Source organism: Vibrio sp. JCM 18905, from assembly GCF_055393305.1.
In genome coordinates this window covers 1,095,618-1,153,288 of the sequence record NZ_AP043879.1, presented here as the reverse complement: position 1 = coordinate 1,153,288, position 57,671 = coordinate 1,095,618, and the positions used below count along the sequence as shown (strand labels likewise).

The 57,671-nt window shown below is 44.0% G+C and carries 53 protein-coding genes and 1 tRNA gene (1 of these 54 only partly in view); 14 read left to right on the top strand and 40 right to left on the bottom strand.

What is annotated here, in order from left to right; translation table 11 throughout:
* Positions 1-46: 46 nt before the first annotated feature.
* The gene (purB, locus tag ACZ5ZC_RS13570) at positions 47-1,417 is read left to right on the top strand and encodes an adenylosuccinate lyase (protein WP_005390853.1); all 1,371 of its coding nucleotides are present in this window, start codon (positions 47-49) and stop codon (positions 1,415-1,417) included.
* 115 nt (positions 1,418-1,532) lie between these two features.
* Here purB and ACZ5ZC_RS13565 read toward each other — a convergent pair whose 3' ends face one another.
* From ACZ5ZC_RS13565 to htpX, 9 genes are all read right to left on the bottom strand, one after another.
* Complete coding sequence (locus ACZ5ZC_RS13565) at positions 1,533-2,066, bottom strand: DUF3833 domain-containing protein (RefSeq protein ID WP_373925398.1); 534 nt, start codon at positions 2,064-2,066, stop codon at positions 1,533-1,535.
* Positions 2,066-2,659 carry a chalcone isomerase family protein gene (locus ACZ5ZC_RS13560; RefSeq protein ID WP_054867768.1) on the bottom strand — a complete coding sequence of 198 codons (594 nt, stop codon included), beginning with the start codon at positions 2,657-2,659 and terminating at the stop codon, positions 2,066-2,068. Before ACZ5ZC_RS13560 ends, ACZ5ZC_RS13565 begins: the two co-directional genes overlap by 1 nt.
* Entirely contained in the window at positions 2,619-3,131 is a 513-nt protein-coding gene (locus ACZ5ZC_RS13555) for a DUF2878 domain-containing protein (RefSeq protein ID WP_046874769.1), read from the bottom strand. Before ACZ5ZC_RS13555 ends, ACZ5ZC_RS13560 begins: the two co-directional genes overlap by 41 nt.
* Positions 3,132-3,137: 6 nt before the next feature.
* On the bottom strand, positions 3,138-4,394 hold the full coding sequence (locus tag ACZ5ZC_RS13550) for an SAM-dependent methyltransferase (RefSeq protein ID WP_054867767.1): 1,257 nt from the start codon (positions 4,392-4,394) through the stop codon (positions 3,138-3,140).
* Entirely contained in the window at positions 4,388-5,206 is an 819-nt protein-coding gene (locus ACZ5ZC_RS13545; protein WP_074191109.1) for a DUF1365 domain-containing protein, read from the bottom strand. Before ACZ5ZC_RS13545 ends, ACZ5ZC_RS13550 begins: the two co-directional genes overlap by 7 nt.
* Position 5,207: 1 nt before the next feature.
* Positions 5,208-6,518, bottom strand: coding sequence for an NAD(P)/FAD-dependent oxidoreductase (locus ACZ5ZC_RS13540; RefSeq protein ID WP_464931983.1), 1,311 nt, complete (start codon positions 6,516-6,518; stop codon positions 5,208-5,210).
* A 12-nt stretch (positions 6,519-6,530) separates the two neighbouring features.
* Entirely contained in the window at positions 6,531-7,256 is a 726-nt protein-coding gene (locus ACZ5ZC_RS13535; RefSeq protein WP_006743053.1) for an SDR family oxidoreductase, read from the bottom strand.
* Positions 7,253-7,672, bottom strand: coding sequence for a nuclear transport factor 2 family protein (locus tag ACZ5ZC_RS13530; RefSeq protein WP_005390833.1), 420 nt, complete (start codon positions 7,670-7,672; stop codon positions 7,253-7,255). Before ACZ5ZC_RS13530 ends, ACZ5ZC_RS13535 begins: the two co-directional genes overlap by 4 nt.
* 223 nt (positions 7,673-7,895) lie before the next feature.
* Positions 7,896-8,765, bottom strand: coding sequence for a protease HtpX (gene htpX / locus ACZ5ZC_RS13525; protein WP_005390832.1), 870 nt, complete (start codon positions 8,763-8,765; stop codon positions 7,896-7,898).
* A 471-nt stretch (positions 8,766-9,236) separates the two neighbouring features.
* Between htpX and ACZ5ZC_RS13520 the strand changes: the two genes are divergently transcribed.
* Positions 9,237-9,440: a hypothetical protein gene (locus ACZ5ZC_RS13520; protein ID WP_162860661.1), complete on the top strand. Its 204-nt coding sequence runs from the start codon at positions 9,237-9,239 to the stop codon at positions 9,438-9,440.
* Between the two features lie 75 nt (positions 9,441-9,515).
* On the opposite strand, the gene bioD is transcribed toward ACZ5ZC_RS13520, so the two are convergent.
* Genes bioD through bioB form a run of 4 tightly spaced genes read right to left on the bottom strand, consistent with a single transcriptional unit; the run spans position 9,516 to position 13,195 of the window.
* Positions 9,516-10,202, bottom strand: a complete 687-nt coding sequence (gene bioD, locus ACZ5ZC_RS13515; protein ID WP_005390831.1) for a dethiobiotin synthase — start codon at positions 10,200-10,202, stop codon at positions 9,516-9,518.
* A complete protein-coding gene (bioC, locus tag ACZ5ZC_RS13510; protein WP_395203951.1) occupies positions 10,199-11,005 on the bottom strand; it encodes a malonyl-ACP O-methyltransferase BioC in 807 nt (268 codons plus the stop codon). Before bioC ends, bioD begins: the two co-directional genes overlap by 4 nt.
* Positions 11,005-12,156, bottom strand: a complete 1,152-nt coding sequence (gene bioF / locus ACZ5ZC_RS13505) for an 8-amino-7-oxononanoate synthase (protein WP_395203950.1) — start codon at positions 12,154-12,156, stop codon at positions 11,005-11,007. The genes bioC and bioF overlap by 1 nt, the downstream gene beginning before the upstream one ends.
* Positions 12,143-13,195 (bottom strand): biotin synthase BioB, encoded by a 1,053-nt coding sequence (gene bioB / locus ACZ5ZC_RS13500; protein WP_012841957.1) that lies wholly within the window; start codon positions 13,193-13,195, stop codon positions 12,143-12,145. Before bioB ends, bioF begins: the two co-directional genes overlap by 14 nt.
* A 130-nt stretch (positions 13,196-13,325) precedes the next feature.
* Between bioB and bioA the strand changes: the two genes are divergently transcribed.
* The gene (bioA, locus tag ACZ5ZC_RS13495) at positions 13,326-14,606 is read left to right on the top strand and encodes an adenosylmethionine--8-amino-7-oxononanoate transaminase (protein WP_054867763.1); all 1,281 of its coding nucleotides are present in this window, start codon (positions 13,326-13,328) and stop codon (positions 14,604-14,606) included.
* A gap of 35 nt (positions 14,607-14,641) precedes the next feature.
* On the opposite strand, the gene ACZ5ZC_RS13490 is transcribed toward bioA, so the two are convergent.
* From ACZ5ZC_RS13490 to lrp, 8 genes are all read right to left on the bottom strand, one after another.
* Positions 14,642-14,764, bottom strand: coding sequence for a TraR/DksA C4-type zinc finger protein (locus ACZ5ZC_RS13490; RefSeq protein ID WP_256875561.1), 123 nt, complete (start codon positions 14,762-14,764; stop codon positions 14,642-14,644).
* A 141-nt stretch (positions 14,765-14,905) separates the two neighbouring features.
* Positions 14,906-15,619 (bottom strand): hypothetical protein, encoded by a 714-nt coding sequence (locus ACZ5ZC_RS13485; protein WP_054867762.1) that lies wholly within the window; start codon positions 15,617-15,619, stop codon positions 14,906-14,908.
* Positions 15,619-16,488, bottom strand: coding sequence for a peptidoglycan-binding domain-containing protein (locus ACZ5ZC_RS13480; RefSeq protein ID WP_150918406.1), 870 nt, complete (start codon positions 16,486-16,488; stop codon positions 15,619-15,621). Before ACZ5ZC_RS13480 ends, ACZ5ZC_RS13485 begins: the two co-directional genes overlap by 1 nt.
* A gap of 203 nt (positions 16,489-16,691) precedes the next feature.
* Positions 16,692-17,999 (bottom strand): serine--tRNA ligase, encoded by a 1,308-nt coding sequence (serS, locus tag ACZ5ZC_RS13475; protein WP_054867761.1) that lies wholly within the window; start codon positions 17,997-17,999, stop codon positions 16,692-16,694.
* A 91-nt stretch (positions 18,000-18,090) separates the two neighbouring features.
* Entirely contained in the window at positions 18,091-19,446 is a 1,356-nt protein-coding gene (locus ACZ5ZC_RS13470) for a replication-associated recombination protein A (protein ID WP_395203949.1), read from the bottom strand.
* On the bottom strand, positions 19,447-20,073 hold the full coding sequence (gene lolA / locus ACZ5ZC_RS13465) for an outer membrane lipoprotein periplasmic chaperone LolA (RefSeq protein ID WP_047008580.1): 627 nt from the start codon (positions 20,071-20,073) through the stop codon (positions 19,447-19,449).
* A gap of 74 nt (positions 20,074-20,147) precedes the next feature.
* Entirely contained in the window at positions 20,148-23,201 is a 3,054-nt protein-coding gene (locus ACZ5ZC_RS13460) for a DNA translocase FtsK (RefSeq protein WP_005390815.1), read from the bottom strand.
* A 152-nt stretch (positions 23,202-23,353) separates the two neighbouring features.
* Positions 23,354-23,848: a leucine-responsive transcriptional regulator Lrp gene (gene lrp / locus ACZ5ZC_RS13455; protein ID WP_005378234.1), complete on the bottom strand. Its 495-nt coding sequence runs from the start codon at positions 23,846-23,848 to the stop codon at positions 23,354-23,356.
* A 156-nt stretch (positions 23,849-24,004) separates the two neighbouring features.
* Here lrp and ald point away from each other — a divergent pair, with 156 nt between their 5' ends.
* Positions 24,005-25,129, top strand: a complete 1,125-nt coding sequence (gene ald, locus ACZ5ZC_RS13450) for an alanine dehydrogenase (RefSeq protein ID WP_005378241.1) — start codon at positions 24,005-24,007, stop codon at positions 25,127-25,129.
* A 92-nt stretch (positions 25,130-25,221) separates the two neighbouring features.
* Here ald and ACZ5ZC_RS13445 read toward each other — a convergent pair whose 3' ends face one another.
* Together ACZ5ZC_RS13445 and cysB are read right to left on the bottom strand one after the other, a co-directional pair.
* A complete protein-coding gene (locus ACZ5ZC_RS13445; RefSeq protein WP_193447976.1) occupies positions 25,222-26,418 on the bottom strand; it encodes a methyltransferase in 1,197 nt (398 codons plus the stop codon).
* A gap of 53 nt (positions 26,419-26,471) precedes the next feature.
* Complete coding sequence (gene cysB / locus ACZ5ZC_RS13440) at positions 26,472-27,446, bottom strand: HTH-type transcriptional regulator CysB (RefSeq protein ID WP_006742885.1); 975 nt, start codon at positions 27,444-27,446, stop codon at positions 26,472-26,474.
* 313 nt (positions 27,447-27,759) lie between these two features.
* Here cysB and ACZ5ZC_RS13435 point away from each other — a divergent pair, with 313 nt between their 5' ends.
* Both ACZ5ZC_RS13435 and miaE read left to right on the top strand, forming a co-directional pair.
* Entirely contained in the window at positions 27,760-28,524 is a 765-nt protein-coding gene (locus tag ACZ5ZC_RS13435; protein ID WP_006742886.1) for a hypothetical protein, read from the top strand.
* A gap of 97 nt (positions 28,525-28,621) precedes the next feature.
* Complete coding sequence (miaE, locus tag ACZ5ZC_RS13430) at positions 28,622-29,392, top strand: tRNA isopentenyl-2-thiomethyl-A-37 hydroxylase MiaE (RefSeq protein WP_464931982.1); 771 nt, start codon at positions 28,622-28,624, stop codon at positions 29,390-29,392.
* A 129-nt stretch (positions 29,393-29,521) separates the two neighbouring features.
* Here the strand turns inward: miaE and ACZ5ZC_RS13425 are convergent, their stop codons facing one another.
* Positions 29,522-31,150: a methyl-accepting chemotaxis protein gene (locus ACZ5ZC_RS13425; protein ID WP_464931981.1), complete on the bottom strand. Its 1,629-nt coding sequence runs from the start codon at positions 31,148-31,150 to the stop codon at positions 29,522-29,524.
* A 155-nt stretch (positions 31,151-31,305) separates the two neighbouring features.
* Positions 31,306-31,572, bottom strand: a complete 267-nt coding sequence (locus ACZ5ZC_RS13420) for a hypothetical protein (RefSeq protein WP_012841963.1) — start codon at positions 31,570-31,572, stop codon at positions 31,306-31,308.
* 292 nt (positions 31,573-31,864) lie between these two features.
* Between ACZ5ZC_RS13420 and ACZ5ZC_RS13415 the strand changes: the two genes are divergently transcribed.
* The gene (locus ACZ5ZC_RS13415; RefSeq protein WP_464931980.1) at positions 31,865-33,193 is read left to right on the top strand and encodes a sphingomyelin phosphodiesterase; all 1,329 of its coding nucleotides are present in this window, start codon (positions 31,865-31,867) and stop codon (positions 33,191-33,193) included.
* Positions 33,190-34,146 (top strand): ATP-dependent dsDNA exonuclease, encoded by a 957-nt coding sequence (locus ACZ5ZC_RS13410; protein WP_464931979.1) that lies wholly within the window; start codon positions 33,190-33,192, stop codon positions 34,144-34,146. The genes ACZ5ZC_RS13415 and ACZ5ZC_RS13410 overlap by 4 nt, the downstream gene beginning before the upstream one ends.
* A gap of 83 nt (positions 34,147-34,229) precedes the next feature.
* On the opposite strand, the gene trpS is transcribed toward ACZ5ZC_RS13410, so the two are convergent.
* Positions 34,230-35,252: a tryptophan--tRNA ligase gene (gene trpS, locus ACZ5ZC_RS13405; RefSeq protein ID WP_464931978.1), complete on the bottom strand. Its 1,023-nt coding sequence runs from the start codon at positions 35,250-35,252 to the stop codon at positions 34,230-34,232.
* Between the two features lie 601 nt (positions 35,253-35,853).
* Here trpS and ACZ5ZC_RS13400 point away from each other — a divergent pair.
* Positions 35,854-36,810: an AEC family transporter gene (locus tag ACZ5ZC_RS13400; RefSeq protein ID WP_054867758.1), complete on the top strand. Its 957-nt coding sequence runs from the start codon at positions 35,854-35,856 to the stop codon at positions 36,808-36,810.
* A 47-nt stretch (positions 36,811-36,857) separates the two neighbouring features.
* On the opposite strand, the gene ACZ5ZC_RS13395 is transcribed toward ACZ5ZC_RS13400, so the two are convergent.
* From ACZ5ZC_RS13395 to ACZ5ZC_RS13370, 6 genes are all read right to left on the bottom strand, one after another.
* On the bottom strand, positions 36,858-37,313 hold the full coding sequence (locus ACZ5ZC_RS13395) for a MarR family winged helix-turn-helix transcriptional regulator (protein ID WP_012841967.1): 456 nt from the start codon (positions 37,311-37,313) through the stop codon (positions 36,858-36,860).
* A 192-nt stretch (positions 37,314-37,505) separates the two neighbouring features.
* A complete protein-coding gene (locus tag ACZ5ZC_RS13390; protein ID WP_048626202.1) occupies positions 37,506-40,667 on the bottom strand; it encodes an efflux RND transporter permease subunit in 3,162 nt (1,053 codons plus the stop codon).
* A 2-nt stretch (positions 40,668-40,669) separates the two neighbouring features.
* A complete protein-coding gene (locus ACZ5ZC_RS13385; RefSeq protein ID WP_005390787.1) occupies positions 40,670-41,809 on the bottom strand; it encodes an efflux RND transporter periplasmic adaptor subunit in 1,140 nt (379 codons plus the stop codon).
* 463 nt (positions 41,810-42,272) lie between these two features.
* Positions 42,273-43,910: a methyl-accepting chemotaxis protein gene (locus tag ACZ5ZC_RS13380; protein WP_054867757.1), complete on the bottom strand. Its 1,638-nt coding sequence runs from the start codon at positions 43,908-43,910 to the stop codon at positions 42,273-42,275.
* A 522-nt stretch (positions 43,911-44,432) separates the two neighbouring features.
* Positions 44,433-45,056: a hypothetical protein gene (locus tag ACZ5ZC_RS13375; RefSeq protein WP_031791932.1), complete on the bottom strand. Its 624-nt coding sequence runs from the start codon at positions 45,054-45,056 to the stop codon at positions 44,433-44,435.
* Positions 45,057-45,512: a hypothetical protein gene (locus ACZ5ZC_RS13370; RefSeq protein WP_031842384.1), complete on the bottom strand. Its 456-nt coding sequence runs from the start codon at positions 45,510-45,512 to the stop codon at positions 45,057-45,059.
* A 290-nt stretch (positions 45,513-45,802) separates the two neighbouring features.
* Between ACZ5ZC_RS13370 and ACZ5ZC_RS13365 the strand changes: the two genes are divergently transcribed.
* From ACZ5ZC_RS13365 to ACZ5ZC_RS13350, 4 genes are all read left to right on the top strand, one after another.
* Positions 45,803-46,411, top strand: a complete 609-nt coding sequence (locus ACZ5ZC_RS13365; protein ID WP_005459841.1) for a recombinase family protein — start codon at positions 45,803-45,805, stop codon at positions 46,409-46,411.
* Positions 46,392-46,859: a ribonuclease HI gene (rnhA, locus tag ACZ5ZC_RS13360; protein ID WP_025592914.1), complete on the top strand. Its 468-nt coding sequence runs from the start codon at positions 46,392-46,394 to the stop codon at positions 46,857-46,859. Before ACZ5ZC_RS13365 ends, rnhA begins: the two co-directional genes overlap by 20 nt.
* A gap of 20 nt (positions 46,860-46,879) precedes the next feature.
* Positions 46,880-47,071 carry a hypothetical protein gene (locus ACZ5ZC_RS13355; protein WP_005459836.1) on the top strand — a complete coding sequence of 64 codons (192 nt, stop codon included), beginning with the start codon at positions 46,880-46,882 and terminating at the stop codon, positions 47,069-47,071.
* Between the two features lie 174 nt (positions 47,072-47,245).
* The gene (locus ACZ5ZC_RS13350) at positions 47,246-48,184 is read left to right on the top strand and encodes a hypothetical protein (protein WP_005459809.1); all 939 of its coding nucleotides are present in this window, start codon (positions 47,246-47,248) and stop codon (positions 48,182-48,184) included.
* Between the two features lie 235 nt (positions 48,185-48,419).
* Here the strand turns inward: ACZ5ZC_RS13350 and ACZ5ZC_RS13345 are convergent, their stop codons facing one another.
* The 4 genes from ACZ5ZC_RS13345 to ACZ5ZC_RS13330 all read right to left on the bottom strand — a co-directional run bounded on the left by ACZ5ZC_RS13345 (position 48,420) and on the right by ACZ5ZC_RS13330 (position 53,832).
* Positions 48,420-50,117, bottom strand: a complete 1,698-nt coding sequence (locus tag ACZ5ZC_RS13345; RefSeq protein WP_005459819.1) for a site-specific integrase — start codon at positions 50,115-50,117, stop codon at positions 48,420-48,422.
* A 93-nt stretch (positions 50,118-50,210) separates the two neighbouring features.
* Positions 50,211-50,298: transfer RNA gene (locus tag ACZ5ZC_RS13340), tRNA-Ser, on the bottom strand.
* 144 nt (positions 50,299-50,442) lie between these two features.
* Positions 50,443-50,892 (bottom strand): L-alanine exporter AlaE, encoded by a 450-nt coding sequence (locus tag ACZ5ZC_RS13335; RefSeq protein ID WP_005390779.1) that lies wholly within the window; start codon positions 50,890-50,892, stop codon positions 50,443-50,445.
* Between the two features lie 519 nt (positions 50,893-51,411).
* Positions 51,412-53,832, bottom strand: a complete 2,421-nt coding sequence (locus tag ACZ5ZC_RS13330) for a hybrid sensor histidine kinase/response regulator (RefSeq protein ID WP_464931977.1) — start codon at positions 53,830-53,832, stop codon at positions 51,412-51,414.
* Positions 53,833-53,885: 53 nt separating this feature from the next.
* Here ACZ5ZC_RS13330 and ACZ5ZC_RS13325 point away from each other — a divergent pair, with 53 nt between their 5' ends.
* Positions 53,886-54,497 carry a YecA/YgfB family protein gene (locus tag ACZ5ZC_RS13325; RefSeq protein WP_104969249.1) on the top strand — a complete coding sequence of 204 codons (612 nt, stop codon included), beginning with the start codon at positions 53,886-53,888 and terminating at the stop codon, positions 54,495-54,497.
* Between the two features lie 73 nt (positions 54,498-54,570).
* Here ACZ5ZC_RS13325 and ACZ5ZC_RS13320 read toward each other — a convergent pair whose 3' ends face one another.
* The 4 genes in view from ACZ5ZC_RS13320 to ACZ5ZC_RS13305 are tightly spaced (at most 8 nt apart) and all read right to left on the bottom strand, a layout consistent with a single transcriptional unit that may run on beyond the window.
* Positions 54,571-55,737, bottom strand: a complete 1,167-nt coding sequence (locus ACZ5ZC_RS13320; protein WP_054867753.1) for a glutathionylspermidine synthase family protein — start codon at positions 55,735-55,737, stop codon at positions 54,571-54,573.
* A gap of 8 nt (positions 55,738-55,745) precedes the next feature.
* Positions 55,746-56,315 (bottom strand): DUF1190 domain-containing protein, encoded by a 570-nt coding sequence (locus tag ACZ5ZC_RS13315; protein ID WP_005390768.1) that lies wholly within the window; start codon positions 56,313-56,315, stop codon positions 55,746-55,748.
* An 8-nt stretch (positions 56,316-56,323) separates the two neighbouring features.
* The gene (locus ACZ5ZC_RS13310; RefSeq protein ID WP_005390766.1) at positions 56,324-56,740 is read right to left on the bottom strand and encodes a DUF350 domain-containing protein; all 417 of its coding nucleotides are present in this window, start codon (positions 56,738-56,740) and stop codon (positions 56,324-56,326) included.
* On the bottom strand, positions 56,740-57,671 hold the 3' portion of the coding sequence (locus ACZ5ZC_RS13305; RefSeq protein ID WP_464931976.1) for a potassium channel family protein. 112 nt of this gene lie beyond the right edge of the window; the window shows 932 of its 1,044 coding nt (coding positions 113-1,044); its start codon lies beyond the right edge, outside the window — the gene reads right to left on this strand; the stop codon is at positions 56,740-56,742. Before ACZ5ZC_RS13305 ends, ACZ5ZC_RS13310 begins: the two co-directional genes overlap by 1 nt.

Genomic DNA, 57,671 nt, shown 5'->3' with positions numbered 1-57,671 from the left:
TGGTATAACGCTCACGAAATTTAGAAACCCAATTCAGGAGAACATCATGGAACTGTCAGCATTGACTGCTGTTTCACCAGTAGACGGCCGTTACGGAAGTAAGACGATTGCGTTACGCGAAATTTTCAGCGAGTACGGTCTACTAAAATACCGTACTATCGTAGAAATTCGTTGGCTACAGAAGCTAGCGGCTACTGCTGAAATTGCAGAAGTGCCAGCATTCAGCGCAGAAGCTAACCAATTCCTAGACGACCTTGCTGCTAACTTCTCTGAAGAAGATGCACGCCGTATTAAAGAAATCGAGCGTACAACTAACCACGACGTTAAAGCGGTTGAGTACTTCTTAAAAGAGAAAGTAGCAGACGTTCCTGAACTGCACGCTGTTAATGAGTTCTTCCACTTTGCATGTACTTCTGAAGACATCAATAACACCTCTCATGCGTTAATGCTAAAAGAAGCACGTGAGCAAGTGATTCTTCCAGAAATCCGTAACCTAATTGACGCTATCAAAGCACTCGCAGTTGAATACCGCGACATTCCTCTTCTATCTCGTACACACGGCCAGCCTGCTTCTCCATCTACAATGGGTAAAGAAATGGCAAACGTGGCGTACCGTATGGAGCGTCAATTCAAGCAAATCGAAAACGTTGAGATCCTAGCGAAAATCAACGGTGCAGTAGGTAACTACAACGCACACCTTTCTGCTTACCCAGAGCTAGATTGGCACAAGTTCTCTGAAGAATTCATTACAGAGTCTCTAGGCGTAACTTGGAACCCTTACACAACACAAATCGAGCCGCATGATTACATCGCTGAGCTGTTCGACGCTATCGCTCGTTTCAACACTATCCTGATTGACTTCGATCGTGACGTTTGGGGTTACATTGCATTAGGCCACTTTAAGCAAAAAACCATTGCTGGTGAGATCGGTTCTTCAACAATGCCGCACAAAGTTAACCCAATCGACTTTGAAAACTCTGAAGGTAACCTAGGTCTTGCGAACGCAGTATTCGGCCACCTAGCACAAAAGCTGCCTATCTCTCGTTGGCAACGTGACCTAACTGACTCAACGGTTCTACGTAACCTTGGTGTTGGTGTTGGCTACGCAATCATCGCTTACACTTCTACGCTAAAAGGTATCAGCAAGCTAGAAGTAAACCGTGAAGCACTTCTTGCTGAACTAGACAAGAACTGGGAAGTACTAGCTGAGCCAGTACAAACAGTTATGCGTCGTTACGGCATCGAGAAGCCATACGAGAAACTAAAAGAGCTAACTCGTGGTAAGCGTGTAGACGGCGAAGCAATGCGCAACTTCATCGACGGTCTTGAGCTTCCAGAACACGAGAAAGCACGTCTGAAAGAGATGACGCCAGCGAACTACATTGGTCAAGCGGTTGAGCTGACAGATAAGCTGTAATCACACCTTGATGATCTGCAATTGAAAAGGTTGACGTGAAAGCGTCAACCTTTTTAGTTAGGAAGAAATAATTTCGGTTATTTGGTAGTAATGCAGAGGATAAACCCCTCAACTGTTATGGCTGTTTTTGGAAGAATAAGGTTATTGTCCCGACCTCTATACCAAACTTTTTAATTTTGGTGAGGTTGAAAACATGCTTCTCGTCCTGACGATAAAGCCAATCATCAAAAGCGACCGTTACTGTTGAGTCATCCATTTGCAACTCAAAGTCATACCGCCACTGCAACGCATTGCCTTGCTCTGCCCCTGTTGCTACACCAATAATATCCTCTGCTTTACCTTCATAGCGTCCATCTTCTAATTTGGTAATAACCCAAATTCGCTGGTCAACTCCTCCATCATCAAACACAAAGTCTTCCACCAGCGTCAACGTGTTACCTTCCACAGTACCCACAATGTCGACTTCAAAACGACGAGTTTGTTGTTCAGTGTAATCTTGGACCATCCCCCACGCCTTTGTTTCGCCTTCAAAATAGCCGAATAAATCAAAAGTCGGTGTAGAAGATTGATAATTATCGATATCTGCTGAGCATGCTGAAAGTAGGGCCGCAGCGACCAAGGCGATTGATTTTAAAATCCGTTTAAACACTATCTAACCTGTCCTATTAATTGTTTTCGAAGTTTCGGGAACTCTGTATTAGGTGACAACCATATAGACAAAAACGCATCGTTCATTCGCTCATCTTGAACGAAGCCGACTGTCTTAATTTGTGCAATACCAGCTTGTCGGTAAAGAAGCTGACCAGTTTTACCATCGGTTAAGTAAGTAAGCTCATCGCCTTTTTTTATATCAGGGAACATACGGTTTAGTTCACTGATCCAACTTTTTCGATATGGTTCAGTAAAACCAAGTTTTGCCCATTGCTCATCAGTTACATCAAGCAACTGCTGCTTGCTGATGTCTCTTTGATAGTTAATCTCCAATGCCAGAGGGTGTGGTGATACATCGCCATTTACAATGAACTTTCCATCAGGTGCTCTTAGTCGAGACTGATATATATCGAAGATGAACCATGTGAGTTGTGCCTCACCGACGGTTTTCCACCCCTCCCAACTCGACATCTTATCTGCGTTTTCACTGTTTCCAACTGACTGAGCTTGTAGAGCAAAGGAGCCCATAACTACTAGAGAAGCAACTACCTTAATCAGCCTCTGGGTTAAATCTCTCTTCAAGCTTTTCATATCCGTATACCTTGAGTATCAAAAGCGTCATGGCAAACCATTCAGCAAATAGAATGACCAACGTAACGCTGGTATTAAATCCATATTCAACGACTTGGAGCTTGTAACCGGCGTAGTAACTGACGGTTCCTCCAACGCCACCTACAATTGATACGTAGATTTTTGGGAAACGGTACAAAACAGGCTTGAGCTGATAGGCATACCAAGAGAACAGAACCCAAAGGCACAACAACCAAATGGGTAACCATTGTGTTGGAAAGACAAAAACAGAAAACTGTTGATTGAGCGTATCGAGCACTACACCCGCCAAAACGATACTCGCGATGTGCTTCAAGGCAGAAGCGTCCGTCCTCCAACAATAGACAAGAGTAATAAATGTTAAGATCAGTGTTAGCCACTGCCATTGATAGGTCCCAAGCACTGCAGAGAACCAACAGAGCTGGAACCATGTAGAGGCAATCAGCAACTTCATAACGGTTTAAGGTCGCTGGAATGTCATGTGAACGGCACTGATACTTCGAGCTAAAAAGCCACCTTCACAATAACTAAGGTAGTAGCGCCACATGCGGACAAAGCGGTCGTCATAACCGAGAGAGCGTACGTGATCTTCAGCTTGATTAAATCTAGAGTGCCACTCGCTCAAGGTTTTCGCATAGTCCAGACCAATATCAAATAAGTCTCTCACCACCAAGTCACTGTATTTGGTCGCAGCTTGAGTTAAAGATGTAACCGAAGGTAAAAAACCACCTGGAAAGATGTATTTCTGGATAAAGTCAACGTTGTTACTGTAGTAATCATAACGCTGGTCAGCGATAGTGATGGCTTGAATTGCCATTAAACCACCCGGCTTGAGTAATGATTGGCATTGCTTGATGTAGGAAGGCAAAAATTGTTTTCCAACCGCTTCGATCATTTCTATCGAGACTAACTTATCGTAGTGACCCGAAAGGTCTCGATAGTCTTGTTTTAATAGAGTGATCTTGTCACCCAAATTTCGCTCTCTAATTTTTTGTTCAGCGTAAGCATGCTGCTCTTCAGAAATCGTCGTTGTCGTTACATGACAACCATATTGCTCTGCCATGTAAATGGCCATAGCACCCCAACCTGTACCTATCTCAATCACTCGATCGGATGGTTGAAGCTCAAGTTGCTGGCACAAACGATCCATTTTGTTGATTTGCGCTTGTTCCAAAGTATCGTTGTCTTGCACATATAAGGCCGATGAGTACAGCATGTTGTCGTCTAAAAATGACTCGTACAAATTGTTGCCCAAGTCGTAATGCGCATGAATGTTTTTACGAGAGTTCTCTTGAGAATTGCGGTTGGTCCAATGACTGAACTTGTACAGTATTTTAGTCAGCCAACTTCCTTTCTCTTCAAGTTTATCTAGCGCTCGCATATTGAGAGCCATAAGTTTCATTAACGAGGTTAGATCCGGGCTGTCCCACCAACCATCCATATAAGCCTCACCCGCTGCAATGCTGCCACCTTGCAAGATTCGCGAGTAAAAGCCAGGATGCTTTACCTCAATCGTCGCCACAACAGGCTGACCGCTGTATTCACCGTTGGGCGCATTAAAGCGCTCGCTTCTTTCTTTCGTTTCCGTCTTAAAGCTTTCAATAACAGTTAAGCAGCCGATTTCCATTTTTTGCAGACATTGAAAAATAACTCCGCGAGCCGCCTTTTGTGTTGTCGTCAATTTGCGCGGCAATGTCATAGAACTGGTATTTAACATGCAGAATTCTCCTTGTGCTTTTTATTTTTTTTGTCTGTTTTTTTAGTGTCGGCTTCTATTTCGTCGTGTGTTGAATATTTAGGATGAGAATAAAAAGGCGCGCCTTTCACCCAAAGTTTTAATGCGTGCCAATAAATACCAACCATTACTTTTACCGTCTGTATTGGCGTAACGATCAAACACTTCAATAAGCTTTTGCTCGAAAACACTTGAGCTTTCATTGTCATCGTCGCATCAAAGTGCTTTTCGCTTTTGTGGCATTCAAGATGAATCCTTAACTTGTCCGTCAGTGGTTTAATCTTCCAGTGATACTGTTGGTCAATTGGATTAAACGGAGAAACATGAAAGGCTTTCTCTTGTTCCCATCCAAAGTTTTCATCGTTTTGCTCAGCAGCGACTGCGTAGTAATGACGCTCGTTCCAAGGTGTATTGCTGACTTCAGCTAAGAGGTATTTCCATTCCCCTTCTTTGTTATAAACGTAGTAGAAATTCACCGGACTAAAATAAAGTCCTAAATAGCGCAAATGACAAACAGCGATGACTTTGCCGGTACAACGAACACCTGTTAACTCTTCAATTTTGTCGTGTACGGCCACCTTTAAACAGCCCTCACCAACATAGTCACTGCGTTTAAAGCGTGCCCAATGCCACCAACGAGAGCCAAAACCCCAAACTTTTTCTTCTAGTTTTTTTAGCTCATCGACGTCAATAGCTGGCATAAACAATGAGTAGTTCAATTCATGTTTTATCGGCGTGAACCTGCGATGTCGAACGTTGCCAACAAACAACTGGCTGTTCATTTGGCTATCCATATCACGCTGCACCTTTTTCTAAGTTGACAGCAGTTTGAACGCGATATTTCTCTTCAAGCCCTTTCACTACGTCCAATGCGCTGCGAACGCCATCCTCATGGAAACCGTTGTACCAATAAGCGCCGCAGAACCAAGTATTATTCAGCCCTTGCACCTCTTCTTTACGTTGCTGTGCAGCGATAGAGTCGGTGGAGAACACTGGATGGTGATAGGTAAACGTCCGTAATACTTTGCTCGGTTCGATCTGCTCAGTGCTATTTAGCGTGACACAGAATGTGTGCTCAGATTGAACATGTTGGAGAATATTCATGTTGTAAGTGAGCGAAGGGAGATGTTGCTGTTCGTCTTCACTGCCCTCCAGTAGGTAGTTCCACGAAGCCCACGCCGCTTTACGCTTTGGAAGTAAACTCGTATCAGTGTGAAGCACCACTTCATTCGCTTGATAAGCCATATTACCCAGCACCTCTTGCTCGACTGGGCTAATGTCACCTAACATGTTCATCGCTTGATCACTGTGACAAGCAAAGATGACATCATCAAACCAGTGCATTTCACCGTTAACTTTTAAACCCACACCATTCTCACTACGGAGCACTTTTTCTACCGGACTATTGAGTCGAATTTTATCGATAAAACCTTGAGTCAAAGGTGGAATGTACTCACGAGAGCCACCTTTAATTACATACCATTGCGGTCTGTTAGTGACATCAAGCAATCCGTGATTTAAGAAAAAGCGAAGGAAAAACATCAGCGGAAATGCGCGCATGTCCGCTAGAGTCGAAGACCAAATTGCAGCGCCCATCGGCAAAATGTAGTTATCTGAAAAGAAAATACTGAAGTTGTGCTCATCAAGAAACTCACCTAGCGTCTGAGAATGACTCGATTGTTTGCTAGCAACGCTTTTGGCAAGTTTGTTGAAACGAAGGATCTCGAAGATAAAACGATAGAACTTAGGATTTACCCAATTGCGCTTTTGAGCAAATAATGTCGACACGGTATGACCGTTATATTCCAAGCCATTGCCGTCGTTTCTTACGCTGAAGCTCATCTGGGTTGGCAATCCTTCGACACCAATCTCGTTCATCACTTTGATGAAATTAGGATAAGTGCGATCGTTGTAAACGATAAAGCCCGTATCAATCGCATATTCTTTACCATCGAGTTTTACATCCACCGTCGCGGTGTGCCCGCCAATGTAATCGTTAGCTTCAAATACGGTGACATCGTGCTCTTTATGTAGATAGTAACCACACGTAAGGCCAGAAATTCCGGTCCCCACAATCGCTATCTTCTTTCTTCCTGCTGTTTTCATTTTTATTCCTTCTTATGACACGAGTTTAGCAGTTAGGCGAGCTTGCCAACTGTATGGAAGTAACGAGATAAAACGTAAAATACTGGTAAACCTCGCGGGGAAATAGATGTGAGTCTTGTTGGCAGCCAACTGTTTTCTGATAGAGTTCGAGGCTTGCCGCGTAGAAATAATCATCGGCATTTCGAAGTCATTTTTGTCAGTTAACGGGGTCTCCACAAAGCCTGGGAACACGGTCACCACTTGAATGCCCTTCTTCTTCAAATCAACAGCTAATGTGCGAGCAAAGTAGCTCACAGCGGCCTTAGAAGCGCCGTAGGCTTCAGCCCTTGGTAACGCGACTTCTGAAGCAATAGAACCCACGATAACGATGCGATGCCCTTTATCTAAGTGTGGTTGGCAACCTTCTACGCAGTTGGCAACACCAACGACGTTTACATTCATCACACGCGCCATGAGTTTCGCGTCAACCACACCGTTGTCCATATACTCACAATCCCCAGCATTAAAAACCCAGGTACTCGGCGTGAAAGGCAAACTGGACAGCGCCTGCTGAGTTTGTTCATGGTTTGTCACGTCAAACTGCAATGTATGGATATTAGAAGAAGCAGCCCCCAATTCAGCAAGAACGTCTTTGTTTCGCCCACAAGCAATAACGCTCCAATCAGAGTTCGCGTAATCTAAAGCCAGTTGCTTCCCTATTCCGGAGGTAGCGCCAGTGATTAAGATAGTATTGTTCATTGTCCTAACCTCTGCTTGATAGTTTTTACGACTGAGCCAAGTAAAGGTAAGTTTTCGTAAAGCATTTCTCCGAGATCAAAGTAATCTCGGTGATAAATAACTTGGCCTTCGCTGAATTTAAGATGCGACACACCATTAACGAGAATAGGTGCACCTTTTTGAAGTTTGGGATGCTGAAGATCCATGGTCCACGTTAGGAAGCCAGTATCTCCGACTTGTTGATGTTCGTGGATAACAAAGTCACAGCTTATGACGTTGGCATATAATGATGTGAAGTAATCTGAAAGTGCAGGCCACCCCTCTAAACGATGAGCAGCATCTTCAAAGACGACATCTTGGTGATATACGTCTTTAAGCAGATGTAAGTTCGCTTTATTCAGCTTTTGATAGATATTGCCAACAGACTGTATGTCCATGTGTTTACTCCTACATGCCCATCAAGTTGTACAAAATTATTATATGTACAAGATAGTTCATTCCTTAAAAGTTGTACAAAAATTATTTTGTATAACTTTGTTTCTGTAGGTAGATACGTGATGGATCTCGCAAGCGATCAATCGATCAAAAAAAAGCTTGGTCAAAACCAAGCCTTTTCAGGAAATTAACGATTACTTTCGCGTGCGCTGTCAGTTTTTACAACTAGTATTGCTGACTACGTAACGCTGCAATACGTTTATCTAGCGGAGGGTGGCTCATCAGTAGCTCAGTCAATGACTGCTTGCCATTGATACCGAATGCCATCATTGTGCCATCAAGTTGAGATTCGTGACTCATCTTCAAACGTTCCAATGCCGCGATCATTTTCTCTTTACCAACTAAGTGAGCAGCACCTGCGTCGGCATGGAATTCGCGATGACGGCTGTACCACATGGTAATAAAGCTTGCCAAGAAACCAAACACTAGCTCAAGCACCATAGATACACCGAAGTAAACCATCATGTTTGTACCTTGACCTTCTTCATCATCGTTCGATGCCACAATATTGGCGATAAAACGGGATAGGAAGATAACAAACGTGTTCACAACGCCTTGCATCAATGTCATCGTGACCATGTCACCATTTGCAATATGGCTCACTTCGTGGGCCAGTACCGCTTCTGCTTCATCACGAGTCATATTGTGTAAAAGGCCAGTGGAAACCGCGACAAGAGAGTCATCTCGCTTTGCCCCCGTCGCGAATGCATTGATATCTGGTGAGTCATAAATAGCCACCGTTGGCATACCAATACCCGCTTGCTGAGCTTGACGACCCACAGTTTCGACTAACCAATGCTCAGTTTCGTTACGCGGACTTTCAATGACCATACCGCCAACCGAGCGCAGTGCCATGCCCTTTGACATCATCAACGAAATAAGTGCACCACCAAAACCAAATATGGCGGCCATAACTAGCAAACCAGAAAGACTGCCAGGTTGCATTCCAGTGGTAGCGTAAACAATATTCAGAACAACACTAAGCACTAGCACGACAGCTAGGTTAGTTGCTAGGAATAACATAATTCGCTTCATTACTTTTCTCCGAGGAAGCTTATCGTTTTTTAAAACGGATTGTTATAAGGAACAGGTGGTAATCGCTGTAAAAGCCAATTCCGCTAAGTTTCATGCTCCGTGCGTTATAGATATAGTCTATCCGCGATAAAAACAAGGTTAAGCAATAAATTGCAACATTTGTTTTCGAGACTGAAAGATTATGTTCAAGCGATTTCTAGGCACGTGCTGATAAAAGCCATTACCTCCATTCATATTCATTCCTTTCCGTAATGAAAAGTACTTTGAATCGCACCTCATCTATCAATGGATGACCTTGATGTTAAATCTATCACCTCTGGGCAACTTAGCTAGAAATATTTTACTAGACCAAAAACAGTATGTTAGCCCCGCTATAGACTTTGGTCTTATTGTGCGGCGACATGGACATGCTAGATTCAAGTGAGATGAACAAAACAGAGCCACTCTAAGTACATTAAAAAGGTACATTAGGTGAGCTCGAAACTTCCATGTATTGAGGGAAAAACCATGGTAGAAACTAACGACTATCAAATGGCTATTGATTTACTACGTTGTCATCTAGGCATCTCAGAGGATGAGGCGAAGCAACAACTTGGTATTTCAACCGATCATCATATGTCTCAGCGTGTTGCAGAAACACAGCAAGCATTGATGGGGCTTAGCCAAGATAAGTAATCTGATGTTATAGATTACACCAATAAAAAAGGGCTGCATTACGCAGCCCTTTGGTTTTTAGTATTTTAAACACAATCAGTCAGTATTTAGCAAAGGCTCGACATTAATGTACTTGCCTAGCTCTTTGCGCTTAGCACTTGGAATGTATGGGATTTCGCCAAGCTTAGGCGCACCGATACGCGCTTCAAGCATCTCGATAATATCAGCATAGTGCTCGGTGCCAGGGTTAACTCGGTTTGCCACCCAACCAACAAGATTCAAGCCATCCGCTTTAATACTCTCAGCCGTGAGTAAAGCATGGCTCAAACAACCTAATTTAATACCAACCACCAAGACTACGGGTAACTGCTCTGCTTGTACCCAAGTAGATAAACAGTCGGTATCTGACACAGGCACACGCCAACCACCAGCGCCCTCAACGAGAACGACATCAGCTTGCTGCTTGTGTTGAGCCAGCTTTTCACTGAGGAGTTCGTATTTTATTTCGACATGTTCATGTTTTGCCGCGATGTGAGGAGAAGCTGGCAATTCTAAAGCGTATGGATTCACATCATCATAAGCGACATCAAGTGTCGCGGCCGCTTGTAAATGTAAGGCGTCAGAGTTACGCCATCCAGCTTCAGTCTTATCACTCCCTGCTGCCACTGGTTTATAACCAATAGTGTTTAGTCCTTTTGCTGCCAACGCTTGCAAAATGGCTTTAGACGCTACCGTTTTTCCTACATCAGTATCCGTACCAGCAATAAAAAAAGCATCAATCATAGATGTATTACTCCAAAACAAACCTGATAACTTGCAGGTAGAAAACCTTGATCATTTTTAAACGCTTGGTACTCATGCTCAACTTGCAGCAAAGTCTCTCGACTGGTTAAACCATGTGAGCGCCCGCTTACGTGATTTGCCCCTATACCTTTGAGGTCACGCATAACTGAAAATGCTGAGTCGTACCAAACTGTGATGGTGGTCAAGTCTAGTTGATGGTTGTCACATCGAGATTGCGCTAACGCAATTTTTACCTGATTGAGCGATAGAAAGTTATTGACGTGTTGATATGCATCAATTTTTTTCCATGATGCACGCAACTCGCACAGTGACCCTTCAGCTAGGGTAGAAAAAGCCGCCTTCCCATTAGCTTTTAGTACACGACGAACTTCTCTCAGGGGGTAACTTAAATCGGCACACCATTGCAAAGCCAAGCTAGAGAATACGTAGTCGAAGCTTGTATCGTCGAAAGGCAAGTTTTCTGCGTCGGCTAGCACATAATTCATTCGCTCATGGCCACAGCGCACCATAGCTTTGCTTAACATCTCTTGAGAGATGTCCACACAAAACACTTCAGCGCCACGCTCTTGAAGAAGTTGAGAAAAATAGCCCGTACCACATCCTAAATCCAAAACACGTTTATGAGTTAAGTCATTCGGAAGTTTGTCTAGTAAGCGATGGCCGACATCACGCTGGAAAGCGGCATGTTTGTCGTACGTGTTAGCTGCTTTACTAAAGGAAGCGGCGATCGCTTGTTTATTAGGCAGTAAGCAATCCAACTTCATTTGCTCTGCATTATCCATTACTGCGTTCCTAATGCTTGCTTCAATGCCATTGAAAGCGTTTTAACTTGTTCGTTAGTGTGATTAGCAGTGAGTGTGATTCGCAGACGAGACGTCCCTTTCGGAACTGTTGGAGGACGAATAGCAGTAACCCAAATACCGTTTTGGCGACAAGCACCTGCTACTCGCAAAGCCAAATCAGATTCACCAATCACAAACGGCTTAATCGAAGTTTGAGTCTCAACAAAGCCCTCAACGTCGCTGAGGCTATCTCGATACACTTCACTTAACTCTGTGAGCTTTTCACGTCGCCAAGACTGCTCTTGAACCATCGAGACAGCATGCGTGAGCGCATAGGCTTGTGCAGGAGGCATCGCCGTGGAATACACATGGTGACGAGCAAACTGAGTTAAAAAGTCCCCCGTTGCGTGGTCACATAAAATAGCCGCGCCAGACATACCAAACGCTTTGCCGAAAGTCACGATCAGTATCTCGGGTTTAACCGCTGCCAACTCGCAAGAACCACCACCAGATTGGCCAAGAACGCCGATACCGTGTGCATCATCGACGGCGAACCAAGCATCATGACTGCGAACGACTTCAGCTATATCAGCAAGTGGGGCACAATCACCGTCCATGCTGAATACCCCTTCAGTCACAACTAGATGGTTGTCTTCGCTATTAATCAGCGACTTCAGGTGTTCGATGTCATTGTGCTTGAAGCGCTTCATCTTAGCTGGTGACAACGCCCCCGCTTCCATCAAAGAGGCATGGTTCAAACGGTCTTGGATGAGTACGTCTGATTTTTCTAGCAAGGTGAATAACAAAGCTTGGTTAGCACTGAATCCAGAGCCAAACAGGACTGCCCTTTCGTAACTCAGCCATTCTGTTAGTGCCGCTTCTAAATTGCTGTGCGCGGCACTAAAACCTGTGACCATTGGAGATGCACCACTGCCACTGCCGTATACACTCAAGCCTTGCTGCCAAGCACGAACGAGCGCTTGGTCATTGGCCAAGCCTAAATAATCATTACTTGAGAAGTTGATGTAGCGTCTGCCTTCGTATTCCAAAATCGATTGGTTGCCGGAAAACACCACATTCATCGAACGATTCAGCCCCTGCGCTTTACGATCGGCAAGGGCGGACTCGATACGAGATTTAAACGCTGGCATCGTAGAAAAGGTCGTCTTTTGTCGGACGAGCAGCAACGCGCTCTACGACGCGATCCAGCAACTCGTTTTCTTCGATTTCATCAGGTTTTTGAGACACCTCTTGGCTGTTAATGCCGAGCTTGTCGAACAGCATCATGTCTTTGTCTTCAGAAGGGTTTGGCGTGGTCAGAAGTTTGCAACCATAGAAGACGGAGTTTGCACCCGCCATAAAACACAGCGCTTGCATTTGTTCGTTCATGTTTTCACGACCAGCCGATAAACGGACTGCGGATTGGGGCATCATAATTCGTGCTATTGCAATCAGACGAATAAAGTCGAACGGCTCAACGTCGTCCACTTCTTCCAATGGTGTACCCTTCACCTTAACCAGCATGTTGATTGGCACACTTTCAGGATGTACTGGCAAATTAGCCAGTTCAACCAACAAACCTGCTCGGTCGTTAGCACTTTCACCCATGCCGATGATGCCACCGGAACAGATCTTCATGCCAGCATCACGAACGTGAGACAAAGTGTCTAAACGGTCTTGGTAAGTACGTGTGGTAATGATGTTGCCGTAAAACTCAGGTGAGGTATCTAGGTTGTGGTTGTAGTAATCCAGACCAGCAGTTGCCAATTGCTTTGCTTGATCTGGCGTCAGCATGCCTAATGTCATACACGTTTCTAAACCCATGCCCTTCACGCCTTTGATCATGTCGGTCAAATGCGGCATGTCACGCTCTTTCGGGTTTTTCCATGCTGCACCCATACAGAATCGAGTAGAACCAGCATTTTTGGCTTTTTGCGCAGCATCGAGTACGCGTTCTACTTCCATCAAACGCTCTTTCTCGATGTCTGTGGTGTAACGAGCACTCTGAGGACAGTACTTACAATCTTCTGGACAAGCACCTGTCTTAATCGACAGAAGCGTGCTTACTTGAACATGGTTGGTTTGTTGATATTGACGATGTACAAGCTGCGCTTCGAATAGGAGATCCATGAATGGTTTTTCCATGAGATCGCGCACTTCAGCATGCGTCCAGTTATGACGAACTTCCACGTGTATTCCTTTAGTCACTTTTGTTGTTGTGTTGACAGTCTACTGAGTCTCGATAAACTGTCAACACAACACAAAACAACAAAGTTTACACCTGTTTATTTTTTAATCTTAATTATTATTGGAATCGCACATGGATCTCGCCTTCGACCGCCAGCATATCTGGCATCCTTACACTTCGACATTAACACCTCTGACCTGCTACCCAGTAGAATCAGCAAGTGGTGTTCACATTAAATTGGAAGACGGTACTGAGCTTGTCGATGGCATGTCTTCTTGGTGGTCGACAATCCACGGCTATAATCATCCGCACTTAAATCAAGCGGCTCACCAGCAAATCGATCAGGTCTCTCATGTGATGTTTGGCGGGATTACCCATCAGCCAGCAATCAATTTGTGTAAGAAGTTGCTGTCCTTAGCACCAAGTAATCTTGAACATGTATTCCTTGCCGATTCAGGCTCCGTTTCCGTAGAAGTCAGCTTAAAAATGGCACTGCAATATTGGCATGCAAAAGGCGAACGCCGACCGAAGTTTCTTACTTTGCGACACGGTTATCACGGCGACACTTTTGCGGCCATGTCGGTTACCGATCCTGATAACTCAATGCACTCTCTCTACAAAGGCTTTTTGCCTGAGCATATCTTTGCGGAGTCACCAACTTGTGGCTTTTGGGATGAGTGGGAATCTGAAGATCTTGCTGACTTTGAGCACAAGATTGAAACACATCATCAAGAACTCGCTGCGGTGATCCTAGAGCCTATCGTTCAAGGCGCAGGTGGCATGCGTATCTATCATCCAGAATTTCTCAAAGGCGTGCGTAGGCTTTGCGACAAATACGGCTTGTTATTGATTGCAGATGAAATCGCAACCGGATTTGGGCGTACCGGTAAACTGTTTGCTTGCGAACACGCAGATATCCAGCCAGACATTTTGTGTGTCGGGAAAGCACTCACTGGCGGCTACATGACGCTCTCTGCGACCCTAGCGAGCAAACACGTCGCGGATACTGTTTGTGGTGGTGATGCTGGTTGTTTCATGCATGGTCCAACCTTTATGGGTAACCCGCTCGCCTGCGCCGTTGCCACCGCAAGTTTAGAATTGATAGAACAAGGCAACTGGCAGCAGCAAACCCAGCAAATTGAAACGCTGTTTTCTGAACTACTGCCAAAACTTGAAAAATACGACTTGGTGAAAAACACTCGTTGGTTAGGTGCCATTGGCGTTGTGGAAACGCATCGTCCAGTGAATATGGAAACCATCCAAGCCTTGTTTGTTGAACACGGAGTTTGGATTCGCCCATTTGGCAAGCTGATTTATATGATGCCACCGTTTATCAGCAAACCAGACGAAATTGAGAAGCTAGTGAATGCGATTGATGCTGCTTTGCAACGTAACGACTGCTTCGCTTCATAGTTCAACTCAACACGAAAACGGTTTGAGTATGAGACTCAAACCGTCTCTTTATTTACGAGAAAAGCAAAGCTATCGAAGTTGACTGTCTTTACTCGCTCGTCGATGATATGTTGAATTTGTTGGCTGACGCTATCGTCGTTTGCCCACCCTACGGCCACAAGCCCTCCTCGTTACTTGAATGAGAAAAATCTACTTACCGTGTTAAGATGGATGACTATATCGCTTACAGATAACAAGATAATTAGGGCGAGTTAGAAAGCACTATTATATGTAAGTAAAAGTAGAAAACTTAAAATCAATTACCATTCTTTGATTAGCTCGTATGAGCCATTCTCTTGGAGCTTTGAAAGCACATACCCATGTGTAGAAGTATAGCTTCCGCTTAACACACTATTTTCTTTCAACAATATTACATCTTCCAAGCCGTCATCATTGTAATCTCCAGTTGCCAGCAGAGTCACCTTTTGATAACCATCGGAGTTATCATAAAATACTGCCTGAAAGTCATTCAATCGCTCAAAACTAGTGATCTTATCCATATCAGCCCATCGATGTACTTCTTTAGATCTTCTCACTTGTTCATCAGAAATTATAAAGCTCAATTCTGACGGAGATATATCCGGAAGGCTCTCACTAATGATACCGTCTGGTATGTAAGAAGTATTAGATGGTTTGAGAGCACCCATCACTTTCCATGAGTCACATAATACTTTTGTTGCCATTAACGCAGAGTGTTCTGAATCAATTTTAGCGCTGATCTTGTTTTGGTTTTTTTGCTCAAGATCAGCACAGCTTTTAGCTACTGAAACCTCGCCAGACGCGGACTTTAAAGGGAACTCAAAATACCACTCTGCATCATAAACTGCTCTGATATCATCTTGAGTTAAGAAGTTCACCTTATCGACGAAAAAACGGTCAGAATTATTATAAGGGCTATAAAATGGCTCTATCGATATTGGTTTAGCGATTAGGCTTGAAGAAGATAAGGCTAATACAATTAAGATTGCTTTCATTAACGAGACCTCAATAAGTTTGCTACATAAGCATTTCTTTCTGCTTGAACACCATTTCTTTTCGACTCGAGGGCTGCTTGCTGATAGTTTCCGTTTCGAATATGTCCATTAAATTTCGGGTAAGTGTCTTTAAGTTTTGGCATACCTAAATTAAATATCATGTCAAAAAGCGCCAGTTTTACGTTATCCGGATAAGATGTAAACTCTTTATCTCCATAGATAACCTTAAGCTCTTTTTCGAACGACTGTATGTGATGTGCTACCTGTTCGTTCATCACACTTTCAGTTAATTTGAGGACTGTAAAGGGCTTAAACCTTGAAGCAGGCTCGGATTCACCAAAAGGTCGAGCCTTAACACGCAAAAACTCTTCCTTGATTTGCTCGTGAGTAGCAGGTTCATTTGTAGAACTGTGAACGAACGGGAGCTTTGTTGCTGCGGTAACATCACTTAACATATTACCTACCCCAACAGTTACGTAACCTCTGGTATCCAAATACATATGCTCCACTCTTCCCTCATATTGCTCTAATTTAATCTTGAGCTTCATTTTGAGGGAGGATGAAACAGGCACAGACTTCTTCGCGCTCAAAACCGTGATAGCCTGTGTCAACTTACGATGGCTTCTTCCATTCACATCTATCCTTCCATCTGGACGAGCCATCCCAACAAGGTTTTTCTGAAAAGCTTTAATTGCGGCGACAGTCTTGGAGTTTTCCGGTCTAGATCCTAGTTTCCCATCCACTTTAAGCTCCTTTACTCCCTTTAAAGAACCAAGCAATTGGTTAATAGACCTTTGTACCGTACGAATATCAGCATCCACATTTTTACCACCCAAGCCAACAGAGCCGCTTATTCTTATTGAAGCCATGAAAGTACCTCCTTTTTAAATTTTGGAGGAGATTGTCATGCCCAATAAAGCTTAGAAAAATATCATTAAGAATTGTTTTCAATAATTTAGGTCAACTATGCAATACCTCATCCAATATTTACATAACAACGTATTTTCACTCGACGCAGATAACAAAAAACCCAGCACAGAGGCTGGGTTTTGATGTTCTAGTGGTTAATGAATTAACCGATGTGCGTTGCGCCTGCCATGTACTTCTGAAGTACTGTAGGGATTGCAATGCGGCCGTCTGCTTCTTGGTTGTTTTCTAGGATAGCAACCATGGTACGACCTACAGCTAGACCAGAACCGTTTAGCGTGTGTACAAGCTCAGGTTTCTTCTCGCCTTTACGACGGAAACGCGCTTGCATACGACGAGCTTGGAAATCCCACATGTTAGAACATGAAGAGATTTCACGGTAAGTTTCTTGAGCAGGAACCCAAACTTCTAGGTCGTAAGTTTTACGAGCGCCGAAGCCCATGTCGCCAGTACATAGAACGACTTTACGGTAAGGAAGCTCAAGAAGTTGTAGAACTTTCTCAGCGTGACCTGTTAGCTCTTCTAGTGCGTTCATTGAATCTTCTGGCTTAGTGATTTGTACTAGCTCAACTTTGTCGAACTGGTGCATACGAATCAGACCACGAGTATCACGACCGTAAGAGCCTGCTTCTGAGCGGAAACATGGCGTATGAGCTGTCATCTTAATTGGTAGATCCGCTTCGTCAGAAATCGTGTCACGAACTAGGTTCGTTACAGGTACTTCTGCAGTAGGGATTAGAGACAGTTTACGTGGCTCTTCGTCGTTTACTTTTTCCGCTAGAGGCTCTGTGTGGAAAAGGTCTTTACCGAACTTAGGAAGCTGACCAGTACCGAATAGGCTGTCAGAGTTTACTAGGTAAGGTACGTACATTTCTGTGTAGCCGTGTTCTTCTGTGTGAAGATCTAGCATGAACTGAGCGATTGCACGGTGTAGACGAGCAAATTGGCCTTTCATCACGATGAAACGTGCGCCAGTGATCTTAACTGCACTTGCGAAGTCTAGACCGCCACCCATTTCACCTAGGTCAACATGGTCTTTTAGTTCAAAGTCGTAAGTCTTAGGCTCACCCCAACGAGAGATTTCGACGTTGTCGTTTTCATCTTTACCATCTGGCACTTCATCAGCAGGGATGTTTGGTACAGAAAGCGTGAATTCGTCTAGTTGAGCCATTACTTGCTCAAGTTCAACTTTCTTCGCATCAAGATCGCTACCTAGAGTACCGATTTGTTTCTTAATCTCTTCTGCGCCTTCTTTGTCGCCAGCCGCCATTTTTTGGCCGATTTGTTTGGAGATAGAGTTACGCGTGGATTGTAAATTTTCTACTTCTACTTGAATGGACTTACGTTGTTCTTCAAGTTTACGAATAGTCTCTACGTCTAGCTTAAAGCCACGACGCGCCAGTTTAGCAGCTGTTTCATCCAGCTCTGTACGAAGTAATTTAGAATCCAGCATTGTTAATCCTATGCTTTTTGTTGTGAAATCACGCGCACTTTCCAAGCGTACGCGTTAAAAAAATTTACTGAACAAATGTATCCAAAAACGCCTACTTTTCATAGCGCTTTTGTTGGCTATTTGCGTCTAATTTAGCCAAGTAATCTAACTTTTCGCCGATTTTGGTTTCTAGACCGCGATTTGTTGGCTGATAATACTTACGATCTGCCATTTCTGGTGGCAAATATTGCTCACCGGCTGCATAGGCACCCGGCTCATCGTGAGCATAACGATACTCTGCCCCATACCCCATGTCTTTCATCAAACTGGTAGGTGCATTTCGAAGGTGATGCGGCACTTCATATTCAGGTAAGTTATGAGCATCTGTGAGCGCTTGTTTCCATGCCACGTACACCGCATTACTTTTTGGCGCGCACGCTAAGTAAACGATCGCCTGTGCAATCGCACGTTCACCTTCTGCCGGACCAACACGGGTAAAGCAATCCCACGCGGAGAGTGCGACTTGCATGGCTCTAGGGTCCGCATTACCTACATCTTCAGAAGCGATCGCCAATAAGCGTCGAGCAATATACAAAGGGTCACAGCCAGCAGCAATCATACGCGCAGACCAATACAATGCAGCATCGGGGTTTGAGCCACGAATCGATTTGTGGACTGCAGAGATTAAGTCGTACCAGATATCACCTTTGTTATCGAAGCGAGAGACTTTCTCCCCTGCTACTTCCGCAAGCAGCTTAAGCGTGATCTCCTTTTCACCTTGCGCATTGTCCTCTGCCATGTCGTAAAGCAGCTCAAGATAATTGAGAGACATACGAGCATCACCGTTTACCAGTTCTGCTAGGCGGTCTAATACGTTATCAGCGAAGTGTGCAGGTGTATTACCCAGCCCACGTTCTTTATCGCTAATGGCTTGGTTCAACGCCAACGAGATTTCATCTTTGTCGAGAGACGTTAGCTTGTACACACGCGCACGTGACAGCAATGCGTTGTTTAGCTCAAACGATGGGTTTTCTGTCGTCGCTCCAATAAAGGTAACCGTGCCATCTTCAATATGCGGCAAAAACGCGTCTTGCTGAGATTTGTTGAAGCGATGCACCTCATCCACGAATAAGATAGTGCGGCGACCTGCCATTTTGTTTTCACGCGCTTTGTCGATCGCAGCCCGGATCTCTTTAACGCCAGACGTCACCGCAGATACACGCTCAACTTCGGCGTTGGCATAGTTTGCTGCCACTTCCGCTAATGTCGTTTTACCTGTGCCTGGTGGTCCCCACAAAATCATCGAGTGAATGTGTCCCGCCTCTAGCGCTCGGCGTAGGGGTTTACCCGGACCTAAAATATGCTGCTGTCCAATATACTGTTCGATTGTTTGTGGTCTCATACGAGCAGCAAGGGGACGAAAATCTTCGTCCCCTGAGAAATCTAACGTGTAATTACTCACTACCAATTAATTCCTTTGGTCATCCACTTCCACGCCATCTGGAATTGTGAATGTAAATCTGTCTACCTTTGGTTTACCAAGCTTAACATTACTAAAAGTAAACAGCCCTTTCTGACCATCCTGCTCGATGACGTTAAAGCCTTTCACTACACCTTTTGTATCAATATTAATTTGGAATTGGCCTTGAGTAGAGTCGATTGCCGTTGGAATGAGCGTAAACTCATTACCTTTCTGAGAAATCTTATAGTTATCCCAATCGCTTGCTCTATTGCGAGTTAACAGCACAAATGGTGTTTGCTCGGTCGCTTGCTCTTGCCAGTAAATGCTTACTTGTTCAATGAATGGGCTGTAATACCACAACGTCTTACCGTCAGATACTAAAAGGTTTTCATCAGGGAAAGTCGTACTCCAACGGAACAAGCTTGGACGAGCGATTTCAACCGTGCCCTCACCTTCCATTACCGTTTCACCTTCAGGGCTGATCACTTGCTGGGAGAAATCGGCACTGAAACCTTCGTTCATTGCGAGACGTTTATTGAGTTCATCTTTTGGAGATGCTGCATTCGCAGCTGAGAAGAAAGAAACACTTAAAACTAGCGCTGAGAAAAATTTCGCTGAAAATCGTTTTTTCATTCAGATACCTATCAGAGGGTCAAAGACCTAAAGTTACTCACCTCAGTTGGACTGAAGTGAGTAAAACAAGTTCATTAATCTTTTGGCGGCGCAGGAGCTAAAACTTCGCGGTTACCGTTGTGACCCGGTGCACTCACGATACCTTGCGCTTCGAGTTGCTCAACAATACGGGCGGCACGGTTGTAACCGATCTTAAATCGACGCTGTACGCCAGAAACAGAGCCTCGACGTGACTGAACTACGTGCTCAACGACTTGATCGAAGAGTGGATCCACATCTTCATCCGCTTCCATTTGCTCACCTGGCAATAAGCTTTCTGGACTTTGATCTCCGCTGATGATCTCTTCAATGTAGTTCGGTTTACCACGCGCTTTCCAGTTGTTTACAACAGCATGAACATCATCATCTGATGCAAATGCACCGTGGACACGAGTTGTATGACTTGAGCCCGGCGGTAGATACAACATATCACCCATACCAAGCAGTGATTCTGCACCACCTTGGTCTAGAATCGTACGGGAGTCTGTTTTAGTCGATACCGTAAACGCAACACGAGTTGGAATATTCGCTTTAATCAGACCAGTGATAACATCCACCGATGGACGCTGAGTCGCAAGAATTAAATGAATACCTGCCGCACGCGCCTTTTGTGCCAAGCGTGCAATCAGTTCTTCTACCTTCTTACCAACCACCATCATCAGGTCAGCAAATTCATCGACAACAACAACGATGTAAGGCAGTTTTTCTAACAATGGCGGTTCCGTATCCATACTGTCGCCTTCTTGCCAGAATGGATCATGAATTGGGTGACCCGCTTCTGCCGCCATCTTCAACTTCTCGTTAAAGCCTTTCACATTACGAACGCCTAATGCCGACATCAATTTATAACGACGTTCCATCTCACCCACACACCAACGTAGAGCGTTTGATGCGTCTTTCATATCAGTCACAACTTCAGAAAGAAGATGAGGGATACCTTCGTAAATAGAAAGCTCTAGCATTTTCGGGTCAATCATGATGAAGCGTACATCTTCTGGGCCAGCTTTATACAGCATGCTCAAAATCATCACGTTCACACCCACCGACTTACCAGAACCGGTTGTACCTGCTACTAGCACGTGAGGCATCTTCGCGAGATCAGCCACAACAGCTTCGCCCGCAATGTCTTGACCTAACACAACCGTTGTTGGTGACGTTGCTTGCTCAAACTGAGGACTACTGATTACATCAGATAAATAGACCGTCTGACGACTCATGTTTGGCAGTTCCAAACCGATGTAAGGCTTGCCAGGGATTACTTCTACAACACGTACAGCCATTGCAGACAATGCACGCGCTAAGTCAGTTGAAAGACCAGAAATACGGCTTACCTTTACCCCCGGCGCCAAATCAAGCTCGAAGCGAGTGATCACTGGACCAGGATAAATCCCCACCACGTCGGCTTTGATTTTGTAGTCCGCTAGCTTGCTCTCAACCAATCGAGCGACCTGCTCTAGAGCATCTCGGTCGATAAAGTTTTCGCGTTTTTCTGGATGGTAAAGCAACTCGAGCGTTGGAAGTGGCTCTTCTGGAACAGGCAAGTTTTCTTCTTTCTGTACCAAAAATGGGTTCTGTGTCGCGGCTACTTTGGCTTGCGCACTAGAAACCATGTCTTGGAATGCCGCTACATCTTCGTCGCCGTCTTGAACCTCTTCAACCTCCGCTTTTTGAAGTGCAGGTTCAAATGTTGTTGAAGGTGTTGCCACTTGCTGATGAGGTGTTGTTGGAGCTGGCTGTACTTGTTGTACAGACTGTGACTCCACTTCGTCTTCATCGTCTAACACGTCAAAATCAGAGATCGTAGGTTCAATGTGTTGACTCGATTCTGTTTGCTCCGTGATGCTATCTAGCGCAGCGGAATCAATTACAGGCTCTTCATGCACAGGATGCTCAAGACTTGGCTGCTGTACTTGTTCTGCTTCAAATTGTTCGTACTCCGCATAATCTGGTTCAACACTGATCGGTTCTTCTGTAGCTGTATGTTGCTCTACATAGGAAGAGTAAGTGTCTGCAAATGATGGGGCTACCTGTTCTTCAGTTCCCCAGTCATCTGCTTGTTGCGCTGCAGCTTCAAGCTCTTCTATCGTGACATTCAGCTGCTTGGTACGCTCCAGAAGCGGATCAACGTTATCAGTATTCACCGCATGGACAGGTTGCGTTTGGTGCTCAGGTTGAGCATAAACTGGCGCAGCATTAACCGTAGCCTTGCGTTGTGGTGGCGTTGGTTCCACCATCATTTGTTCCGCTGGCTTCTCAGGTTTAGCTTGCGGCATATAAATAGGATACTCATGTACAGGCGCCGATTCTTTCGGCTCATCGACATCGAACGCCGTTAAATGAGGAAGCGGCTCATCATCAATGTCATGGTCTACGTTATGTCTAGGCGTAGAGACTTTATCTTCCACGAACTCATCTAGCTGAGGTTCTAAAACTTCTTGCTCAGAGCCTCTTATCTTATTTGCAAGCGCCGCAATTAGTGCTAATGCACGATCTCCAAGCCACTCAACGATGTTAAGCCATGAGATGCCAGTAAAGAGCGTAAAGCCCGCTCCCCATAAGAACAGCAGTACCAATGTCGTGCCAAGTACATTCAATGTAGGTAAAGCTAGGCTAGACAACACGTCCCCGACGACACCACCGGACGAGAAATACCAAATATCATCAAAATTAATATCGGCTAGACCACAGCTAGTCATTATAAGGACGACAAGGCCGAGTAACCTCGTACCCCATAACATGAAATCAATTGGCTCATCTTCTCCTCGTTTACGGCAAATCACCCATGCAGCCGCAGCTAGCAAGAAAGGGATGGGATAAGCGAGAGAGCCAAATGTGAAGAATAGTGTGTCCGCAAGCCAAGCGCCGAAAAGGCCACCAGCATTATCGATCTCCCCTCCCCATGCGGTTTGGGACCAGGAAGGATCGGCCGGACTGAAGGTAAATAGTGCAACCGCAAGCAATACCGAGCTAAGAACGCCAACGATAAAGCAGCACTCTTTTAAGCGTTGGAAGCCATTTAAGCGTGAAGACTGGGGCTCTTCACTGGTTTTGATAATGGTTTCGACTTTCTTTGCGTTCTCTTTGAACATAAATCAACTTGAATATGGAAATGAAATAGGAATTTGCAAAACATTCCGAGCGGCATCAAGCCGCTCGGTAAATTGATTTAACCATATCAAAGAGAAAAACCCAATTACTCTCTGGCGAAAGCGGAAGCATATACCGCTTTCTTTGCAAGAAATTAACGAGTTTTGATCACAAGCTGGTTAGATTGTTTCACTTCTTCCATTACAACGTATGTGCGAGTGTCATTTACGCCAGGTAGACGTAGTAACGTATCGCCCAATAGTCGGCGGTAAGCACCCATATCTGATACACGGGTTTTAAGAAGATAGTCAAAGTCACCTGATACAAGATGACACTCTTGTATGTCGTCTAGCTTTTGAACAGCTGAGTTAAACTGCTCAAATACATCCGGCGCACCACGGTTTAGTGTAATCTCAACGAATACTAATAGTGACGCATCCAGGAACTGCGGATTCAATAATGCAGTGTATCCTGTGATGTAACCCTGACGCTCTAAGCGACGTACACGCTCCAAACATGGCGTTGGAGAAAGTCCCACACGTTTTGAAAGCTCAACGTTTGAAATACGACCGTCTTTCTGCAGTTCATTAAGAATGTTGCGGTCGATACGGTCTAGTTCCTTGGACGGCTTTTTATAGTTGTCTGCCATTTTTTATTCCACCTTATTACTTCCTTGCAAAAAAATATACTACAACTTTTTAATATTTGGTGCCAAATTTTACAAATCTATAACTATACTAGTTATTAATTCGACAATAACACCCTACAAACAGTTAATACAACCATTATAGAAAGAGGATACAGGATGATCATTGGCGTACCTAAGGAAATCAAGAACCACGAATATCGTGTTGGTATGATCCCAGCAAGCGTGAGAGAACTCATCTCACATGGTCACCAAGTTTTAGTTGAGACCAATGCAGGTGCCGGCATTGGTTTTTCAGACGATGATTACATCGCTGTCGGCGCATCCATTCTCCCTCATGCTGCAGACGTATTCGCGCAAGCAGACATGATTGTAAAAGTAAAAGAACCCCAAGCAGTAGAGAGAGCAATGCTCCGCGAAGGGCAAATTTTATTTACTTATTTACACCTAGCACCAGATTTTCCACAAACTGATGAGCTAATCAAGAGCAAAGCTGTCTGTATAGCCTATGAGACTGTAACAGATAATATGGGTCGTTTGCCACTGTTAGCACCAATGTCAGAAGTGGCAGGTCGGATGTCTATCCAAGCTGGCGCGCAAACATTGGAAAAATCACACGGCGGTCGTGGTCTGCTCCTAGGCGGCGTACCTGGTGTTGAGCCAGCGAAAGTCGTCATCGTTGGTGGTGGTGTTGTTGGTGCAAACGCAGCTCGTATGGCTGTTGGTCTTCGCGCTGACGTAACCATTCTAGACCGCAACGTAGATACACTTCGTAAGCTTGACGAAGAATTCCAAGGTCGCGCTAAAGTGGTTTATTCTACTGAAGACGCTATCGAGAAGCATGTTCTAGAAGCTGACCTTGTTATCGGTGCAGTTCTAATTCCTGGAGCAGCAGCGCCTAAGCTGGTAACAAAAGAGCACATTGCTAAGATGAAACCTGGTGCGGCAGTGGTTGACGTGGCTATTGACCAAGGTGGCTGTTTCGAGACATCTCACGCAACAACCCACGCAGATCCAACTTACATCGTGGATGAAGTGGTTCACTACTGCGTAGCAAATATGCCTGGTGCGGTTGCACGTACTTCAACTTTCGCATTGAACAATGCAACACTCCCTTACATTGTGAAACTCGCAAACAAAGGCTACCGTGAGGCACTTCTAGAAGACAAAGGCTTCCTTGAAGGTCTAAACGTTATTCACGGAAAAGTAACATGTAAAGAAGTAGCAGAAAGCTTTGACTTGGAATACGTTGAACCAACTCAAGCTATCGCTATGTTCAATTAATGACAAAATAAAACCAATTTGTCACGTTTTGTTTACAAAAGCCCACGCATAAGTGGGCTTTTTCATATAGAGCGTTTAGCTATAAAAAATAACTAATTCTTATATGCGCAAATTAAAATATTTCTAGGTGTAACTGATTTAGGGCAAAACTCTGACAATCTAACACGATAACCACGTTCTTCAAGATAAAGTGCTTTGTCCAATGCGAGCCAGATCTCCAATGGACGTTGAAAAACCAGTTGCACTAAGCTCATTCTCTCCATTTGCCAGAAGCGTTGTTCGCTTAACTTTTCAAAATGATCGAAATCGATTTCTTGAGAAAGAACGATACCTTTCTGCTCCGCCGCCCAGCGACACAAAGATTCAAAGCCTTCACTTAATTGCGACTTCCGAATACTGGGGACAGGTTGGTACTCTGCCATGCCTAACGCTCGTCGAGTAATCAAATCGAAGCCAAGACGAAACACCATTTCCTGCTGACGATGGCGACGTACACGCTCTCCCCCTGTCACCGTTTGCTGTAACGGGATACGCAGTTCTTGCTTAGACAATGAGAGAGAAGAAGCCCTCCCCGGTTTCGACATCGGCTGGTATTGTTCCGACTGAATCAAGTGATAACAACAAGGTGAGATGGTCATCGCAGCAATCCCATTCTCACTGCCGTACTGCATTAGACGAACATGGAGGTCACCACACGCATGCAGTGCCACCGCGTGTTGCGTCGGTTTAAACACCGCTCTCGCTTTGCTATCGAACGCATCGCCTTGAATAAACGTCATCTTCCAATGGTGTTCATTCGCCGCTTGTTGCCCTGAATCACACAGTGCTTGTTGATATTCGAAACTGGTCACAGGCTGATCGGTTTGTGTTGCCAGGATTCGTCCTAAATAACCTTTCCCTGAACACCACTCTAACCATTCTTCGCCACAGTGTTGTTGAATTGCAGCTTCACCCATCGAGCTGATTTGCTCCAGCTTACGTCCGGGAATGCCGTTGTCTAAGCCACGAGCGAGTGCCAAACCATTTAAGGTTAAAGACTCTAAACGCGTGTGATAAGCGAGTTGTTCGAGTTGAGGCACGAACGCGCTTATCGCTTTTAAGGCGAGTTCAGGTTCCGCTTTATACTCTTCGATTTGAGAGGGAGAAAGAGACACTAACCACTGGCACAACTGAGGGTGTTGCTCTTGCCAAGGTAATGAGATGTGGATGCTACTTTTAAATGGTTCAAACCGCCATAGCGATTCGTTTTCCAATAAGCAGTCATTAATAAATTGAAATTGCGTTTTCATAGCTCCCCCTACAACGAGCGCATTGTAGAGGGAATCGAAACATCAATGAAGTGTTATCTCACCGGGAGCTCGATGTCCTTAAACATCTCTTCGATTTCTGCATTAGATTTCAAAGAAATCGCCTGCTCTACCACTGGGCGAGTTAAATGTGGAGCAAAGCGTTCCATAAAATCAAACATGTATGAGCGCAGGAATGTGCCGCGACGGAAGCCAATACTTGTCGTACTAGCCCCGAATAAATGGCTCGCATCTATTGCGACTAAATCGCTGTCCTGCTCTTCATCCACAGCCATGCTAGCAATTACGCCGACACCAATACCCATGCGAACATACGTTTTAATAACGTCCGCATCAGTTGCAGTGAACACCACTCTCGGGGTTAAACCTTCACGATTAAATGCGGTATCTAACTCTGAACGGCCCGTAAAACCAAACACATAAGTGACCAATGGATAAGCGGCAAGATCGCTGATCGTTACCTTATCTTTCTTTGCTAATGGATGATCTTTAGGCACGACAATTGAACGGTTCCAGTGATAACAAGGCAGCATGATGGCATCTTGATATAAGTGAAGCGCTTCTGTCGCAATCGCAAAGTTCGCCGTACCTTTGGCAATCGCCTCAGACATTTGTGACGGCGTACCTTGATGCATGTGTAATGACACTTTTGGGTAGCGAGAAGTGAAACCTTTGATGACATCCGGCAAAGCATAACGCGCTTGCGTATGTGTCGTGGTGATATTCAGCGTCCCCATTTCTGGGTGGGTGTGCTCCCCTGCTACAGCTTTGATACTTTCTACGCGAGCCAGAATCTCTTGGGAAATACGTACAATTTCTTCACCAGCAGGTGTCACTTGCGTTAAGTGCTTACCGCTACGTTCAAAAATCTGAATGCCTAACTCATCTTCCAGCAACCGAACCTGCTTACTGATACCTGGCTGAGACGTATACAAGCTTTCTGCCGTCGCGGATACATTCAGATTATGGTTTACAACCTCAACAATATACTTCAGCTGCTGCAGTTTCATCGTAATCCCTTACTTGTTCATGAGATAATTTATTGGCCACTCGGACGAGCGATATAATAATTAGTTATAACGCGTTCAAATCGAAATGAACAGTAATTTCTAACTTATACCTCAATCACATACTGATAATCCTCAATATAGAAACAATATGCACAAAGTTGAGCCAATAAATGACTGAAGTTCTATGATGTGACTTCTATCAGTAGCTAAAACGTGGGAGAGACAAAATAATCAAACAAATAGGGTGCCGAGTAAGATAAGATTCATGTATTCTTTAACGCTAGCCGTAGAAAAGTAAAGCAGACGCAAAGATATGAATATTGGTTTAATAATCGCTTTGGTAGCCATCCTACTGGTGTTGATCCTAGGCTATAACATTATGTTGCAGTATAAGGTCAAGGTAGAGACTGCGAAAAGACAGGAGTCCGCACGCTATGTTGCCTTGATTGATGGCACTGAAGAGTTGATTGGTCATGCGCACCATATCCCTTTTAGCAAGGAGCTGTTGCTATGTCTAAACAATCGTATTCTTGACGCGCTAGAAAGCATGCATGAGCTTGACCCGAAGAATAAGCAGCTTGCTCAACGTATCGAAAACATGAAGCAACAGATTGAGCAACTGAAAGAGAATGGTCCCACTGGCGAGAGTACCACGTTCAAAATGCCGAGCAGTGATAAACAAGCCATCGTCATGCTTAAGTTGGTGAAGCGCCTTCGCGATACTATCCGTAACGAACACAATAAAGGCCGTATCGACACCCAGACTTATGTCGCTGAAAATGCGCGTTTAGAAACGATGCAGATTCGTATCAACATCGAAAACGTCATTAAAAGAGCAAACGACTCAATCGCTCGAGGTCAACCTGGTACAGCACTTCAACTGCTACGCAAAGGTATAGATGCATTGAGTACAAAGAGCGATCCCTACTCTATTCAAGCGAAACAGAAGCTTGAAGACATGCTGGGCGACCTAGATAAAAAACGCCAAGATAAAAGTGATGCCGAAATGCAGCAGATCGCCGATAAAGAGCGCGACAATGACATGGAAGCACTCTTCGGCGAGAAGAAAAAGTGGTAACATTCACTTAAGGTCAATAAAGGCTGCAATCGCAGCCTTTTTTCTATCCGTAAGATAGCGGATATGCCCAATTAGAATGTGAAGTCCTAAAATTAAAATGATGAATCTAGACGCCTATCAAGAACTTCTTGCTCCCATTAACCAATTTCTGCAATGCAGCACACCTGATGAATGGGTAGAGGAAGCAAAGAAACCAGAAAACCTTCAAACCATTTTATTAGACCACCTACTGTGTGAGCTAAAAGCTGGCCAATCTGCGATGTTTTTAATTCGTAAGTATGCCGTTGACCAATCCAGTTCACATGCTCTGCTTAACTGGTTTAAACCCTATGAAGACTTTGCTTATCGCAATGTAGGCTCACTAGAAACTTTAAAAGGTAAGAGCAATATTTCCAAAGCGATCATGGCTAAGTCAAACTCACCGTACAGCCAAGATTTGATCGATAAAATGGTGCTTTTGATTAAAGAGGAGTTACACCACTTTTATCAAGTTTTAGAGATCATGGAAAGTCGTGGAATTGAGTATAAAAATATTCCAGCAAGTCGCTATGCTAAAGGGCTCATTTCGCATATGAAGACTCATGAACCGGAAACGCTGATCGATAAACTCATCATTGGTGCCTACATAGAAGCCCGATCTTGTGAGCGTTTTGCCAAACTAGCACCACATATGGATGACGATATCGCAAAATTCTACGTTTCTTTACTGCGCTCAGAAGCACGCCACTATCAAGATTATCTTGTATTGGCAGAGCAAATCGCGGGCAAAGACATCAGCGAACGCATAGCCTATTTTGGCCGAGTTGAGGCGGATTTAATTTCTACGCCAGATACAGATTTTAAGTTCCATAGTGGTATTCCAGCCTAGCGAGCATATTCTCCCAAGATTGAGCATGCTCTGAACTTATTTATATAGACAGAGAATAAATAAGCCGGACATTTCGTCCGGCTTATTTTTTGTAGCAATGAGGTTAGGAATAAAGCTGAAACACAACAACTAGAGCTGGAATGAACCCATTCGAGTTTTCAAGTTGTGCGCTAGGCTACTGATCTGCTGGCAAGCTACAGCCGTTTGCGAAGCTCCCTCAGCCATCTCTGTTGAGGCACTATTAATATGCTCCACACTGCGATTCAGCTCTTCGGATACTGAATTCTGCTCGCTGCACGCCGTTGCGATTTGTGTGCTCATTTGCGCTATGTTATCGACAGAATGTTCAATTTCTTTTATCTGGCTATCAGCGTCATTGACTTGCTCAACACACTGAGAAATGCCCTCCTGACAATCACGGCTTGAATGCCCTATTTTGCTGCTGCTCTCTTGTAGTTGATTAACAATTTCCACAATTTGTGAAGTGGAGTCTTGAGTGCGTTGCGCCAGAGAACGAACCTCATCTGCCACAACAGCAAACCCACGTCCTTGTTCACCGGCCCGAGCGGCTTCAATTGCGGCGTTCAGTGCTAACAAGTTTGTTTGCTCCGCAATCCCGCGGATCACATCTACGACCACATTGATATTGTTTGAGCTCGATTCAAGCTCACGTGCCAGTTCATCTGACTCTTGGATCGTATGTGATACACGCTCAATTACTGCGATAGTTTGTTGTAACGTCGCCGTTCCTTGTTTAGCCACTTCCGTTGCCGAGTAAGCAGAGGTCGCGCCAACTTCAGTATTTTGTGCCACTTCACTTACAGCAGCTTGCATTTCTGTCATCGCAGAAGCCACCGAGCTAAGTTCAATTTGTTGATTTTGCATACCAGAAGCGGTCTGAGAAGAAATAGCACTCACTTCCTCTACTGCTGCCGTTAGCTGAATCGTTGAGTCATTAATCTCAGAAACCAGCGAATGTAAGTTTGTTTGCATACCGACAAGCTCTTTGAGCAGCGTTCCTAACTCGTCTTTGCTCAATTCGCTTTCGTCGATTTGATTATTCAATTGACCCTTGGCGATTTTGGAAGCGAATTCCAATGCTCGATCAATAGGCCCGCAGATGACTCGAGAAAGCAACATGGCAGACATTACCATGACCAATGCGACGACAAGCGCACCAACAGCAGCGCTGTATTGTGTAAATGCCGCTTCATTTTGTACTTCTTCGCCAATCAAATTCACCAACTCATCGTTCAACGCGAGGGTATCATCCAAGCTGCTCAACGCTTTTGAGTAAGTATCGAAACTCGATAAAATCACATCATTTGCACTTTCAGCATCACCTTGGCTTAGCAGTGCGTTGTAAGTCTTCGTTTCTTTGATGTATTGATTCCAGGTTTCTTTAAAAACGTTAAAAGACTGCGTTTCACGCTGATTAAGGTCGAGCTTTTCGTATTCTGCAATACCAGCCTGCACATCAGAACGCCATTGGTCGAGGCCTTTTAACCACTCACCAATTTTGGGATGATTTGCGTTTGGCAATAAAGAGAACTCATCTTTGCGCACTTTAGTAATATCAACTTGGATACCTTTCAAAATCGCAACAGAAGGTAAGCTTTTATCTGTTAGCACTGAGATGTCTTTATTCAGTGTTAACAGACCTTGTACCAACATTACTGACACTAAACCAAACACGGCAAAAACGGTTAAATAACTAACCGATATTTTCTTTACGACACTTAAGTCTTTAATACGCATGCACTTTCTCCCTGCAGCCTTTCCAAACCTCTCACTTAAGTGAAAGCTTAACCTCTAAAACACACTGTTTTTTGCGCTCGATATCATTGAGCGCTCTTATATACATCGGCCTGAGAGATCAAATCTTGACCAGTAATTGATATTTTTATCACGTGCTATTTTAGAGATAGGCTCGCATGCTCCGTATTGTGTCTGCATTTTTTTATGAGCGCTTCCCGGCGCAACTCTAAGATCTCATCGATGAGTTTTTCTTTAGCGTTGATGCCAAAGTGCTGGGCATAATTTTTGACTTTTTCAATCTCATTAGGCTGCAAGCGGTATACCTCTTTCTTTAAACGAGCTTCTGCTTCGCTTCTAATCAAACCTTGGTCTTGTAGTAATTTAATGATGGTTTCATCGATTGGATTTACTGCTCTAGCCATGGTGCTCCATCTATCAATTTAAGTTCTAGCCATGTGGCTGGATGAATGACGCCGCACAACTTATAGAGCGAAGATGACAACTTGATTGCAGTGAGTACGATTCGTTAACCATCGCTATTATTTACAACCGCTTAAGCAACCATTAACTCTCTACCCCGACTCCTCACCATTGAATAAAGATCACATTCTGATAACAATTTTTAGTACTGGCTTCGATGTCATCCATATTTAACGTGCAAGTAATATTTATAAACAAGAATGATTGCTCTAGTTCAAATGATGGAAAAATAAGATGAAATTATCGCAGTGGGGTCTTTTATTAAGTGGCTTGGTGGCATTGCCAAGCATTGCAGATACAGATGTTTATCTAACCAATAACTCTGATCAGCCTTTAACTATTCAAGTAAAGCACGAAGGCAGTGATTTACTTCAATACGGAGAAGAGTGGCAGCAACATGTGCAAGTACTTGGTCCGTGGGAAACCAAACCTGTATTGAGCTTCAATCGTTGGGAAGGCGTGAAATCAAACCAAACTTACCGTTTTGAAACTGTGGTTTCTAGCCCTAAAGGTGAAAGCATAACACTCAATCAGGTCATGGAAGGTCATTGGTATAATTCAACCATTGAATATGGCTTATCGGCGGCCGATGTCGATTTATCTCTTAAAGATGATCGTGATATTCATCGTGCCAACACTAACGCTTTTGGCATCCGAGAAACCGAACTGGCATTTAAGTCAGACAGTACCGCTCGATACGACGATCTTTATTACACCATCACACCAAGCAAAGTAAATGAATCTGTCGATAACGAAGAACAAAACCTTAAGTTGATGACATACAACATCTGGGCTCTTACGGCTATTGCATCGCACATCGGTGATCGTTACGAACTGATTCCTCAATACGTCAAAGGTTATGATGTATTAGCGCTGCAAGAAGTGTTTGCAAGCGGTCGTGAAGGATTCCTACGTGAGTTAGCTAAGGAGTATCCGTACCAAACTAAGATGTTAGATAAAGAAGGCGTTAATATTCATGATGGTGGCGTAATCATAGTTAGTCGCTACCCTATCGTGAATGAAGCGCAATATGTCTTCCCCGACTGCTCTGGCACAGACTGCTTTGCCGACAAAGGCGTTAATTATGCGGAAATTATTAAAGGTGGTCAGGCTTACCATGTGTTTGCTACCCATACCGCATCTTTCGATACAGACACCGCTCGCGAGTATCGTCAGCGCCAGTTCAAACAAATCCGCGCACTCGCTAAATCTCTCAACATTCCTTCAAGCGAAACTGTGGTATACAGCGGTGACTTTAACGTAAACAAAAGAAAGTTCCCTGGTGACTACCAACAAATGATCGCCAACTTAAGCGCCATAGAGCCTCAGTATTCTGGTTACACGGAGTCAACCTTTGATCCCCGCATCAATAACTTCGCAGGTGAAGCGTTATCAGGCGGCGAAAACGTGGAATACCTTGACTATGTCATGGTGAGTAGCGAATACGGGGTGAAATCATTCAATGACAACCGTGTAGACGTGCCGCGCACAACCGCAGAGAGTTTATGGAAACACTACAACCTTTCTGACCATTTCCCAGTTAGCGCAACAATCAAGCCATGAAGAAAATCGCGTTGATAATCATGTCCGCCATTATGGCGGGCATGATGTTTTTAACTTTCAGTCAAGATGGGCAGCAAGAAACGGCCGTGTCCGCTTCTGCTCCAAAGACAAAAAATAAGAACGTCCCCAGTACACCACTAAAAACAAGCAATATCGCTCCCAGTTTAGAGCCTTCACCACAGACCGCAGAGCTCCCTTCTGCGGTTCAAATAACGACTGAGAGACTAACTCTGCTCAAAGGGAGAAAACTGGTCGCAGAGCTTGAGTCATTTTGGCATGAGTGCATGTCGAACCGCGACTGTGAAGAACAGTTAGCCTTGCTCGAGCCTTATTTATCTTCAGCACGATTTCAGCTTTTGGCGAACTACCATCAACTCAACAGTCAATGGCAAGAAAGTGTAGGTAATTTGTTATTTGATGAGCAACAACCACTAGCCTCACGTATTGCACAACTTAAAGCCGAGGCAAGAGGCATTTGGGGCGAGTTGGCTGATGTTATTTTCGCGGATGAGTTCGCCCTATACGATTTCAATTTAGAGGCCCAACAGCTCAACACGCAAAGTCCAGAAAGCTTTTTGCAAGCTTTCGAGCAACTCATCATAGACTGGCAAGAAAATGCAGAGGCTATCGGGCTTACAAACGACCAAGCAAAATATGAGCGTGCAGTCGCCCTGATACCCAATAGCATGAGCTTTCCAGATCGCCAAACCATCATCGCAGAGCTGGAAAAAACTTACTTAACGAAGGACGAAAGTGAAGAGATTCACGCTCGTGAGCAACAAATTGCCGAGCAAAAAGATCAAGTCAGAGATTACCAACAAGCATTGCAACAACTTGAGTCCAGACTCAGAAAAGAGAGAGCCACAAGCCATTCGAATTTGTCAGAACCGGAATGGCAAAGCTATTACCAACAAGAAGTAGCGGATTTTCGTCGTGAATTTTTTTCTTCTTAACAATCAGCTTTGACTGACTGGGAGCTAAAAAGGCACGTTGCTAATAAGCCATCGTGCCTTATGTTCAACTCTCTACTTTTAATTCAGAACAAATTCAAACCAAATACATCTTTCACATCAAATAGCACTTGTTCAGTTTTCTCACGAGAACGCTGACTACCTTGTTTTAAAATATCAATCAGCTGTGCTTTATCATTCAAATACATAGTGCGCTTTTCTCGAATAGGTCGAAGCATCTCTTGTAGGCATTCTTCTAATACTTTCTTGGTCAAACCATCACCTAACCCACCGCGTCGATAATGCTCTTTTAGCTGTTCGACGTAATCTTTATCAGGGTGAAAGGCATCGAGGTAGGTAAATACGATATTACCTTCGACTTGGCCAGGGTCCTCAATTCTCAGGTGATTGGGGTCGGTATACATAGATTTCACCGCCGCAGAAATCTCCTTTTCAGACGCCCCTAGGTTGATTGCGTTCCCCATGCTTTTAGACATCTTATTTTTTCCATCAGTACTCGGCAAACGAGGAGCATCACTAAGTAATGGACGGCATTCTCTAAGAACCTCTTTTCCACCCAGGTGGTTTATTTTTCTTACGATTTCATTAGTTTGCTCCAACATCGGCAGTTGGTCATCACCTACCGGAACCAACGTCGCGTGGAACCCCGTAATATCGGCAGCTTGAGAAATTGGATACGTTAAAAAACCAGCGGGAATAGAGCGTTCAAAGCCTTTACTTTGAATCTCATTTTTAACCGTGGGATTACGCTCTAAACGCGCAATAGAGACAAGATTGCTGTAATACATCGTTAACTCTGCTAACGCTGGTATTTGAGATTGCAACGTGATCGTGGTTTGTGTGGGGTCGATACCAACGGCCAAATAATCCGCAACGACATTGAGAATATTGGAGGATACTTTTGATGGATTGTGGGCGTTATCCGTCAACCCTTGCATGTCTGCGACTAAGATCGTTTGCTCATGCTCCGTTTGCAATTTGACTCGTTGTTGCAATGAACCGACATAGTGCCCGAGGTGTAACGGACCTGTCGCTCGATCGCCGGTCAGGATAATTTCACGCTGTGGTGTACTTTGAATGGTGTTCATATTTATCTCCAAGTATTTAATAGATCGCTACTGGAGATAAAAAGATCAAACACTCTTAGCTACCATCCAGCAGCTTAAGAATGTGAGTATTCCGTGCCGCTCTATTTAGAGCGCCACCAAAAGAAGGTTGTTGATGAAGGGCTAACGTGTATTTTCATGTTTTCAAACTAACAGTACATCAAGCTGAACTCAATCTGTTTTTGTATTGAATTAGCGTGAGTATTCAAAGAGCCTACAGAAACGATTACATTGGTAAAGACATCGCAATGACTAAAGCTGCACCAAACACCGAACCCGAGACAAATGCACAAAGTACGGTTTTGTTGTGTTTCCTTTTCATCGATGAACTCCTATCCATAACCACAATGACCAACCCTTTTATTTAATACGCATGTGGATGCATCACGATAAGTAGTAAACCAACATATCGCGTATAGAACCAGTGCAGCTTTGTTAAACTGGGACCTCGTCCATAACTTGGAATGCAAATGGTTCTGGAACCTACAACAGAAGAAAATTTCATCACGTTACTGTCCTACCCTCCGGGTTTGTGGCTTAATAGGCAGCAGGAACACTTTTTTCTTTTGCTGCGGATACTTACATGGAAGCTGTTTTACATCAGTTGCAATTCTCTTTGTCGATAACCGGACCTATCTGTTTGATGTTGGTACTTGGCGTTCTTTTTAAGCGCTTTGGTCTAATCAACGATAATTTTATCGAAGTAGGCTCTAAACTGGTGTTTCAAGTTACCTTGCCTGCAATGTTATTTGTCAGCATTGTGGCTTCAGAACACGACTTTTCCGCGGCAAGTGAATTCGTCAATTTCGGCGTCATCGCTAGTATTTCGTTTTTCATTTTCACCTACCTTTCCGTCAAACTTCTTTTCAAAGCATCGCCTGACCAAGGCGTTCTCATCCAAGGTGGGTTCCGAGCAAATACAGGTATTATTGGCATCGCTTACGTTGCCAATGCGTATGGTTCTCAAGGTGTGGCGCTAGCAGCGCTCTATGTCGCGATCACCACATTTATTTATAACGTCCAAGCGGTAATTTGCTTATCGCCCAAGGGGGCAACGTCTGCCTCGCAAGCAGCAAAGATGATGGGTCGAACACTGACTAGGAACCCGCTCATAATCTCCATTGTTCTAGGAATGGCTTTTTATTTACTCGCTATTCCAGTACCGAATGTTGTTATTGATGCAGGGGACTACTTGTCCAAAATGACATTACCTTTAGCGCTGTTGTGTACGGGCGGCTCACTCGATTTTAGCTTGATGAGAAAAGAGAAAGGTCCATCTTGGTTTGCGAGCAGTTACAAGCTCATCGTGGCACCCGTAATGATCACTATTGGTGCTTACTTAGTAGGTTTTCGAGGAATTGAGTTAGGTATTCTTTTCTTTATGAACGCTTCCCCAGTGGCAGCAGCCAGTTATGTCATGGCACGTTCGATGGGAGGCAATGCCACATTAGCCGCAAATATCATCGCACTCACTACGGTGCTTTCTACCGTCACGTGTACGTTGGGCATTCTATTTCTTAAGTTTTACGACTTAATATAATTGATCACCGATAAAGTAAAGACGCGCTAGATAGCATTAAGATAATGCTACTGGTCGTGATTCGCAAAAGTGAGTTTTCTTACCAGACGAAAAAACTCACTCGCTTCTGATTCAGACAAACAAGCGAAAAATTCTTTCTGTAAATTCGTCATGATTTGATGCACTTGCTTTAAAGCATTTGCCCCCTCTTTTGTCATGCTGAGCATTTTGAGACGCTGATTCGATTTACTTTTAGAAACTTGAACAAACCCTCGCTTTTCCAAATTATCCACCATTCGCTTTGCTACACTTCGCTCAGTTCGAACCGCGTCAGCCAGCGCTTGCTGACTCATGGGTTGAAACTCTTCCAAAGCGGCCAGTGCACTTGCCATCTCGAGTGTCATTAAATTTTGCCGAGAGAGCTCAGCTTGAGCACGGTTGCGATACATTCGCTGCATCACACCGCAGACAAACATAGGGCTTTGATCCAACACGGAAATTGGGGAGATTTTCTGATCTTTCATCGTCGTTTGTTCTTCTTTAGGCTTTCATTCGGTCGGAAGGAATAAACAGATTCTGCATAAGGCAAAACGCTCCCCCTTCAAGTTTGCGTCAAAGACGGTAACCACCAAGTGAAAACATAAAATAAAGAGCGCCGAAGCGCCCTTTTATCGTGTTTATTATCACCAGTATAACTTAGTTACAGCAACCAAGTCTTACTCGCTTTGCTGAGCCGGTTTAGGATTAGTCTCAGACAACTCTGCCTCCGATTCTTTCCTCGCACGTCGATCAAACAATCGCTCAACCACCACAAAGAAGATTGGCACAAAGAATATACCTAAGATTGTCGCACTGATCATGCCACCAAGTACACCAGTACCTACCGCATTTTGACCTGCTGAGCCCACGCCAGAGCTGATAGCAAGCGGTACTACACCTAGACCAAAGGCAAGCGATGTCATAATAATTGGGCGCAGACGAACACGAACGGCATGTAGGGTTGCTTCGATAAGGCCAGCGCCTTTCTCGTAGTAATCTTTCGCAAACTCAACAATCAGAATGGCGTTTTTAGTTGCCAAGCCGACCGTCGTTAATAAACTCACCTGGAAGAATACATCGTTGTCCATACTTCGCGTCATTACCGCGAGCACAGCACCAAGCACACCAAGAGGCACAACTAACACCACGGCGAAAGGTACGGACCAGCTTTCATACAAAGCGGCAAGTACTAAGAATACGACGAGGATAGACAGCGCATATAACATTGGCGCTTGGTTTCCAGACAGACGCTCTTCATACGAAATACCATTCCAGTTCACCGTAAAGCCTTCTGGTAGCTTTTCTACCATTGCTTCAATTTCTGCCATGGCTTCACCAGTACTGACGCCAGGAGCTGCGCCGCCTTGGATATTCATCGCTGGCAAACCATCAAAACGCTGCAAAAGAGGTGAACCATACGTCCACTCTCCGCTCGCAAAGGCAGAGAAAGGTACCATCTCACCTTTTGAGTTGCGCACGTACCACGAATCGAAGTCTTTTGGCTGCATACGGTATTCCGCATCACTTTGCATCATGACTTTTTTCACTCGACCGCGATCAATATAGTCGTTAATGTACGCCCCGCCCCATGCCGCTGACAGGATTTGGTTGACGTCATTAATGCTAACATCCAGAGCACGCAGTTTAACGTGGTCAATGTTCACTTTGTACATTGGCGCATCTGCTTGGCCATTCGGACGAACACCGACAAGTTTCGGGTTTTGTGCAGCCATGCCAAGCAGTTGACCTTGCGCAGCGACCAATGCGTCGTGACCTTTGTTCAACGAATCTTGAAGATAGAAATCAAAGCCTGTCGAGTTACCCAATTCTTGAATCGCAGGAGGTGCAAATGCAAACACCAGTGCTTCTTTGATGGTTGAGAAGTACCCCATCGCTCGACCCGTAATGGAAGCTGCATCAGCACCCGGCGCTTCACGCTCTGACCAATCTTTCAGACCGATAAATGCCATCCCCATGTTTTGGCCTTGGCCTGCGAAACTAAATCCAGCAACGGAGAAGACAGACTTTACATTGTCTTTTTCGTCTACTAGGTAAAAGTCACGCATTTTCTCAAGTGTTTTTTCCGTCTGTTCTTGTGTTGAGTTAGGCGGCAAAATAGCCATTGAGAATACTGTGCCTTGGTCTTCATCTGGCAAAAATGACGTTGGAAGATTCATAAACAACCAGCCAGCACCTGCACTCATTGCCAAAAATACAACCAACATGCGACCTGTGCGTTTTAGAAGTTTGGCAACGCCGGTTTCATAGCCTGCTGTCATCGCATCAAACTTGCGGTTAAACCAGCCAAAGAAGCCTTTCTTCTCTAGAAGCTCAGCATCGCCTTTTTTCAGCAACGTAGCACACAATGCCGGAGTCAGAATTATCGCTACCAAAACTGAAAGTGTCATCGCCGCCACAATCGTTATCGAGAACTGACGGTAAATAACCCCTGTAGAACCAGACATAAACGCCATAGGGACGAATACCGCAGAAAGCGTCAGACCTACACCAATCAGAGCACCAGTGATCTGCCCCATCGATTTTTTGGTCGCTTCTTTGGGCTCTAACCCATCCTCATGCATCACACGCTCGACGTTTTCCACCACAACGATGGCATCGTCCACCAGCAAACCGATAGCCAGAACCATCGCGAACATGGTTAACGTGTTTACGCTAAATCCAGTCGCGTACAAAATAGCGAAGGTGCCGAGCAGTACGACAGGCACTGCGATCGTTGGAATGATCGTCGCACGGAAGTTCTGCAAGAACAGGTACATGATTAAGAACACAAGAAGAATGGCTTCTAATAGCGTTTTAACCACTTCTTGAATCGAGGCTTTGACGAATGGCGTAGTTTCAAATGGGTAAGCAATCTGCAACCCTTCTGGGAACGTTGCACTCAGTTGTTCTAAACGCTCTTTCACCGCATTGGCAGTCTCAAGCGCGTTTGCACCAGTACCTAATGAAATACCTAAACCCGATGCTGGGAAGCCATTATATTGGCCTCGAATATCGTAACTTTCTGCACCACGTTCAACACGAGCCACATCTTTCAAATAAACATTCGAACCACTGGCGTCAGACTTAAGAATGATGTCTTGGAACTCTTCCACACTGCTCAAACGACTTGCAGATGAAATCGTTGCATTCAACAGCTGACCTTCCTGCGCAGGTGCTGCACCAAGTTGACCTGAAGAAACTTGCGCGTTCTGTTCACTGATAGCATTTGCTACGTCGATTGCGGTCAAGTTGAACTGCGTAAGCTTAAATGGGTCCAGCCAGACTCGCATCGCATACTGCGCACCAAACGCCTGCACTTGTCCTACGCCAGTTACACGACTTATCGGGTCTTGAATATTCGTTACAACAAAGTCGCCGATATCGTTTTCTGTAAAGTCAGGATCTTCAGAATAAACTGCCACCACCATGAGAAACGCCGTGTTGGATTTATTCACGACGATACCTTGGTTTTGTACTTCCATCGGCAATGATGTCAATGCCAATTGCAGCTTGTTCTGCACCTGTACTTGCGCGATATCAGGATCAGCTTCGCTATCAAACGTCAGGGTAATTGTCGCATTACCGAATGCATCACTACTCGATGATAGGTAGCGAAGATAATCTAATCCCGTCATATTTTGCTCGATAACCTGCGTTACCGAGTCTTCAACGGTTTTCGCTGATGCACCTGGATAACGAGCACTGATGGTGATCGTTGTCGGTGAAATCGTTGGGTATTGCGAGACGGGTAAATTGAATAATGACATTACCCCCGCCAACATCGTTAGAATTGCGAGAACCCAAGCAAATACCGGACGATCGATAAAAAATCGTGCCATGATTACTCCTGTTCACCGTTTTGGATAGTTACAGGACTGCCTGGACCTACCTTTTGTAACCCAGCAGTGATGACTTTATCGCCCGCTTTCAAACCATCAATAATGCGCCATTGATTATTGATCGCTTCGGCTGTCTTCACTGGTCTCGCTTCCACTTTGTTCTCACCATTCACCATCATCACTGTCGCTTTGCCTGTCGCATCGCGAGAAACGGTATTTTGTGGTATCAGAATCGCGTCAGGGTCAACACCAGTAATGACCGTCGCACGAACAAACATTCCTGGTAGTAACAAACCGTCAGGGTTTGGGAATTCAGCACGAAGCGTCACGCTACCCGTACTTTCGTTCACATTGACCTCGGTAAATTTCATCGTGCCTTTATGTTCGTACGTGCTGCCATCTTCAAGCATCAATGTAACTTGCGCAGAATCATCTTCTTGCATATGACCTTGGGAAAGAGCCGCTTTTAAACGCAGCAGTTGCGCGGATGATTGCACAATATCAACGTTGATAGGATCAAGCTGCTGAATGGTCGCTAATTTGGCTGCTTGGTTAGCCGTAACCAACGCACCCGCCGTCACACTCGATTTACCGATCACACCGCTAATCGGAGCTTTCACTTGCGTGTAATCTAAATTGATTTTTGCCGTATTGATCTTAGCTTTTGCGACTAGGACCTGTGCTTGCGCTTCCTTGTATGCTGCTTCTGCTTCATCCAAATCTTGTTGGCTGATGGACTTTTTGGTGATCAAGGTTCTGTAACGCTTCACTGTGGCATGGGTCGATTCTGCCGCTGCTTGAGCTCGGATTAATTCCGCTTCAGCGCTCAGCAAATCCGCTTGAAATGATGAATCATCAATTTGATATAGGGACTGTCCTTGTTCAACAAGGCCGCCTTCAACAAAATTTCGCTCTGAAATAATGCCTGTAACTTGCGGACGAACTTCCGCTTCTTTGAATGCACGGCTACGACCTGGCAACTCAACAGTTAACGCTTGGCGAGTTGGCTCCACCGTTAACACTTCAACTTCGGTTGCGGGCGCAGGACCACTACCTTGACTCGATCCTTCTTCGCTAGGTTGACATCCAACCACAAAAAGGCTCGACGCAATCAGCAGAGATAGCGTGGTTTTACGTCTCATGAACTTTTCTCTCTTTTACCTACAAGCCTTCAAGATTCCTTGCTAAAAACTTCTAGAATGACTTAATGATGACTAACGGATGTATATCCAGAACAAATTAATTAGGATGATAATTACCCAGTGTTGTACATACAACAAAATTTACAGTTCTATACGCTTACGAAAAACGTTTATGGTAAAGGTGTAATGAAGTTCTCAAATTTGAAGATTTTGGGTTGGAAATCACACTTTCCTGTGAGCAATTGCAATGGTTAAAAAGCAGCAAAAGTGATGATAAAAGCATCATCACGCTGTACAGAGTTTGTCACCGCTGTCTAGGATTATTTGCACCTCTGGTATACAAAGTTAAGTAAAAGAGGGATGTAAATATAGTCGAGCCTTCACAAGTCAGGTTCGACCCTTATCTAAAAAATAACCCGCTCAGAAGCGGGTTATTTCGTCAGTGAGACTGCAGTTCTCAAGCTTATACTTTGAACTGACTAACCTGATGATCTAAGCGCTGGGTTTGCTCTGATAACATGGCTAAAGATGCTTGCGCTTGGTTGACGATTTCCACAATAGATGTACTGCTATCTGCAATGCCTTGTACGTTGCTATTTACTTCGTCACTTACCGTACTTTGCTGGCTTGCAGCCGTTGCAATGTGTGTGTTCATCTCGTTCATACGTGAAATCGCGTTTAAGATTTCAGAAAGGGATTGACTCGCTCTCCCTGCCGATTGAATTGTTTCATCACTGCTATTTTGGCTACCGCGCATCACTTCTACGGCTTGTCCCGCACCAGATTGTAGCTTTTCAATCATGGTTTGGATTTCACCCGTGCTCTGTTGTGTACGACTGGCTAACGAGCGAACCTCATCGGCTACAACAGCAAAGCCTCGCCCTTGCTCTCCTGCACGAGCTGCTTCAATCGCTGCGTTAAGCGCCAATAAGTTCGTTTGCTCTGCGATACCACGAATGACATCCAATACAGAAGCAATGTTACTCACATCATGATCCAATGTGTTAATGACGTGGCTTGCACTTTCGATTTCACTTGCGAGGCTACGAATTGAGCTAACGGTTTGATCCAAAATAACATTGGTATTGGTAAGTTCATCATTCGCAGTCTGGCTTGCAACCGCAGCTTCGTTGGCGCTATCGCTGACATTTCTGCTGGTGACTTGCATCTCATGCACTGCCGCTGCTACCGCCTCGCTGTCTTTTTGCTGTGAAACGGTCGAGTTCGCGATGGTCGTGGTCAACGAGCTAAGATTTTCCATCTCATTACGCAAGGTATTCGAACTTTCAATTACTTGAGAAACTGTCGCTTGGATTTTAGACACAAACTGATTAAACGCATTCGCTAAATTGCCAATTTCGTCTTGTGTTTTCACATCGATTCGCTGGCTTAAATCACCTTCACCAGAAGCAATTTCTGTCATCGCATTTTTGATATCGTTGATAGGCTTCACGACGGTTTGCAACAACAAAAACGCCATCGCAATAGCGGCCAGAATAACAATCACAATGCCCGCTTCAAGAATTACCTGAGCTCTTGTTGCGGCTGCTGAGATTTCATCTTTCAATAGGCTTTGTTTTTCTTCTATCGCATCTTTCACAACATTAAGTTGCGCTCTTACCTCGATAAACTGATTTTCAAAGGTGTGTTTGTGTTCGTTGTAGTAACCAAGCCATTGTGATTGAGGTAAACGCAACATCGCTTCATAACTCGCCAACCATTTTTCACCTAGGGAGACAAGCTTTCTCACTTCATTACCGTGTGAAGAAGACATCACGCCAGCTTGCGATAGCTCAATCATTTTCTCCATACGTGGCAGCGCTTTGTATGCGTTGTCTTTGTATTCACCGATGTGGTGGTCAATATCGGTTTGAGTATCAGAAAGAGCAACACCTTGGATTGCAGATGTCGCTTGGTAAAGATCGCGGTAAGCATCCTCAATCGTTAATAAGTTCGGCACTATCTGTTCGTTAAGTGTTTCACTCAACTCAGATTGTTTCCAACTTGTCATAACGTTTAATACAGAGCTCACAATAAACAATCCAATAATCAGTGACAGCGGAATCACTATCTTCTGCTTGATCGTTAAGTTCTGGAACATGAATAGACTCTCTTTAATTATGGTATACAAACTGCCAGAAATTATATCAAACAAATAGAGTATCCCATTAGGTAAAAGACTCTATTAAACATGATATCTGATGACTTTTTGACAAGCGTTCTAATTTCAACAATTAATTGATTTTGTGGAAAATTTAATAAGGAACGCTCATCACAACGTGCGAATAAAAACGCACTACCTGCACGGAAAATGTGTAACAAAAGATGAATAAAAAGGAGGCTTTTTTGAAGGGCTTGCCGACTCAATGAGTAATTGAGAATCAATACGATATACAGCTCTGGGATTGAACTTGTCGCGTAATACGAAAAAGCCCCAGCATTTCTGCTAGGGCTCAAATGTGGCGGTGAGTGAGAGATTCGAACTCTCGATTGCAAGCTGCCGAATTTAAATTATTTAATATCAATGAGTTAATACTACTTTAATTCTTAGCTTTGTACCAGTTCTTTGTACCATCTGCCCCCCAGAGAAGGAGCAGGACTGATAAGTCGACTCCTAAGAACCTTAGGTACTTGCAGCGATATACTTAAGTAACTCTATACCTTCATCTGTTAACTGATCATCGGTATCAATTATTTCTATCATTTGATGACCACTAGAAAACAAACATCTAATACCGGTTAAAGCCCCACCGTTAAGACCGACCACTAAACCGTTGTGAATTCTGTTTGTCACCACTCTAAAAAAAGTTCTGATTTCACCGTGAGTCATAGACAGCGTCTGCTCTGCTCCGATAACATCATTAACTATTGTCTGAAGTATGAATACCTTCGGCGGGCTAATCTCGATACCTTTATAGTCCATCGCTTCTGGAAAATTAGGCTTCTTATCAATCGTGGGGTTGTTCATTTCCACCTTTGCTCCTTTAATAGCAGTGACAACAGTATCAACATCCATCACAACATCGTTATAAGTTTCTACAGAACACTCTCCTTCTGCATGAATATACTTTTTTCCGCCACTAGTAAAACTATCACTTATCCGAACCCCAAAATTATCTTCGTCACCGTCATCAACATCATAAAAGCCAAAGTATTCTTTACAATCAGGACACCTACTAGGTCTTGTGGGAAGCAGCATAGTGATATTCAATCCACAATTAGAACAGTTGACATGATACTTTTTCATTTACCTCTCCACATCCGTATCGTTGAGCTTTACAACACCTTTATTAGATGCCTTTGCAACTCTTTCGTAGTTCTTTACCCTGCCTCCGTTAATTATTACTTCTCCTCCAGAATCAGCTTCGAATGCTCTTGACTTCGACTGAGGCCTTAGCGGTACAACGTTATCAACTTCATTACTTTGTACTCTCTCTTGATGCTCTAAGTAACGATTTACTAATATCAGAACAACACCCAAAATCATTGTAAATACTGATAGCAACAGGGTGGCAGGAGACGCACTATAGCCGTCTGATTCTGATGCTAAGTTTAAAGTGTTTCTTATTACGTCCTCAGCCAATGGGTACCAAAATGGAGATGAGCTACCAGCCAAGCCCGCAGTGATCAAAGTGCCTCCTATCAGATAACATTGATTCGGTTTCATCGCTTTTATTAGCTTTATAACGGAATCCACTGTCATATCTCACCCTCTATTATGCGAAACTGCCTACATATGTATATGGTAGTATTTGTGCAAAATTCAAGCCCTGCCTTTAGCACCCTCCCTAATCTTCTACGGTAATAAACAACCCACGGAAGGCTCTATATTCTTTAGTCATCGTGCCTATTAGGAATACCTAGCTCAAAACCATTCGTTTTCGAACCTACCCGCATAGTATGAGACAAAAACGTCTCATAAGTACCCCCTTGACATTTTGACCTAGGCTCATAAAATCCATACTACTTTTTCAGAGTGGTATGCGAGGGCTAATGAGTACGAGGACTTATTTCTATTGTCGAGTCTCTACAACAGAGCAGACAACAGCGAACCAAATACAAGCCTTCAAAGACAGAGGATATGAAGTCAACGAAGCTTTTGTAGTTGAAGATGTTGTATCAGGTGGTGTTTGTGCTTTGGAACGTAAAGGCTTCAGGATTCTTATTGAGCACAAGCTTGTTGCAGGTGACACGCTGGTGGTCTTAAAGCTAGACCGCTTGGGACGTGACAACATAGATGTACAACAAACGATCAAGCTTTTGATGGACAAAGGTATCAATATCCACTGTTTAGATTTACCACATAACGACCTAAACAGCCCTGAAGGTCAGTTAATGTTGAAAATGTTTTTAGCTTTTGCTGAGTTTGAAAAAGATCGTATTAGAGAACGAACAATTGAGGGTCAAGCAAGAGCAAGGGCTGAAGGCAAAACTATTGGTCGTCCTGCCAAAGCAAGTGCAGATAAAGTGGCAAAGCTAAGGAATGAAGGATTGTCCATATCCAAAACCGCAGAGAAGCTTAACATCTCTCAATCAACGGTTAAGCGCCTCTACGCAGAATCAAAGAAGAGTAAGGAGAAAAATGGAAACAACAGTAACTAGCAACGCTAAAGAAGTAATTAACGCCTACACAGACGGTTCATGTATTACGCAGAAATGCATAGGCGGCTGGGCATTCATACTAACCAGAGCAGACAAAAAACTAGAACGCTCTGGACATGAAAGAAAGACCACCAGCAACAGAATGGAACTAACGGCAGCAATTAAAGCGTTAGAGGTTATATATAAGAAATATCCGAACAACCCTATAACAGTCCACACAGACAGCCAGTATGTAAAAAATGGCATTACTACATGGATACGTAGCTGGAAGCGTAATGGTTGGCGTAGGAGTGACAGAAAACCCGTCCTTAACGCAGACTTATGGCAAAAATTGGACGAACTGAACGAATCAATGAATGTTTCTTGGGAGTGGGTAAAAGCACACAATGGTCATCCTCTAAACGAGAGAGTTCACATGCTTGCTTACTCTGCTATTCCACAAAAGTAAAATTACAAAGGTATAACAACATGGAACAAACTACATTAGTTGAAGATTTTATCCTACCAGAAGTTGAACTTAACGAGATAGACAACTACCACCGCATACCTGAAGTCAAAGCATGGTTTGTCTGTTCAGTGAAAAACGCAAAGAAAGCGGCAAAAGATGGTCTACCCGTAATCCGAACGCATGTAGGCAACTGGTATGGCCGTCTCTCTTAAAAAAATGAACTTTTGTAAATCACATTTTGTGTAAACGTCAGGGGGCGATGCAATCGAAGTAGGAACAAACTCGGAAGCTAACGCCCCCCTACCCACAATTATCAAGAGGTAGAGTGTTTGTGAGGTTCAATCATACTAACCAACCACAAGATAGAGTTATACCAGCAGTAAACGATGATGAAACAGTGCACTTTAGAGCAAATTGACCCTAGACAGCTTGTTCTCGATGAAAGGTTTCAAAGCAGACAAACACAGTTAATAGCTAAAAGAGCAGACAGAGCAGCTTCAGAAAACAGTAGACAAAGGCAACTCAGAAACATTCTTACTAGTTTAGAGAACGGTAATGGCATTAGGGAACCAATAGAAGCCTATGATATTTACGGTGAGTTGTATGTAGTGAGCGGTTTCCACCGCACAGAGGCATGCCACAAGTTCCTTAAAGACAACCCAAGCCAAAACCTTTTAGTCCCCGTAAAAATTTATCGAGGCTATACAGAAGCAGAGGCTTATTTAGATTCTCTTACTAAGAACGTGGAACACGGTACAGCCTTAGATCAGTCTGAGATATGGCAAAACAAGTTTAAGCAGTCTTTGATGCAGGGGGAAAACCTAGAACTACTTTCAAAGCGCGAAACCGCTAAGTTATTTGATTGCAGTGAAACCCAAGGATTACATATTTTGAACGCTCAGAAAGCCTGTATCGAGGTTGGTTTACCTAATGTGAAAGAGTGGTCGAGTGATTATCAAAAGGCGGCAGAAAAGCTTAGAAAAAAGCTATTAAAGAGATTTGAGGTAATGCCTGACGATTTCGATAAGGATGGATTTCCAATTATCAGCAGATTATCAAAAGCTTATAAAGGTAATAGGTTTGAGGCTGCTTTATCTGAAGAAGAACTAGAACTCAATGAAATAAGTTATCAGAAAGAGTCCCTCAAGGATTTAATCCAAAGAAACCCTATGGCCTTCAGAAAGGCATTAAATACTTTAGATAAAAGAGCTTTAGGAATTGTCGTAAAGCGTAGTTGGGATGAAAACGAAGTCATTCTAAAGTACGGTGATGGTGACGTTAATGAATACGAGAAATTCGAAGAAAAAGCCACGGTGAAAACCTAGCACTTACACCAGAAAACCCACAGAGAGATCTTAGCGGTATCCCCAAGCTGGTGGCTATCTTTGAGAAAACGCTAGGGTGGTCACTCGTGACCGCTGAGACCTCTAGGTGGTCACTATAGGAGTATTTAAACTTAAAGATATAAATTTAATATTTTAAAAACAACAACTTAAACAAAAACCTTTCAGAAAAGATGTTTAAACAATAGCACCTGTAAACTCTAACTAAGTAATGTTCTTATAGCCTGCTTAAAGCTAAACGAGGGAGACGGTCGATAGCTTCTTTCTTCGTCTCCAACTCAACCGTACCATATGAACCGCCTACACCCGCTGGAGTATGACCAGTAATAGCGTCACTAACAGTGTCAGCAATACCCAGTCTGCGCAGAGCCGTCTTGAAAGTATGCCTAAACGCATGAGCCGGTTGGGTTGTGTGTATACCTAGAGACCTGACTGTTTGACCCCACCACTTACTGAGTGCCGCTGATTTCTTGCCGTATTTGTTCTCTTTAAGCTCTGGGAACAAGAAGCCGCCTGACTCCGCAACATAATCTAAGAAACCTAGTTCTATCAGATGAGCAGGGATAGGTACGTGTCTCAGTGAAGAGTTATTCTTAACGCTTTGCCCCTCACCTCGACGGATATTGAGGTAATGTATGCCTGAGTCTGATTGGGATACATCTGACTTATGTAGTTGAGACATCTCCTCTAGGCGTGCACCTGTATATCTGCACAACAAAGGAACCCAATAACAAGCCATACCATAAGGTTTACGAGCATTAACATCATTAAATACGTCAGCTTGGAACAGTCGACGCATTTCTGAGTCAGTGTAGCCTTTTCCCTCATTAGCTTCAGTTTTCTTCTCCGCTGTGGCAACACGCACACCTACGTGTGGATTAGAGTCGATGATGCCTAGTTCAACGGCATAGCTAAACACAACAGAGGTCTTGCGTAGACAGTTCTTCACCGTAGTAGCACTTAAAGTCTCTAGACCTTGTATCTTTACAAGTTCAATTTGCTCTAGAAGAGGTCTATTCCTGATACTTGCAATTTTAGACTTAGGTAACTGAAGCAATGTATCTCGAAACTCAACGATATGCGCACGAGTTACTTCAGTAACATCCAGATCTCCGATAACTTCGATTAGACGCTCAATCTGAAGGCCTGCCTCATACAATGCTTTAGCGTCTTTGTCCTTAAGAGTTTCAGACTGGTGATACCTCTTAAACACATTAGATATAGAGTATTGAGATGCCTTTTTGCGTTTAGGCTGGTGTTTGTTAGCTAAAGGGTTGACTGACAGTGGTTTGTCTGCAATAGGATTAGATACTGCTTCGTAGCCATAGTCACGGTTGTAACGTGCTCTACATAGCGCTTCGATGCGATGAATGTAGTGATAGAAAGCTACTGCTAATTGACGGAAAGACTCACTGTGAGAAGAGACAACTAAACCCTCTCTATCTAGTTGAGCAACAATAAACTCTTTTAGTTCATCTGCTAGCTCTTGAAGCTGGTCAGGAGTAGCAGTATCAACCTCGTTGCCACATATGGACAAAGTATCAGACAAGCCAAATTCACGGACTGTGCCTTCCGCATCTACATCCCTTTTTAGGAAAAGATCGTAGTTACCAGAGGTATCAACTTCATTCTTTACGTGTTCATACCAACGCTCTGCGATGATTGCACAGTCTCTAACATTGAGTTCGACATTGGATGAATTAGATAGTTTTAACTGAGCAACGGCGATCTGCTTCTGCGCATCGAATAGACACTCAGTAAATCGTGGTTTAGCTTCAGAAAGGTTTTTCGTTTGAAGAGATTTCTTGAAGACTGTCTTACCGATTATAGGAACCAGCTTTTTGGGGACAGCCATTCTAAAGTAGTAAACACCAGTTTTAGGATGCTTATAAGGACTTGCCATGATGTTCGACATTGTACCTACTCTTTGTACCAGTAGGCAGCTTACATTAAAACACCAAACCCCTGTATTATAAGAAGTTCTTACACTACAAGGGCTTATAGAATGTGGCGGTGAGTGAGAGATTCGAACTCTCGATACGTTGCCGTATACACACTTTCCAGGCGTGCTCCTTCAGCCACTCGGACAACTCACCGAATCAATTTTTGGTTAGCATCATTGGCTAACGAGGCGCTAATTTAATGATTATGTGCCTGATGGTCAAGGCTAAACATAAAAAAAAGCGCCCTTTTCCACTCGATTGCTCACTAAGTAACTAAATTGAGCAAAACTGGGTCATTTAGATGCTTTGAGAATAACCGGGAACACGGAACCAACGACGGCACATGTCCAAGAAGTACCCATACAACACTCCCATACCGCAAGAAATAATGGCGTTACTTGTCACCGCGGTCACTATTTGGTCTGTAGACGCACCAACTGCGAATAAAATTCCTGCATAAACTGGAGACTGAAATAGCACATAAGCGACCAGATCAGATACGTTTTTCATAAATGAAGACGGCGATACCTTGTTACCCTGACGTAGTACCCAATCACGAAAAACGCCATACGGCCAAGCAATAGCAATATTCACTGGAATAGATAGTGTACGTGATGCTAAAGATTGCTCAAACGTCATCCCTGAAATCAAAATCTCGACAATCATCCCTGTGATAAAGCAAAAAACAACCATAGCAAAGGTATCCGCTGCGGCGTGACGAATACAAAATGGTCCGCGAGACTTCATTAACCAACCCCTAAAATTAAATACCACCAACAATAAACAAAATAAAACTATCAACCGTCAAACAAATACATGACCAGTTAATAAGGCAATTAAATCACATAAAAAGCAGCGTATGGCACTGTATTTGAAATCAAGTTGTAAATTTATAACCATTTTTTAAAATGAAAGTGGTTTTTTTCACCACCAACAACTAAAAACGCCTAAAATGACGTAAAAATGGTAGAAAAATACGGATTTAACTTACACAAAAAGTGGGATAAGTGATTGTTTGGATGGAGAGTTAGGATAAAGTTCGGGGAATAAACGATCATTCTAATAACTTATGCTACTGAGTTGTAAAAATTCAGAGTATTCCCGATGTGAGCGCAACTGAGAGCCGCACCGTTTCTCTTATGACAGAATCTAACAGCAGCGCTAAGCTAATTGAAAGTAAGGAAAAAATAGACGATTCAGCTAAAGGTTAGGTATGAAGAGTAAAGACAATTCATGATTGCATTGAATCGCGCTATATGGATTAAGCTATGATGATGCGAGCAAGAGCGTTAAGGTGTCGACATCATCTTGGTTTGGAGACTGCTGACGCTTTAAGTTACGCCTTATTCGCTCGGCAACTAAAGAAACGTCTTTATTAGCATCTGGAGTGACTTGAGCAATAATCGCTGAAATAGCCTCTAGCGCTTCGTTGAGATGACCATTATCTAGAGCAACATAGAAGTTTAGTAGCCACTTTTCCGCATCAAGGATATTCGTTGTATTATCGCCAAAGTCCGACTGGTATTGGTATAACCGTGCTGCATGGAGATATAACGCATCATTTAATTCAGACTCCACAATTGGTTTCGCAATTATGTGGTCGGCTCCTACATTTATCATGCGCTCTTGTGTTTCTTTGAATACATCCGCTGTGCAGCCAAAGATCAGTACCGACTTTACAGGCGAACTCATCGCTCGAATGGCTGATATCGCCCCAACACCATCAAGAACAGGCATATGATTGTCCATTAATATCAAATCAAATGACTGAACGGCCACCTCATCGACGGCAAGCTGACCATTTTCAACACTTGTGCACTCAAAGCCTTTGGCTCTTAGGAAAGTTTCCATAATGATCGCATTTGTTCGGTTGTCTTCGACAATGAGCGCTTTCAAACCTTTGCAATTCAGCTTATGTGCATTAACTGCTTCCACTTTCCCAGGCTCACAAGGCGTAAGCGCGATCTCGACGGTAAAGGTTGTCCCGACATTCTCTTGACTCTGCACAATCACATGCCCTCCCATATGCTCGGCAATTTCTTTTACTATCGCCAAACCAAGCCCTGTACCACCAAACCGCCTAGTCGTCGAGGACTCCGCTTGTTCAAAAGGACGGAAAATGCGTTTTTGCGCTTCTTGAGAAATACCGATACCGGTATCTTTCACCGCGAGAATAAACTTGGTACCTGCCTTGCTCGATTTCTCGGTCAGCTCTACCTCTACGATGCCTCGGTCGGTGAACTTGACAGCGTTGTTTAGTAGGTTAAACAATACTTGGCGCAGACGGGCTTTGTCATTGTTGTACCAGCGCCCTGTTGGTAAATGAGACACGACTCTAAAACGAAGGCCTTTTTCTGCACATAGTGTTTGATAAACACTTTTTATGCTGCCGATGATCGACTCAATTGGGAAAGGCGTATTTTCGAATTCAACATGCCCTTGCTCAATTTTTGAGTAATCTAAAATCTCATTAAGTAACGTCATCATATGATCACCTGAGTCATAAAGTGTTCTCAGGTGCTTACGTTGATCATCGGTGAGTGGTGTTTTTAACAATATCTGAGCGGTTCCTAATACACCGTTCATTGGCGTACGAATTTCATGGGATAATGTGGCTAAAAATGCCGTTTTAGCGTTCGTCGAAGCCTGGGCTTTTATTCTCTCTTGCTCTAGATAGATGGTTTTTTCATTGAACTTCTCGATGAGCTGTCCAATTTCATCTTCGCTATCGTAATCAATGTCTATGATCCCGCCAGTTTTCGAGTCATCAATCTTAGCGGCAATACGGACAATCGGTTCGACAATGTAACGATTCAGCAAGTAATACCCGACCAGTACACACAAGAGTAAGAATGGAATGATCCTCCCCTCAACACTCATGACTTGTTCAAACACTTGATCGGCTACTTTAGCTTTCGCGTTGACAACTTCCATACGCCAATCGAACTCTCCAAAATCAAGCTCACTGACATAAATTTCGTCTGTTAGTTGGAAGTTGTGCTCAATAATCACGTTCGATTCAGCATCGCGAACCACCACACCTAAAGAATGCAGGTTCGTGTGCTCTCGAATAAACTGAAAAAGTGCATCAAGTGATAAGTCTACCGTTACAACGCCAGCGAATTGACCGTTTTGATAATATGGGGAAGACGCAGTAATCATCTGAACCTGAGTAAAAGTGTCGATATAAACCGTAGACCAACTCACAGAACCAACTGGCGCGTCAGCTGCTGCCTTATACCATGGTTCATTATCATAGCCGCCAGATTCAGGATTATTGTAGGAGTGAATTTGGTCAATACCGCCATCACTGTTTTTATTGAAGAATAGGCTTTTATATCGCCATTGTTCAGCTTTGAGTTCTGGTTTAGGCCATACGCCACCACTGACGAGCATCTCATCACTCAATTGGAGAATATGCGGAATTGTCGTGTTGAGAGATTGAATTTTTTCAGTCCCCTGGGCGAGTCCTGCTAGGCTGCTCAATACACCAGTAGAGCTAAGGAGAGGCTCTTTAATCTCTAGTGCAAGCAGTTGGGTGCGTAACTCTAGGTTTTGCTCTAGCTTTTGCCTAACCGGAGGCTCGACAACCAAATAGGCAACAGAACCAATCGTTGCGATAAAGAAACACAGGTACAGTGTCAGGGCGAGAATGCTTTTTTTTCTAAGTGATGAGCGAATTTCCATAGATGTCTGTGAATCATTCCCTAATATCGATTTATCACAAATTGATTGGTAAGATGAGCGCAATCAACCAGCCCATTAACAAATGGTATTCTATTTTGAAACTACAAGACATCCTTTCTCTCCCAGAACTTGACGGTAAACTACTAAACCTAGCAAAAACTCAAGGCTTTGTAACAGCGATGGCTGCAGCGCCAAACGTATTAATGCCTCAAGAGTGGTTGCCATTCTTATGGGGTGGTGAAGAAACAGCGCCATTTACTGACGGTGAGCAATTAGAGCAATACATTGATGAGATTGTACAAATGTGGAACCAAACTCGTCCTACTCTTCTAGAAGGATCTTGGCAGTGGCCTGAAGGATGCGCGTTAGATGAACAAGATATTGTAACAAGCCAGACCCGTGATTTCTGTGAAGGTGTATTACAAGGTTGGCAACTTGCTCGTGATGACTGGGAAACGCTAATGCCAGAGGACAGCGAAGATAATGCTCTACTCGGCGGTGTTTTGCTTTCTCTTACGATGCTTTACGATCCAGAAACGACCATTGAAACGTTGGCAGAACAAGGCATGGAAGGCTTAGAACAGTTTGAAGAGATCTTCAATGCCATGCCAGTGATGCTATGTGGTCTTACTCAGCGCGGTGTTGCATTAGCTGAAGAACAATAAGACACAACGCTGTCGACCATCAAGATTGAACCGCAGAATAGACAAAAGCTCTCTGGATGGAGAGCTTTTTTGATCATGTTAAAATCACATGTGGAATATATCGCGCCATATCTTGCGTGACTAAGCTAGTGTCTTCCCGAATCGAAATCCCAGCGGCTCTATCGTTGACTAACCAGCTGCCAATTAATGTATGGCTTTGCCCAAACTTGGGTAACGGATAATACTGCTGGACGATATTGAATTTAGATTCATAAGGCCCTGCTGTTTTGAGTATGCGTTTCCCACCTTTGACGATCTCAATATTTGCGCCTTCTCGAGAGAATAGTGGTTTGATTACAAAATCTTTCAAAGTGTTCGCTTTTGAACCGTTAGCAAAATAGGCAGGTAAAAGATTAGGATGATTCGGAAAGCGCTCCCACAATAACGGTAAAAGTGCTTTGTTGGATAGAATCGACTTCCACATAGGTTCTAACCAATTCACTTTCGCGGTCGCTAGGTATTTCGCATATTCCTCTTCAAACATAAACTCCCACGGATAAAGCTTGAACATCCAACGAATCGCTCTGTCATCTGCATCCACAAACAGACCATCTTCCGTCGCACCAATATCTTCGACATAAACAAACGCCGTCGCTAACCCAGCTTCGCGCGCGCAATCTTCTAAATACTGGACAGTCCCTTTATCTTCTTCAGTGTACTTGCAGCAGCTAAAGTGAAGGGTTTGCCCGGGTTGATATTTGGCTATCTCGGAAAAACGCTCAATCAAAAAGTCTTGAAGAATGTTGAATTGATCCGCGCTCTGGTGAATTAGACCTTTATTTACAACATCCTCTAACCACACCCACTGCCAAAAACCCGTTTCAAATAGGCTGGTCGGCGTATCCGCATTGTTCTCCAGTAACTTAGCTGGCGAAGTTCCGTTGTATGCAAAATCCAGACGCGAATAGAGTGAGGGTTCATTTCGGTGCCACGAAGAAGCGACCTGCTCCCACATAAATTCAGGGATCGCACATTGCGTCAGCAACCGCTCACTCCGAACTACTTCATCCACAATAGCCAAGCACATCTGATGCAGCTCTTCAGTGGGCGCTTCAATATCGTTCTCTATTTGATCAAGCGTGAATTGATAGTAAGCACTCTCATCCCAATACGGTTGGTCATACATGGAATGGAAGCCAAAACCAAACTGGCGTGCTAAATCACGCCAGTTTTCTCGTTCTTGTATTTCTCGTCGAAACATAGTGCTTATTAACCGCCTCGGCTGACCGATACCGCTTTACCAAACCCGCCTCGAGACATCGCTCTACCAATAGTTCCGCCACCACGTTTATTTAGGTTACTGGTCGCAACCTTCGTCGGCTGATTACGATAGGAACCAAAAAATTGTCCCGCACCATTATAGAATTTGGATTTATAGCGATACATTGGTTCAGAGTAATAGCTCTTGTTGTAACCTTTCAAACCGCTCAGTGCGCGACTGTAAAAGAAGCCCCCAAAGTGAGGCACATAAGCTCGGGAACTGGAACTGTAGTAACAATCGTCTTCGTAAAAATCATTTTCACATTCGAACTCATTGTTGTAGCGAGGGGCATTTCGTTCGGCGCGAGCCAAAGCTTCTTGATAAGCAATGTCACACTGCTCACTGAACTCTGGCGAGTTTGATTTGCATTCATCAGCGTCAGAAAAAATGTAGCCCTCGGTTTTCGATTCTTGTGTCGCAAAGAAGAAAATACCGCCAAAAGCAGCAAAGGGAATAATTTTCCCAAGCTTTAAACTTTTGTCCATGGAAGAACGTTTAACGTTAGAACTCCGCTTCATCGTTCCTCCTAGTACGTCATACAAGCGGCATTTAATACACCGACCGATATAGAAACAGCCGCTAATACAATACCGGCAGGCAGCTCATCTTTTTCGATACGCTCAGTCACTTTTGGAAGTAAAACAAAACGTACAATCGCAAATGCAATGATCTGCGCCAGCATTGCAACAACGCCCCATACCATAAAATCGACAATGTTGACTGAGTTTTTGGCCGCCCCCGAAATCGCAATACAATAACCAAGAAATGCGCCACTCAGTGCAATCGCTGCCGCTGTATTTTGCTTTTCTTTGATCAGGTGCCATTCATCGTAAGGCGTAAGCTTCACGTAGATGAACTTAAACGCCAAAACGAAAATAATAGAAACAGAAAAATAGAGTAAAAAATTGGGAAAACCTGCTAACAGGTCAGCAATCATGTGCATTATTGTTCCTTGTTCATTTCTTTCCATGCAAAATCTTCAATACGTTCATCTGCAATGTAAAACAGCTTGGTACTCGGTGGTACTTCAGCATCTAAATCTGGGTTGAGTTGGATACCTTGGCCAATGTCAAAAGCAATTAGTGTGGCATGATGACGCCTTTTGAGAAAAACGAAGAGACTCTCAACAGTCGTTACTGGCAGCCTTGCAGGATAAATGACCGAGTATTGAGTCATGCCTCGTGTTGAAGCTAATAGCTCTTGGTGAAGTGCACTTGAGCCCGGATCTACCGCCGCTTTTGCCAGCATTTCCGCGCCAACTGCAGGTATGCATTCCGCTTTAGGACAGTGTTGACTTAAAAGACGGCCTAACGCCTCATCTTTAAAGTAAGCGACCAAATGTGCGGAAGGATTCACAGAAGCACAGTACAGCGCGGCTGACAGCGTGATATCGTCCGATAGGTTATCAACAATAACGCAAGCTGCTTCAGCAATATTGGCGTTTTTCATCTCTTGTGAATCCGTGTAGCTGGTCACTTTGATAAAACTGATCTCGCCTGGCAACGGGTTTTCTATTTCTGAACGGCTGCATAAAACAATCGGACGCTTCCCCTCTTCTTCATGTTGTAACATGCGAATAAGGTGCATCGTTCTCGATCCATTCCAACCCAACAATACAATATGGTTTTCCACTCTTACTCTCCGTTTTCCTAAAATACCCGCTCGCCAGTAATCCATCGCTGCTCCAGCGACACGTCCCAATAATGCAGCGAATAGGCTCAAGCCGCCTGGGATCACAAACAGTACAACAACCCATTTACCCAAATCTGTCACTGGAGAATGATCGCCATAGCCAACCGTACTCGCCGTAACCATAAGGTAATAGATAAAGTTAGAGAAGTTGTCTGTTAATGCGGTTTCACCAGCGAGAACGA

What these genes read in the sequence shown, in the direction of transcription:
- ACZ5ZC_RS13435 (WP_006742886.1), top strand. Translation starts at nt 27,760, where the DNA reads ATGAATATTGGTTTAATAATCGCTTTGGTAGCCATCCTACTGGTGTTG.
- ACZ5ZC_RS13560 (WP_054867768.1), bottom strand. Translation starts at nt 2,659, where the DNA reads ATGAAAAGCTTGAAGAGAGATTTAACCCAGAGGCTGATTAAGGTAGTT.
- ACZ5ZC_RS13395 (WP_012841967.1), bottom strand. Translation starts at nt 37,313, where the DNA reads ATGAAAGATCAGAAAATCTCCCCAATTTCCGTGTTGGATCAAAGCCCT.
- ACZ5ZC_RS13460 (WP_005390815.1), bottom strand. Translation starts at nt 23,201, where the DNA reads ATGTTCAAAGAGAACGCAAAGAAAGTCGAAACCATTATCAAAACCAGT.
- ACZ5ZC_RS13445 (WP_193447976.1), bottom strand. Translation starts at nt 26,418, where the DNA reads ATGAAAACGCAATTTCAATTTATTAATGACTGCTTATTGGAAAACGAA.
- ald (WP_005378241.1), top strand. Translation starts at nt 24,005, where the DNA reads ATGATCATTGGCGTACCTAAGGAAATCAAGAACCACGAATATCGTGTT.
- ACZ5ZC_RS13530 (WP_005390833.1), bottom strand. Translation starts at nt 7,672, where the DNA reads ATGGACATACAGTCTGTTGGCAATATCTATCAAAAGCTGAATAAAGCG.
- ACZ5ZC_RS13425 (WP_464931981.1), bottom strand. Translation starts at nt 31,150, where the DNA reads ATGCGTATTAAAGACTTAAGTGTCGTAAAGAAAATATCGGTTAGTTAT.
- ACZ5ZC_RS13480 (WP_150918406.1), bottom strand. Translation starts at nt 16,488, where the DNA reads ATGGCTTCAATAAGAATAAGCGGCTCTGTTGGCTTGGGTGGTAAAAAT.
- ACZ5ZC_RS13415 (WP_464931980.1), top strand. Translation starts at nt 31,865, where the DNA reads ATGAAATTATCGCAGTGGGGTCTTTTATTAAGTGGCTTGGTGGCATTG.
- ACZ5ZC_RS13365 (WP_005459841.1), top strand. Translation starts at nt 45,803, where the DNA reads ATGAGTACGAGGACTTATTTCTATTGTCGAGTCTCTACAACAGAGCAG.
- ACZ5ZC_RS13355 (WP_005459836.1), top strand. Translation starts at nt 46,880, where the DNA reads ATGGAACAAACTACATTAGTTGAAGATTTTATCCTACCAGAAGTTGAA.
- ACZ5ZC_RS13390 (WP_048626202.1), bottom strand. Translation starts at nt 40,667, where the DNA reads ATGGCACGATTTTTTATCGATCGTCCGGTATTTGCTTGGGTTCTCGCA.
- ACZ5ZC_RS13335 (WP_005390779.1), bottom strand. Translation starts at nt 50,892, where the DNA reads ATGAAGTCTCGCGGACCATTTTGTATTCGTCACGCCGCAGCGGATACC.
- cysB (WP_006742885.1), bottom strand. Translation starts at nt 27,446, where the DNA reads ATGAAACTGCAGCAGCTGAAGTATATTGTTGAGGTTGTAAACCATAAT.
- miaE (WP_464931982.1), top strand. Translation starts at nt 28,622, where the DNA reads ATGATGAATCTAGACGCCTATCAAGAACTTCTTGCTCCCATTAACCAA.
- ACZ5ZC_RS13345 (WP_005459819.1), bottom strand. Translation starts at nt 50,117, where the DNA reads ATGTCGAACATCATGGCAAGTCCTTATAAGCATCCTAAAACTGGTGTT.
- ACZ5ZC_RS13315 (WP_005390768.1), bottom strand. Translation starts at nt 56,315, where the DNA reads ATGAAGCGGAGTTCTAACGTTAAACGTTCTTCCATGGACAAAAGTTTA.
- ACZ5ZC_RS13540 (WP_464931983.1), bottom strand. Translation starts at nt 6,518, where the DNA reads ATGAAAACAGCAGGAAGAAAGAAGATAGCGATTGTGGGGACCGGAATT.
- ACZ5ZC_RS13380 (WP_054867757.1), bottom strand. Translation starts at nt 43,910, where the DNA reads ATGTTCCAGAACTTAACGATCAAGCAGAAGATAGTGATTCCGCTGTCA.
- ACZ5ZC_RS13320 (WP_054867753.1), bottom strand. Translation starts at nt 55,737, where the DNA reads ATGTTTCGACGAGAAATACAAGAACGAGAAAACTGGCGTGATTTAGCA.
- ACZ5ZC_RS13385 (WP_005390787.1), bottom strand. Translation starts at nt 41,809, where the DNA reads ATGAGACGTAAAACCACGCTATCTCTGCTGATTGCGTCGAGCCTTTTT.
- ACZ5ZC_RS13410 (WP_464931979.1), top strand. Translation starts at nt 33,190, where the DNA reads ATGAAGAAAATCGCGTTGATAATCATGTCCGCCATTATGGCGGGCATG.
- ACZ5ZC_RS13310 (WP_005390766.1), bottom strand. Translation starts at nt 56,740, where the DNA reads ATGCACATGATTGCTGACCTGTTAGCAGGTTTTCCCAATTTTTTACTC.
- lolA (WP_047008580.1), bottom strand. Translation starts at nt 20,073, where the DNA reads ATGAAAAAACGATTTTCAGCGAAATTTTTCTCAGCGCTAGTTTTAAGT.
- ACZ5ZC_RS13325 (WP_104969249.1), top strand. Translation starts at nt 53,886, where the DNA reads ATGAGCGCAATCAACCAGCCCATTAACAAATGGTATTCTATTTTGAAA.
- ACZ5ZC_RS13375 (WP_031791932.1), bottom strand. Translation starts at nt 45,056, where the DNA reads ATGAAAAAGTATCATGTCAACTGTTCTAATTGTGGATTGAATATCACT.
- serS (WP_054867761.1), bottom strand. Translation starts at nt 17,999, where the DNA reads ATGCTGGATTCTAAATTACTTCGTACAGAGCTGGATGAAACAGCTGCT.
- ACZ5ZC_RS13420 (WP_012841963.1), bottom strand. Translation starts at nt 31,572, where the DNA reads ATGGCTAGAGCAGTAAATCCAATCGATGAAACCATCATTAAATTACTA.
- ACZ5ZC_RS13350 (WP_005459809.1), top strand. Translation starts at nt 47,246, where the DNA reads ATGATGAAACAGTGCACTTTAGAGCAAATTGACCCTAGACAGCTTGTT.
- purB (WP_005390853.1), top strand. Translation starts at nt 47, where the DNA reads ATGGAACTGTCAGCATTGACTGCTGTTTCACCAGTAGACGGCCGTTAC.
- ACZ5ZC_RS13330 (WP_464931977.1), bottom strand. Translation starts at nt 53,832, where the DNA reads ATGGAAATTCGCTCATCACTTAGAAAAAAAAGCATTCTCGCCCTGACA.
- bioA (WP_054867763.1), top strand. Translation starts at nt 13,326, where the DNA reads ATGGATCTCGCCTTCGACCGCCAGCATATCTGGCATCCTTACACTTCG.
- ACZ5ZC_RS13555 (WP_046874769.1), bottom strand. Translation starts at nt 3,131, where the DNA reads ATGAAGTTGCTGATTGCCTCTACATGGTTCCAGCTCTGTTGGTTCTCT.
- ACZ5ZC_RS13550 (WP_054867767.1), bottom strand. Translation starts at nt 4,394, where the DNA reads ATGTTAAATACCAGTTCTATGACATTGCCGCGCAAATTGACGACAACA.
- ACZ5ZC_RS13400 (WP_054867758.1), top strand. Translation starts at nt 35,854, where the DNA reads ATGGAAGCTGTTTTACATCAGTTGCAATTCTCTTTGTCGATAACCGGA.
- ACZ5ZC_RS13545 (WP_074191109.1), bottom strand. Translation starts at nt 5,206, where the DNA reads ATGGATAGCCAAATGAACAGCCAGTTGTTTGTTGGCAACGTTCGACAT.
- bioD (WP_005390831.1), bottom strand. Translation starts at nt 10,202, where the DNA reads ATGATTGATGCTTTTTTTATTGCTGGTACGGATACTGATGTAGGAAAA.
- rnhA (WP_025592914.1), top strand. Translation starts at nt 46,392, where the DNA reads ATGGAAACAACAGTAACTAGCAACGCTAAAGAAGTAATTAACGCCTAC.
- ACZ5ZC_RS13370 (WP_031842384.1), bottom strand. Translation starts at nt 45,512, where the DNA reads ATGACAGTGGATTCCGTTATAAAGCTAATAAAAGCGATGAAACCGAAT.
- bioC (WP_395203951.1), bottom strand. Translation starts at nt 11,005, where the DNA reads ATGGATAATGCAGAGCAAATGAAGTTGGATTGCTTACTGCCTAATAAA.
- trpS (WP_464931978.1), bottom strand. Translation starts at nt 35,252, where the DNA reads ATGAACACCATTCAAAGTACACCACAGCGTGAAATTATCCTGACCGGC.
- ACZ5ZC_RS13485 (WP_054867762.1), bottom strand. Translation starts at nt 15,619, where the DNA reads ATGAAAGCAATCTTAATTGTATTAGCCTTATCTTCTTCAAGCCTAATC.
- htpX (WP_005390832.1), bottom strand. Translation starts at nt 8,765, where the DNA reads ATGAAGCGAATTATGTTATTCCTAGCAACTAACCTAGCTGTCGTGCTA.
- lrp (WP_005378234.1), bottom strand. Translation starts at nt 23,848, where the DNA reads ATGGCAGACAACTATAAAAAGCCGTCCAAGGAACTAGACCGTATCGAC.
- ACZ5ZC_RS13535 (WP_006743053.1), bottom strand. Translation starts at nt 7,256, where the DNA reads ATGAACAATACTATCTTAATCACTGGCGCTACCTCCGGAATAGGGAAG.
- bioF (WP_395203950.1), bottom strand. Translation starts at nt 12,156, where the DNA reads ATGCCAGCGTTTAAATCTCGTATCGAGTCCGCCCTTGCCGATCGTAAA.